General features: G+C 62.5%; 52 protein-coding genes (2 of these 52 only partly in view). 31 read left to right on the top strand and 21 right to left on the bottom strand.

The features are described from left to right. The 6 genes from AACZ17_RS03840 to cysG form a co-directional block, all read left to right on the top strand. Positions 1-646 carry the end of a DNA translocase FtsK gene (locus tag AACZ17_RS03840; RefSeq protein ID WP_290739341.1) on the top strand. Its footprint begins 1,667 nt before the window's first position, so the window shows 646 of its 2,313 coding nt (coding positions 1,668-2,313); its start codon lies beyond the left edge, outside the window; it ends in the stop codon at positions 644-646. Positions 647-684: 38 nt separating this feature from the next. Beyond that, complete coding sequence (lolA, locus tag AACZ17_RS03845) at positions 685-1,308, top strand: outer membrane lipoprotein chaperone LolA (RefSeq protein WP_290739344.1); 624 nt, start codon at positions 685-687, stop codon at positions 1,306-1,308. Between the two features lie 3 nt (positions 1,309-1,311). Continuing rightward, entirely contained in the window at positions 1,312-2,649 is a 1,338-nt protein-coding gene (locus AACZ17_RS03850; protein ID WP_290739346.1) for a replication-associated recombination protein A, read from the top strand. Between the two features lie 98 nt (positions 2,650-2,747). After that, on the top strand, positions 2,748-3,122 hold the full coding sequence (crcB, locus tag AACZ17_RS03855; RefSeq protein WP_290739348.1) for a fluoride efflux transporter CrcB: 375 nt from the start codon (positions 2,748-2,750) through the stop codon (positions 3,120-3,122). Between the two features lie 33 nt (positions 3,123-3,155). Next, positions 3,156-4,448 carry a serine--tRNA ligase gene (gene serS, locus AACZ17_RS03860; protein WP_290739350.1) on the top strand — a complete coding sequence of 431 codons (1,293 nt, stop codon included), beginning with the start codon at positions 3,156-3,158 and terminating at the stop codon, positions 4,446-4,448. Positions 4,449-4,476: 28 nt separating this feature from the next. After that, positions 4,477-5,913: a siroheme synthase CysG gene (gene cysG, locus AACZ17_RS03865; RefSeq protein ID WP_290739739.1), complete on the top strand. Its 1,437-nt coding sequence runs from the start codon at positions 4,477-4,479 to the stop codon at positions 5,911-5,913. Between the two features lie 20 nt (positions 5,914-5,933). Here the strand turns inward: cysG and AACZ17_RS03870 are convergent, their stop codons facing one another. The 3 genes from AACZ17_RS03870 to AACZ17_RS03880 form a co-directional block, all read right to left on the bottom strand. Continuing rightward, entirely contained in the window at positions 5,934-6,527 is a 594-nt protein-coding gene (locus tag AACZ17_RS03870; RefSeq protein ID WP_290739352.1) for a DUF938 domain-containing protein, read from the bottom strand. Between the two features lie 8 nt (positions 6,528-6,535). Next, positions 6,536-7,240 (bottom strand): PAS domain-containing protein, encoded by a 705-nt coding sequence (locus AACZ17_RS03875; RefSeq protein ID WP_290739354.1) that lies wholly within the window; start codon positions 7,238-7,240, stop codon positions 6,536-6,538. 101 nt (positions 7,241-7,341) lie between these two features. Next, positions 7,342-9,477 carry a carboxy terminal-processing peptidase gene (locus tag AACZ17_RS03880; protein ID WP_290739357.1) on the bottom strand — a complete coding sequence of 712 codons (2,136 nt, stop codon included), beginning with the start codon at positions 9,475-9,477 and terminating at the stop codon, positions 7,342-7,344. Positions 9,478-9,659: 182 nt separating this feature from the next. Between AACZ17_RS03880 and AACZ17_RS03885 the strand changes: the two genes are divergently transcribed. After that, positions 9,660-11,384 carry a potassium/proton antiporter gene (locus AACZ17_RS03885; RefSeq protein ID WP_290739359.1) on the top strand — a complete coding sequence of 575 codons (1,725 nt, stop codon included), beginning with the start codon at positions 9,660-9,662 and terminating at the stop codon, positions 11,382-11,384. Positions 11,385-11,388: 4 nt separating this feature from the next. Here AACZ17_RS03885 and AACZ17_RS03890 read toward each other — a convergent pair whose 3' ends face one another. After that, positions 11,389-12,921, bottom strand: a complete 1,533-nt coding sequence (locus AACZ17_RS03890) for a 4-hydroxyphenylacetate 3-hydroxylase N-terminal domain-containing protein (RefSeq protein WP_290739362.1) — start codon at positions 12,919-12,921, stop codon at positions 11,389-11,391. A 179-nt stretch (positions 12,922-13,100) separates the two neighbouring features. On the opposite strand from AACZ17_RS03890, the gene AACZ17_RS03895 reads away from it, so the two are divergent. From AACZ17_RS03895 to AACZ17_RS03905, 3 genes are read left to right on the top strand one after another with little or no spacing between them, the layout of a single operon-like run. Then, complete coding sequence (locus AACZ17_RS03895; protein WP_290739364.1) at positions 13,101-14,711, top strand: amidohydrolase family protein; 1,611 nt, start codon at positions 13,101-13,103, stop codon at positions 14,709-14,711. A gap of 1 nt (position 14,712) precedes the next feature. After that, the gene (locus AACZ17_RS03900) at positions 14,713-15,726 is read left to right on the top strand and encodes an NADP-dependent oxidoreductase (protein WP_290739367.1); all 1,014 of its coding nucleotides are present in this window, start codon (positions 14,713-14,715) and stop codon (positions 15,724-15,726) included. Continuing rightward, a complete protein-coding gene (locus AACZ17_RS03905; RefSeq protein ID WP_290739370.1) occupies positions 15,719-16,582 on the top strand; it encodes an SDR family NAD(P)-dependent oxidoreductase in 864 nt (287 codons plus the stop codon). The genes AACZ17_RS03900 and AACZ17_RS03905 overlap by 8 nt, the downstream gene beginning before the upstream one ends. A gap of 11 nt (positions 16,583-16,593) precedes the next feature. Here the strand turns inward: AACZ17_RS03905 and AACZ17_RS03910 are convergent, their stop codons facing one another. Continuing rightward, a complete protein-coding gene (locus tag AACZ17_RS03910; RefSeq protein WP_290739373.1) occupies positions 16,594-18,162 on the bottom strand; it encodes a fatty acyl-CoA synthetase in 1,569 nt (522 codons plus the stop codon). Between the two features lie 218 nt (positions 18,163-18,380). Here AACZ17_RS03910 and AACZ17_RS03915 point away from each other — a divergent pair, with 218 nt between their 5' ends. Beyond that, complete coding sequence (locus AACZ17_RS03915; protein ID WP_290739376.1) at positions 18,381-19,430, top strand: Dabb family protein; 1,050 nt, start codon at positions 18,381-18,383, stop codon at positions 19,428-19,430. A 51-nt stretch (positions 19,431-19,481) separates the two neighbouring features. Beyond that, a complete protein-coding gene (locus tag AACZ17_RS03920; protein ID WP_290739379.1) occupies positions 19,482-20,336 on the top strand; it encodes an SDR family NAD(P)-dependent oxidoreductase in 855 nt (284 codons plus the stop codon). A gap of 25 nt (positions 20,337-20,361) precedes the next feature. On the opposite strand, the gene AACZ17_RS03925 is transcribed toward AACZ17_RS03920, so the two are convergent. The 3 genes from AACZ17_RS03925 to AACZ17_RS03935 form a co-directional block, all read right to left on the bottom strand. After that, the gene (locus tag AACZ17_RS03925) at positions 20,362-23,031 is read right to left on the bottom strand and encodes a cation-transporting P-type ATPase (protein ID WP_290739382.1); all 2,670 of its coding nucleotides are present in this window, start codon (positions 23,029-23,031) and stop codon (positions 20,362-20,364) included. Between the two features lie 10 nt (positions 23,032-23,041). Then, positions 23,042-23,491, bottom strand: a complete 450-nt coding sequence (locus tag AACZ17_RS03930; protein ID WP_290739742.1) for a YaiI/YqxD family protein — start codon at positions 23,489-23,491, stop codon at positions 23,042-23,044. A gap of 472 nt (positions 23,492-23,963) precedes the next feature. After that, a complete protein-coding gene (locus tag AACZ17_RS03935; RefSeq protein WP_290739385.1) occupies positions 23,964-24,695 on the bottom strand; it encodes a GntR family transcriptional regulator in 732 nt (243 codons plus the stop codon). A 95-nt stretch (positions 24,696-24,790) separates the two neighbouring features. On the opposite strand from AACZ17_RS03935, the gene AACZ17_RS03940 reads away from it, so the two are divergent. The 5 genes from AACZ17_RS03940 to AACZ17_RS03960 all read left to right on the top strand — a co-directional run bounded on the left by AACZ17_RS03940 (position 24,791) and on the right by AACZ17_RS03960 (position 29,873). Next, positions 24,791-26,011 carry an acyl-CoA dehydrogenase family protein gene (locus AACZ17_RS03940; RefSeq protein WP_290739387.1) on the top strand — a complete coding sequence of 407 codons (1,221 nt, stop codon included), beginning with the start codon at positions 24,791-24,793 and terminating at the stop codon, positions 26,009-26,011. A gap of 2 nt (positions 26,012-26,013) precedes the next feature. Continuing rightward, positions 26,014-27,081: an alcohol dehydrogenase catalytic domain-containing protein gene (locus AACZ17_RS03945; protein WP_290739390.1), complete on the top strand. Its 1,068-nt coding sequence runs from the start codon at positions 26,014-26,016 to the stop codon at positions 27,079-27,081. 28 nt (positions 27,082-27,109) lie between these two features. Beyond that, complete coding sequence (locus tag AACZ17_RS03950) at positions 27,110-27,835, top strand: SDR family oxidoreductase (protein ID WP_290739393.1); 726 nt, start codon at positions 27,110-27,112, stop codon at positions 27,833-27,835. A gap of 16 nt (positions 27,836-27,851) precedes the next feature. After that, a complete protein-coding gene (locus tag AACZ17_RS03955) occupies positions 27,852-28,913 on the top strand; it encodes a phosphotransferase family protein (RefSeq protein WP_290739396.1) in 1,062 nt (353 codons plus the stop codon). Between the two features lie 222 nt (positions 28,914-29,135). Beyond that, positions 29,136-29,873 carry an endonuclease/exonuclease/phosphatase family protein gene (locus AACZ17_RS03960; RefSeq protein WP_290739429.1) on the top strand — a complete coding sequence of 246 codons (738 nt, stop codon included), beginning with the start codon at positions 29,136-29,138 and terminating at the stop codon, positions 29,871-29,873. 29 nt (positions 29,874-29,902) lie between these two features. Here AACZ17_RS03960 and AACZ17_RS03965 read toward each other — a convergent pair whose 3' ends face one another. Next, positions 29,903-30,349 carry a nuclear transport factor 2 family protein gene (locus tag AACZ17_RS03965; RefSeq protein WP_290739432.1) on the bottom strand — a complete coding sequence of 149 codons (447 nt, stop codon included), beginning with the start codon at positions 30,347-30,349 and terminating at the stop codon, positions 29,903-29,905. A 167-nt stretch (positions 30,350-30,516) separates the two neighbouring features. Between AACZ17_RS03965 and AACZ17_RS03970 the strand changes: the two genes are divergently transcribed. The 3 genes from AACZ17_RS03970 to rimK all read left to right on the top strand — a co-directional run bounded on the left by AACZ17_RS03970 (position 30,517) and on the right by rimK (position 33,706). Next, a complete protein-coding gene (locus AACZ17_RS03970; RefSeq protein WP_290739435.1) occupies positions 30,517-31,455 on the top strand; it encodes an NAD(P)-dependent oxidoreductase in 939 nt (312 codons plus the stop codon). A gap of 26 nt (positions 31,456-31,481) precedes the next feature. Further along, a complete protein-coding gene (locus AACZ17_RS03975; protein WP_290739438.1) occupies positions 31,482-32,717 on the top strand; it encodes an aminotransferase class I/II-fold pyridoxal phosphate-dependent enzyme in 1,236 nt (411 codons plus the stop codon). 71 nt (positions 32,718-32,788) lie between these two features. Continuing rightward, positions 32,789-33,706, top strand: a complete 918-nt coding sequence (gene rimK / locus AACZ17_RS03980) for a 30S ribosomal protein S6--L-glutamate ligase (protein WP_290739443.1) — start codon at positions 32,789-32,791, stop codon at positions 33,704-33,706. 6 nt (positions 33,707-33,712) lie between these two features. On the opposite strand, the gene AACZ17_RS03985 is transcribed toward rimK, so the two are convergent. Beyond that, positions 33,713-34,339 carry a trimeric intracellular cation channel family protein gene (locus tag AACZ17_RS03985; RefSeq protein ID WP_290739446.1) on the bottom strand — a complete coding sequence of 209 codons (627 nt, stop codon included), beginning with the start codon at positions 34,337-34,339 and terminating at the stop codon, positions 33,713-33,715. A gap of 36 nt (positions 34,340-34,375) precedes the next feature. Here AACZ17_RS03985 and AACZ17_RS03990 point away from each other — a divergent pair, with 36 nt between their 5' ends. Both AACZ17_RS03990 and AACZ17_RS03995 read left to right on the top strand, forming a co-directional pair. Continuing rightward, complete coding sequence (locus tag AACZ17_RS03990; RefSeq protein ID WP_290739448.1) at positions 34,376-34,639, top strand: hypothetical protein; 264 nt, start codon at positions 34,376-34,378, stop codon at positions 34,637-34,639. After that, positions 34,623-36,884, top strand: coding sequence for a fatty acid cis/trans isomerase (locus AACZ17_RS03995; RefSeq protein ID WP_290739451.1), 2,262 nt, complete (start codon positions 34,623-34,625; stop codon positions 36,882-36,884). Before AACZ17_RS03990 ends, AACZ17_RS03995 begins: the two co-directional genes overlap by 17 nt. A gap of 9 nt (positions 36,885-36,893) precedes the next feature. On the opposite strand, the gene sohB is transcribed toward AACZ17_RS03995, so the two are convergent. From sohB to AACZ17_RS04020, 5 genes are read right to left on the bottom strand one after another with little or no spacing between them, the layout of a single operon-like run. Next, complete coding sequence (gene sohB, locus AACZ17_RS04000) at positions 36,894-37,949, bottom strand: protease SohB (RefSeq protein WP_290739455.1); 1,056 nt, start codon at positions 37,947-37,949, stop codon at positions 36,894-36,896. A 4-nt stretch (positions 37,950-37,953) separates the two neighbouring features. Next, complete coding sequence (gene nudC, locus AACZ17_RS04005) at positions 37,954-38,769, bottom strand: NAD(+) diphosphatase (RefSeq protein ID WP_290739458.1); 816 nt, start codon at positions 38,767-38,769, stop codon at positions 37,954-37,956. Next, positions 38,766-39,491, bottom strand: a complete 726-nt coding sequence (dnaQ, locus tag AACZ17_RS04010; protein ID WP_290739460.1) for a DNA polymerase III subunit epsilon — start codon at positions 39,489-39,491, stop codon at positions 38,766-38,768. Before dnaQ ends, nudC begins: the two co-directional genes overlap by 4 nt. A gap of 30 nt (positions 39,492-39,521) precedes the next feature. Continuing rightward, positions 39,522-39,995 (bottom strand): ribonuclease HI, encoded by a 474-nt coding sequence (gene rnhA, locus AACZ17_RS04015; protein WP_290739463.1) that lies wholly within the window; start codon positions 39,993-39,995, stop codon positions 39,522-39,524. Then, positions 39,992-40,747 carry a methyltransferase domain-containing protein gene (locus AACZ17_RS04020; protein ID WP_290739466.1) on the bottom strand — a complete coding sequence of 252 codons (756 nt, stop codon included), beginning with the start codon at positions 40,745-40,747 and terminating at the stop codon, positions 39,992-39,994. Before AACZ17_RS04020 ends, rnhA begins: the two co-directional genes overlap by 4 nt. An 80-nt stretch (positions 40,748-40,827) precedes the next feature. On the opposite strand from AACZ17_RS04020, the gene gloB reads away from it, so the two are divergent. The 5 genes from gloB to AACZ17_RS04045 all read left to right on the top strand — a co-directional run bounded on the left by gloB (position 40,828) and on the right by AACZ17_RS04045 (position 46,287). Then, positions 40,828-41,604 (top strand): hydroxyacylglutathione hydrolase, encoded by a 777-nt coding sequence (gene gloB / locus AACZ17_RS04025; protein WP_290739468.1) that lies wholly within the window; start codon positions 40,828-40,830, stop codon positions 41,602-41,604. A 53-nt stretch (positions 41,605-41,657) separates the two neighbouring features. After that, the gene (locus tag AACZ17_RS04030; protein ID WP_290739471.1) at positions 41,658-42,968 is read left to right on the top strand and encodes a LysM peptidoglycan-binding domain-containing protein; all 1,311 of its coding nucleotides are present in this window, start codon (positions 41,658-41,660) and stop codon (positions 42,966-42,968) included. Next, a complete protein-coding gene (locus tag AACZ17_RS04035) occupies positions 42,952-44,115 on the top strand; it encodes a methyltransferase (RefSeq protein ID WP_290739474.1) in 1,164 nt (387 codons plus the stop codon). The genes AACZ17_RS04030 and AACZ17_RS04035 overlap by 17 nt, the downstream gene beginning before the upstream one ends. Before the next feature lie 123 nt (positions 44,116-44,238). Further along, positions 44,239-45,108, top strand: a complete 870-nt coding sequence (locus tag AACZ17_RS04040) for an LLM class F420-dependent oxidoreductase (protein ID WP_290739477.1) — start codon at positions 44,239-44,241, stop codon at positions 45,106-45,108. Positions 45,109-45,213: 105 nt separating this feature from the next. After that, positions 45,214-46,287: a 3-deoxy-7-phosphoheptulonate synthase gene (locus AACZ17_RS04045; RefSeq protein WP_290739480.1), complete on the top strand. Its 1,074-nt coding sequence runs from the start codon at positions 45,214-45,216 to the stop codon at positions 46,285-46,287. Positions 46,288-46,317: 30 nt separating this feature from the next. On the opposite strand, the gene nfuA is transcribed toward AACZ17_RS04045, so the two are convergent. Next, a complete protein-coding gene (gene nfuA / locus AACZ17_RS04050) occupies positions 46,318-46,893 on the bottom strand; it encodes a Fe-S biogenesis protein NfuA (protein ID WP_290739483.1) in 576 nt (191 codons plus the stop codon). 166 nt (positions 46,894-47,059) lie between these two features. Between nfuA and metH the strand changes: the two genes are divergently transcribed. Together metH and AACZ17_RS04060 are read left to right on the top strand one after the other, a co-directional pair. Then, the gene (gene metH, locus AACZ17_RS04055; protein ID WP_290739486.1) at positions 47,060-50,749 is read left to right on the top strand and encodes a methionine synthase; all 3,690 of its coding nucleotides are present in this window, start codon (positions 47,060-47,062) and stop codon (positions 50,747-50,749) included. A gap of 44 nt (positions 50,750-50,793) precedes the next feature. Then, positions 50,794-51,042, top strand: coding sequence for a DUF2970 domain-containing protein (locus AACZ17_RS04060; protein WP_290739489.1), 249 nt, complete (start codon positions 50,794-50,796; stop codon positions 51,040-51,042). Here AACZ17_RS04060 and AACZ17_RS04065 read toward each other — a convergent pair. Continuing rightward, positions 51,039-51,152: a methionine synthase gene (locus tag AACZ17_RS04065; protein WP_290739492.1), complete on the bottom strand. Its 114-nt coding sequence runs from the start codon at positions 51,150-51,152 to the stop codon at positions 51,039-51,041. The genes AACZ17_RS04060 and AACZ17_RS04065 overlap by 4 nt on opposite strands. A 235-nt stretch (positions 51,153-51,387) precedes the next feature. Between AACZ17_RS04065 and AACZ17_RS04070 the strand changes: the two genes are divergently transcribed. After that, positions 51,388-53,052: a nitrite/sulfite reductase gene (locus AACZ17_RS04070; RefSeq protein ID WP_290739495.1), complete on the top strand. Its 1,665-nt coding sequence runs from the start codon at positions 51,388-51,390 to the stop codon at positions 53,050-53,052. Then, positions 53,036-53,515, top strand: coding sequence for a DUF934 domain-containing protein (locus AACZ17_RS04075; protein ID WP_290739498.1), 480 nt, complete (start codon positions 53,036-53,038; stop codon positions 53,513-53,515). The genes AACZ17_RS04070 and AACZ17_RS04075 overlap by 17 nt, the downstream gene beginning before the upstream one ends. On the opposite strand, the gene AACZ17_RS04080 is transcribed toward AACZ17_RS04075, so the two are convergent. The 4 genes from AACZ17_RS04080 to speA all read right to left on the bottom strand — a co-directional run. Further along, complete coding sequence (locus tag AACZ17_RS04080) at positions 53,512-55,041, bottom strand: phospholipase D family protein (RefSeq protein ID WP_290739501.1); 1,530 nt, start codon at positions 55,039-55,041, stop codon at positions 53,512-53,514. The genes AACZ17_RS04075 and AACZ17_RS04080 overlap by 4 nt on opposite strands. Positions 55,042-55,211: 170 nt before the next feature. Next, positions 55,212-56,387 carry a carboxynorspermidine decarboxylase gene (gene nspC / locus AACZ17_RS04085; protein WP_290739504.1) on the bottom strand — a complete coding sequence of 392 codons (1,176 nt, stop codon included), beginning with the start codon at positions 56,385-56,387 and terminating at the stop codon, positions 55,212-55,214. A gap of 1 nt (position 56,388) precedes the next feature. Next, positions 56,389-57,609: a saccharopine dehydrogenase family protein gene (locus AACZ17_RS04090; RefSeq protein ID WP_290739508.1), complete on the bottom strand. Its 1,221-nt coding sequence runs from the start codon at positions 57,607-57,609 to the stop codon at positions 56,389-56,391. A gap of 27 nt (positions 57,610-57,636) precedes the next feature. Continuing rightward, a protein-coding gene (speA, locus tag AACZ17_RS04095; protein WP_290739511.1) for a biosynthetic arginine decarboxylase crosses the window boundary here: on the bottom strand, positions 57,637-57,671 show its end. It continues 1,891 nt past the right edge of the window; 35 of the gene's 1,926 nt are visible here — the last part of the coding sequence; its start codon lies beyond the right edge, outside the window; the stop codon is at positions 57,637-57,639.

Below are 57,671 nucleotides of genomic sequence, written 5' to 3' on the forward strand. Positions count from 1 at the left end.
CGAATTCGCCGACATGATGATGATCGTGGGCAAAAAAGTGGAGGAGCTGATCGCCCGTATTGCGCAGAAGGCGCGGGCCGCTGGCATTCACCTGATCCTGGCCACGCAGCGACCCTCTGTCGATGTCATTACCGGACTGATCAAGGCCAATATTCCCACCCGCATTGCCTTTCAGGTGTCTTCGAAGATCGACTCGCGCACCATTCTTGACCAGGGCGGAGCGGAGCAGTTGTTGGGGCACGGCGACATGCTGTACCTGCCTCCGGGCTCCGGGCTGCCCACACGCGTGCACGGTGCGTTCTGCTCCGATGAAGAGGTGCACCGGGTGGTCGCGGACTGGAAGCGTCGCGGTGAACCCCGCTATATCGAGGGCCTGCTGGATGAGGGTAGCAGCACCCCGGTGACGGCAGGGGAACTCCAGGCCAGCAACGGTGACGAAGATCCAGAGAGCGACAACCTGTATGACGAGGCCGTACACTATGTAACCCAGAGTCGGCGGGCGTCGATATCGTCGGTACAGCGCAAGCTGCGTATCGGTTACAACCGGGCCGCGCGCCTGATCGAGACCATGGAGCAGGCCGGAGTGGTCAGCGAAATGGGCAGCAACGGGCAGCGCGAAGTGCTCGCACCGCCGCCGGCAGAGTGAGCCGACTCAATGAACCCTCTTTGCACAGGACTGACAGAGTGCCCAATTCACTGACCCTATTGCGTCTATGCACGCTGCTCATGTTTCTTGCGCCCCTGCCGCTGCGGGCGGAAGCCGTCGACGAACTGCTGCAGGCCCTGCAGCCTATCGAGCGCCTGCAGGGCGAGTTCCAGCAGCGGCAGTACGCCGCGGACGGTGACGTCGTAAGCGAGTCGGAAGGGCGTTTCCGGCTGCTGCGGCCCGGCTACTTTGCCTGGGAGATACGCGCACCCGACAGTCAGTTGATTATCGCCAACCGCGATTACCTGTGGCACCACGACCGCGACCTGGAAACGGTGACGCGCCGCCCGGTAGCGGGCAGTGAGGCGATGACGCCACTACAGGTGCTGGGCGGCGACAGCGAGGCGCTGCGCCGGGATTACAGCGTGCACCGGGATGAGCAGCAGCGCTTTGTTCTCGTGCCCAAGGGAAGCGGCAGTGGGTTCCGGGAACTGGCACTCTCGCTGGCAGACAATGCGATTCTCGGCATGGAAGTGCTGGACAATCTCAACCAGCGCGTGGTCATCACCTTCAGTGCGCTGGACACGCAAACACCGATGACAGCTGCCGAGTTCGACTTCGCACCGCCGCCCGGTGCAGACCTGTTCTATCAGGCAGAGTAACCCTTGGCGGAGGATCTGTTCAGCGCCGCTGGCAAAGCCGGTTACCAGCCCCTGGCTGCGCGCCTGCGGCCCGACACGCTGGACAGCTTCGCGGGGCAGTCACACCTGCTCGGACCGGGCAAGCCGCTGCGCCAGGCGATCGAACGACGCCAACTCCACTCGATGATCTTCTGGGGGCCACCCGGGGTCGGCAAGACCACCCTGGCACGCATTGTTGCGGGCGCTGCCGAGGCGCATTTTCTGCAGCTTTCAGCCGTGCTGGCCGGTGTGCGCGAAATACGCGAGGCAATCGGACAGGCGCGCCAGCACCGTCTCGCGGGGCGCGACACCGTGCTATTTGTGGACGAGGTGCACCGGTTCAACAAGAGCCAGCAGGACGCCTTTCTGCCTCACGTGGAAGACGGCACCGTGATCTTTGTTGGCGCCACCACCGAAAACCCTTCCTTCGAATTGAATAACGCACTGCTGTCGCGGGCACGAGTCTACAAGCTGCGATCCCTGGGCACCGACGACCTGCAACAGGTTCTGCAGCGCGGCGTGGCGGCGCTGGTGCCGGCAACGGTCGTGGACAGCGACTGCCTGCGACAGATTGCCGAGCAGGCAGATGGCGATGCCCGCCGCGCACTGAATCTGCTGGAACTGGCTGCCGACCTGGCCAGCGAGGAGCACGGTCGCCGCAGGATCACGGCTGGCACACTCGAGGAAGTCTTGCAGGCCTCGCTGAGACGCTTCGACAAGGGCGGTGACCTGTTCTATGACCAGATCAGCGCCTTGCACAAGGCCGTGCGCGGTTCCGCGCCGGACGCCGCCGTTTACTGGTTGTGCCGCATGCTGGATGGCGGGTGTGACCCGCTGTACCTGGCACGCCGTATCGCGCGCATGGCCAGCGAGGACATCGGTAACGCCGACCCGCGCGCCCTCAGCCTGTGCCTCGATGCCTGGCAAGTACAGGAGCGGCTGGGCAGCCCCGAGGGCGAACTCGCGCTGGCACAGGCGGTCATCTACCTCGCCTGCGCGCCGAAAAGCAACGCAGTCTACAGCGCCTACAAGGCGGCCCTTGCGGAGGTTCAGAATCAGGGCAGCGTGGAGGTGCCGCTGCACCTGCGCAATGCGCCGACCGCCCTGATGAAGGCTGAGGGACACGGCGACGACTATCGCTACGCGCACGACGAGGCGGGAGGTTACGCGGCGGGAGAAAGCTATTTCCCCGAGGCGCTGAGCGACCGGCGCTACTACTTTCCGGTCGCACGGGGTCTGGAGCAGAAGATCGCCGAAAAACTCGAGTACCTGCGCAGTCTGGACGAGACCAGCGGCCGGCAACGCTATCCGAACAAGTCGTGAAAGCGACCCGGTTCCCGGGTGGCGGCGCCCGGGACGCTGCCCCCACCGCTAAAAATCAGTACAATGCGCATTGGCAACTGCACCTCGCGGGTTATTCCATGAAGTACCTGGTCTTCGTTGCATTGGGGGGCGCAGCGGGCTCGGTCTCGCGCTATCTGCTCTCACAGTGGACCCAGGCACAGTGGCAGGGCGGTTTTCCGCTGGGCACACTGCTGGTCAATCTGCTTGGCTCCTGCGCCATCGGTGTCGTATTTGCCCTGCTGGAGAAGCAGGTTCTGCATCCAGACTGGAGAGGCCTCCTTATGGTGGGCTTCCTCGGGGCATTTACCACCTTCTCGACGTTTTCACTGGAGGCGTTTGCGCTCTGGGAGTCCGGGCAGGCGCTGCAGGCACTCGGCTATGTGCTGGCCAGCGTCACGTTCTGCTTTCTCGGCGCCGGCCTCGCAATTACCCTGACCCGGGCCTTGCTCTAGCAGCCCGGCACAACAGACAACAGGAACAGAACAATGCTGGATATCAAGGCGGTGCGGCAAGACCCGCAGGCGATCGCGGCGCAGCTTGGACGGCGCGGTTATGGCTTCGACGTCGCCACTTTCGAGGCGCTCGATGCGCAGCGCAAGCAGGCCGATATGGACAGCCAGGCACTGCTGGCCGAGCGCAAGCGCGCATCCAAGACCATCGGCCAACTGGTCGGGCAGGGCATGAGCGTTGAGGAGGCCAAGGCCCAGGTCAACCTGACGCTGGACAAGATAGCCTCGCAGCTCGATGACCTCACCGAACAGGCAAAGTCAGTACAGGGCAAGCTGGAAGACTTTATGTTGGGCGTGCCCAATCTGCTGGCACCCGAAGTGCCCGATGGCGAGCGCGAGGAGGACAATGTCGAGGTGGCACGTGTCGGCGAACCTCGAACCTTTGATTTTCCGGTCAGGGACCACGTGGCACTCGGCGAGGCACTGCAGCAGCTGGATGCGGAAACCGCGGGCAAGATTACAGGCTCCCGATTCACCGTCATGTACGGCCCCCTGGCGCGCCTGCACCGGGCACTGATCCAGTTCATGCTCAATCTGCACACCGGGGAGCACGGGTATCGCGAAATCTACGTGCCCTATATTGTGAATCGCGATTCCCTGCGCGGCACCGGGCAGCTGCCGAAGTTCGAGGAAGATCTGTTCAAACTGCAGGGCGAGCAGGATTATTACCTGATACCCACAGCCGAAGTGCCGGTCACCAACATTGCCCGCGACCGTATCTTTGAGGATAGCGAACTGGGCGAGGAGGGCGTGCGTTTCGTCTGTCACACGCCCTGCTTCCGCAGCGAAGCGGGCAGCTATGGCCGTGACACCCGCGGCATGATTCGCCAGCACCAGTTCGAGAAGGTCGAACTGGTGCAATTGGTCCGACCTGCCCAGTCGCCCGACGCGCTGGATGCGCTGACCGGTCATGCCGAGCGCGTTCTGCAGTTGCTGGAGCTTCCCTACCGCAAGATGGCCCTGTGCGCCGGTGACACCGGGTTTTCTGCACAGCGCACCTACGATCTCGAGGTGTGGCTGCCGGCACAGGACACCTACCGTGAGATCTCTTCCTGCAGCAGTTTCGGTGACTTCCAGGCGCGCCGCATGCAGGCCCGCTGGCGCAACCCGGAAACCGGCAAGCCAGAGCTGCTGCACACACTGAACGGCTCCGGGCTGGCGGTGGGCCGCACCCTGGTGGCGCTGCTGGAAAACTACCAGCAGGCCGACGGCAGTGTCAGCATACCCGCGGTGCTGCAGCCCTACATGGGCGGTTTGACCCAACTCTGAGACGACACTCGACCGGGAGGCTCCTGCCATCGAATCGCTGCCACTCTTCCTGAAGCTACAAGGCGCGCCGGTCGTCTTGATCGGCGGTGGCCAGGTGGCAACCCGCAAGGCGCGGCTGCTGCAGGCGGCTGGCGCCTGCATCACAGTCGTGGCACCGGATGCCGGCGACGAACTTCTGCGGCTGCTCGGGCTGCACGATGAGGCTGGCGAGCACCGCCAGCACCGCTGGCTGGCAGAGCCCTACCGGGGCGCGGAACAGCTTGCCGGCGCGCGGCTGGTGGTGGTGGCCACCCCGAACCGGACACTCAACGCCGTCATCTCCGCCGACGCGACCGCGGCGGGTATTCTCGTCAACGTAGTCGACTCTCCCGAGCTGTGCAGCTTCATCTTCCCCGCAATAGTCGACCGGTCTCCGCTGGTCATTGCCATCGGCAGTAACGGCGCCAGCCCGGTGCTGGCAAGGCAATTGCGGCGGCGCATAGAGGCTATGGTGCCCGCGGCCTACGGTCGCCTGGCGGCTTTCGCACGGGATTTGCGCGATACCGTGGCGCGGGCGCTTCCCGATGTGGAACACCGGCGGCGCTTCTGGGAGCAGGTCATCGACGGTCCGATCGCAGGACAGGTGCTCTCCGGGAATGCAGAAAAAGCGAAGAACAGCCTGACAGCACTGCTGGCGCAACAGCAGCGAAACCCGAAGAGCCTGAATCAGGGGGAGGTTTACCTGATCGGTGCCGGCCCGGGAGACCCGGACCTGATGACCTTCAAGGCGCTGCGCTTACTGCAGTCGGCGGACGTCGTGCTCTACGACAGGCTGGTGAATCCGGCCATCACCGACCTGGCACGGCGGGATGCCGAGCGCATCTATGTGGGCAAACAGCGCTCCGATCACAGCGTGCCGCAAACCCGGATCAACCAGCGCCTGCTGGATCTGGCCCGTGACGGCCGTCGCGTCGCGCGTTTGAAGGGTGGTGATCCCTTTATCTTTGGCCGCGGCGGTGAGGAGATCGAACTGCTTGCGCGGCATCAGATCCCGTTTCAGGTGGTACCGGGGATTACCGCTGCCAGCGGTGCAGCGAGCTACGCCGGCATTCCCCTGACGCACCGTGAACACGCCCAATCCGTACGGTTTGTTGCCGGCTATCTGAAAGACAACCGGCTTGAGCACCGTTGGGAGGAGTTTTTATCGCCCAACGAGACCCTGGTGTTCTACATGGGGCTGGCCGGGCTGGAAGTGATTTGCAGCGAGCTGGTCGCGCATGGGCGTGATCCCGCCACGCCCGTGGCCGTCATTGAACGGGCAACCCTGCCCGAACAGCGCGTTATCACGGGCACATTGAGCAGCATCAGCGCGATCGTCGCCGAATCACGGCCCGTGGCGCACACACTGATTATCATCGGTTCTGTGGTGGACCTGCAGTCAGAGCTGGCCTGGTTCGGGGTCGATACACCACAGACAGCGGGATGAACCCTGTTACCATCGCGCGGCTAGTGTCTGCGCCATACCAGCAGCTGATTGTTCGCCGGCATTGCCGTATCGGACTCCAGCTCAAAGCCGGTGTCGCGGGCCAGTACCAGCAGGTCATCAAGGTCCCGGAGCCCGCTATGCGCGGCGCGAGCCCGTAAGCTGGCATCGAAGGCGGCGTTACTGGCGCTGCTGTAGCGGCCGGCATACCTGAAGGGGCCGTACAGGCAAAACGCGCCTTGCGCCGGCAGCACCCTGGCCAGCCCCCGGAACATGCACTCGACTTCCGTCCAGCACATGATGTGCGCCGTATTGGCAGAATAGGCCATGTCCGCGTGTATCACAGGCCACCGGAGCTCGGCGACATCCAGTGCCAGCGGTTCAGCGATGTTGGGCAGCGCCGCGGCCCGCACCCGCTCCCGACAATTGTCCACACTGTCCGGATGATCTGTCGGTTGCCAGCGAAGGTGGGGCAGGGCGGCGGCAAAATGCACCGCGTGCTGGCCTGTCCCCGACCCCACCTCAAGTACCGTCCCCGCATCGACAAAGAGCTGCTGCAAACGGGCCAGAATCGGCTCCTTGTTGTTTTCGCAGGCTTGTGAGAAGGGCAGCGGCATGGCGGCGTCTAAACCGGAGACCGGTCGTAGCGCGGGAAACCGGGCACGGTGTCCGTCACCACGGGGAAAATCGTCTGTCGGGCAGGCACCATCTCGTCAGCATAATTGCGGTAGATAGCCGCGCGCAGGGCACCGGCGGTTGCGTAGCCAGTCTGGTCCGCAAGGTCGTCAAGGATGCCTCGCACCCGGCTGGTGGTCAGTGCATGGCTGCGTGCGATTTCCTGCAGACTATCCCCTGCGATGAAGTCCTCAAAAACCCGCATGGTTTCCAGTGTCCAGCGTGCGCCAAGGGAGCCGACGATGGTGCCATCGGGTTCCGCGCGTACCAGGCTGCGCGTGAAGGGATCCTCCACGTTGGCCAGATACGTCAGAAACCCGGTTTGCAGCTTGATCACGTTGAGAATGGCGCGGAACATGCGGCCGGACGGGGTCAGTAGCCAGACCCAGGCCGTGGCATTGCCGTACAGCCGGGCAGCATCCTCCAGCAGGCCACCTACCGGATCCTTGATCAGCGGTGTATTGCGCCGCCAGACGCTGGGCAACACGTTTGTCATCGATTCACGGTGGGCGAGTTCGGACAGGGTCTTGCCGCGTACTTCGTCCAGGGTCATGCCGTGCATGCGCAACGCCGCAGGCGACATATCCACCACGCACATGTCGTCGCCCAGGCGGGTTACCGGCAGTACATCCCCCAAGGCTTCAATCCAATCCATTGTCATCCGCCAGTGCCTGTCTCTCGCAAGCTTGGACCACACCGTCCGGCCCTGGACGGCGGGTGAAAAAACCTGCGGCGCTTCGCCGCAGGCTGCATCGTCTACTGTTTGTCGCCAGTGCGATTCGCGCTGTGCTGTGCAACCTGCTGGTGGCGCAGGAGCAGCGCGTCCACAAGGATGTTGCCGGCCTCGGTGAGCAGCACGTCGGGGTGTTCCGGGTCTTCTGTCGCGCTATCGTCCTCGGGCTCGATGGCGTCCTCATCGGTTTCGTCAAACTCATCTTCCAGCGAGGTCAGCAGTTCCTCGCCGAGCGCAGCGCGGCGCCGGTTTTCAATTGCCAGGGCCTTGTTCTCCTGCGCCTCACGCATGGCGATACGGGCTTCTTCATTGAGCGGCAATGCCTTCACCGCGCGCGCCTCTTCAGCCAGGTGAACCTGCTCCTCAAGATAGACGAAATCCGGGTTGGTGACGCTGCGTTCACGGAACAGTCGGGTCAGCTCCGGCACAACGGCGTTGATGTCACCATAGCGCCTGTGCTTGACCGGATTGATCTGGTCCCAGTTGAGAGCGTGGTCCAGTGCGCTCTCGCCTATCTCGTCCGGGTCGAACAGGGACGGAAAGACCACGTCGGGCACCACTCCACGGTGCTGCGTGCTGTCTCCCGAGATACGGTAGAACTTCGATTCGGTGAGCTTCAGCTGCCCTTCCGTGAGCGGCACCATGGTCTGCACGGTTCCCTTGCCGAAGGAGCGGTCCCCAACAATAATGCCGCGCTGATAGTCCTGTATCGCGCCGGCGAAGATTTCCGAGGCGGAAGCGCTCAGTCGGTTGATCAGGACCACGAGCGGACCATCGTAGTAGGGGCCCCGCACACGCTTGCCGTCACGCCACACCCGTCGCGACGAGTGGCGAATCTGCACGGTCGGGCCGTACTCGATAAACAAGCCGGTCAACTCGTTGGCTTCCTGCAGTGAGCCACCGCCGTTATGGCGCAGGTCGATCACGATGCCGTCAACGCCTTCCGCTTCCAGTTCCGTCAGCAGTTTGTGGACGTCGCGGGTGGTGCTCTTGTAATCATCGTCACCGCGCCGCATGGCCTCGAAGTCGATATAAAACGCGGGAATGTCGATGACACCGATCTTTGCGGTGTGGTCACCGCTGGGCACTTCAAGGACCTTCTTCTGGGCCGACTGCTCCTCCAGTTTGACCTGGTTGCGCACGATGGTGATTTCCTTGCGTGCATCCGTGGAGGCCGCCTTGGCGGGGATCACCTGCAGGCGAACCGTGGAATCTTTGGGGCCACGTATCAGCTCGACCACCTCGTCCAGGCGCCAGCCGATTACGTCTTCAAAGGGGCCATCCTCGCCCTGTGCAACGCCCACGATCCGGTCCGAGGGTTGCAGCTCTCCCTGCTTGTCCGCCGGGCCAGCCGCGACCAGTCGGGCGACCTTGGTGTATTCGTCCTCCATCTGCAGTACTGCGCCGATCCCTTCGAGCGACAGGCTCATATTGATATTGAAGTTCTCCGAGCGACGGGGAGACAGGTAGTTGGTGTGCGGGTCGTAGAGTTCCGTCAGGGCGTTGGCATAGACCTGGAACACATCCTGGGCGTTGTACTGTTCAATCCGCTTGAGCTGGTTGCGGTAGCGCTTCTCCAGCGTCGGCACAATGTCCTCGGCCTCTTTCTCCGCAAGCCGCAGGCTCAATACCTGATTCTTGAGATGGCGACGCCAGCGATCGTCAAGTTCTGCCTCGCTGCGCGCCCAGGGACGATCCTCGCCATCCAGTTCATAGGCCTCGTCCACGGTGAAATCCATGGCCGCTACGCGCTCGTCGAGTGTTTCCACGATGCCGCCGAGGCGCTCCTGCAAGCGCTGCTGGAAGCGGTTGAAAATGTCGAAGCCGATCTGCAGGTTGCCCTCGTGCAGGTCCTCATCCATCACCGTGCGGTAGCGCTCAAAGTCCGCCAGATCCGCCTGGGTAAAGAACATCTTGCCCCCGTCGAGGCTTTCTATGTAATTGTCCAGGTGCAGGGAAGACAGGTTGTCATCGTAGACAAGCTTGGCGTAATGGCGCTCCTCCAACTGCTCGATCAGCTCAACGATGGTTTCCCGCTGGCTGTCCGTGTAGGCGATGGCGGCGCCCGCAACTCCCGGCAGCGCTGCCACCAGCAGGGCCGCAACGCCCAGGAAGAGGGTGCGGAAGTGCGTCGCTCTGTAAGCCGGTATGGTAGGCAAAGTTGGTGTCTCCTGTAGACCGAGTCAGCAGTGTAACCCCACGCTGGGTTGCATCCAATCCCATTGTAACGGTGTACACGATGTTGTGTGAGACAGCGCTGGTTCGCGCGTGTTCCATCCCCGTGCTACCGGACTGGTGTACCATACAGGCTGCAGCCAGCGGACCAGGGCCCCTTGAGCGCGTGAACCCGATCGAACTGACCAACAGCATGATTTTCTGGGGTGCCCTGCTTGCACTCCTGTGCGTCATTGCCAGCGGGCTCTCCCGTCGGGTGGGTGCCCCGGTACTGCTGGTGTTCCTCGTGCTGGGCATGCTCGCCGGTGAAGAAGGGCTGGGCGGCCTGCAGTTCAATGACGTCAACCAGGCCTTCCTGTTCGGCAGCCTCGCCCTCGCCATCATCATTTTCGACGGGGGGCAGGGCGCGCGTCGCGACACCTTCAGGGTCAGCCTGGGGCCGGCACTGTCGCTGGCGACGATCGGTGTGGTGCTGACCGCCGGTATCACCGGTTTGGTGACACACCTCATTTTGGGGCTGAGCTGGCTGGAGTCTCTATTGATCGGCGCCATCGTCGGCTCCACCGACGCCGCAGCCGTGTTCGGCCTGCTGCGTTCGGCGGGCTTGCAACTCAAGGAACGCACCAGCGCGACGCTGGAGGTGGAGTCCGGCAGTAACGACCCCATGGCGATCTTCCTGACGATCACGCTGGTGGAACTGCTCTCGCTGCAGGCGGAAGACCCCGGGGTACGCATTCTGGCGGCCTTTGCGGAGCAGATGGGGCTGGGACTTGCCATTGGCTTTGCCGGCGGCTATCTGCTTGTGCGGCTGCTGAAACGCCTCTCTCTGCCCGTATCCATGTATCCGCTGCTGGCGCTGGCCGGCGGCATCAGCGTGTTCGGGGTGGCCAACCTGTGGGGCGGGAGCGGCTTTCTGGCCATCTATCTGGTGGGCATCCTGATCGGCAACGCATCGCTGCCGCACGCCAAGGATATTCGCCGATTCCACGATGGCATCGCCTGGCTGGCCCAGATTGGCATGTTTCTCATGCTCGGTCTGCTGGTCACACCCAGCAGCCTGCTGCCCCTGGTACTTCCCGCCCTCGGCATTGCCTTGGCGCTGATTTTTGTCGCACGCCCCCTGGCCGTGGCCCTGGCATTGCTGCCCTTCCATTTCCCCTGGCGAGAGCAGGTGTTTATCAGTTGGTGCGGGCTGCGCGGCGCTGTGCCGATTATCCTCGCACTGTTTCCGTCCCTCGCCGGGCTGGAGCATGCGGATATTTTCTTTGAGCTGGCGTTCTTCGTGGTGCTTGTTTCGCTGGTGCTCCAGGGGTGGACCATCGCGCCCATTGCCCGTTGGTTGGGCATTGAGGTGCCGCCGGTACTTGTCGATCCGGAGCACCTGGTCCTGAAGATTCCGGACGAACAGGAAAAAGAGGTTCTGGTATACCGGGCGGTGGCGGGCAGCCCTGCGATTCAGATGCGGGCAGGGCGTTTGCCGCTGTCTGGCGGCGCACAGCTGGTGGGTATTGTTCGCCAGGGAGTGTTACTGGACAACCCTCGTGAGCAAGACGTCGAGCTGGAAGACCATGTCATGGTCCTCGGCAATGACGGCGCAGCACCGGCCCTCGCCCGCCTGTTCACGCCGGTGGATGCGCGCAGCTCGGAAAAAGCCTCGGCGTTTTATGGCGACTTTGTCCTCAAGCCGGGCGCACGCCTGGCCGATATCTCCCTGATGTACGGTATTGCGGTACCGGAAGCCCTGCAGTCGCTCACAGTGGGCGAGTTCATCAACCGGCAGTTCCATCACAAAGCGGTCGTGGGGGACCGCGTCTCGCTGGGTAGCGTTGAGTTCGTCGTGAAGAAACTTGATGGCGACCAGATTGCCGTGGTCGGCCTTAAACTCGGGTAGTCATTCAGCCCGCGTCGCCCTCCGCGTCTGTTGCGATAATGTCGATGCCGGCCAGGTCCTGCGCATAGCGTTTCTTGCGCGGCAGATCCATGCCGCGCAGAATCTGGATGCGTTGGGCCTGGGGTGAACCTGCGCCGTGCAGCGATTCTGTGAGGTAGCCCACGGCGTTGCGGCCCAGGGTCATGTTCTCGATCAGGCGCAGCATCCGGGTACGGCTCTCTACCGGAATGTCTGCGCGACCCTGGAAATACTTGTGCAACAGTGGCCCGGCGTCCTCATGCTCGAAGTCGGCCTGGGACGGCAGGGTCACCATCAGGCCGCCAGCGAGGTCCTGGGCGAATCGGGCTATCTCGTAGGGGAAGCGTGTGACATTGTGCTTGCACACGTTGGCCAGCATTTCGTCATTCATCCAGATACCCGAATCCAGTCGCGTCGCCTCGTGGGAGGATGCGATGGCCGACGAATAGATGGTTTCGTTGAGATGCGTCATCTCCACCAGTTTGTCCTTGATATGGCTGGCGGCATCAGCCCCGTTGTACTCGGCGATAGAGGCCGCAGCGCCGACCATCACATCACCGAGGCCGGTTTTGCAGACATAGCTGGCGCGATGGTAGGCGGTAAAGCGCGACACCATCGGCTGGGCGAATTCGTATTCGCCATCCATGAGCACATGCTCCCAGGGGATGAACACGTTGTCGAAAACCACCAGGGTTTCCTGTCCGCCGAAGCGCGCGTTGCCCTTGTCGATGTCGCCCGGCTCCAGCGCACGGGTGTCACAGCTCTGACGCCCGTAAATGTAGGTGAGTCCCTCAGCGTCGCCGGGCACCAGGCCAACCACAGCGTAGTCACGATCTGCCTCGCCCATATTCATTGTGGGCATGACGCAGATCCAGTGACTGTTCAGACCGCCCGTCATGTGCGCTTTGGCGCCGGTGACGAACAGGCCCTGTGCCGTGCGACCCGTTACGTGCAAAAAAAGATCGGGGTCAGATTGCTGGTGAGGGCGTTTGCTGCGATCCCCCTTTGGATCCGTCATGCCGGCACCAATGATGACATTGTGGCGCTGGGCTTCGCGCATAAAGTCGAGATAGCGCTGGTGGTAGTGCGTGCCATACTTGCGGTCGATGTCCCAGGTGATGGAGTGCAGCACACTGATCGTATCCAGCCCGGCACAGCGCTGGAAGCAGGTACCCGTGATCTGCCCCAGACGCCGCTGCATACGATTCTTCATCACCAGGTCCTGCGGTGATTCGACAATGTGCAGGAAGCGATTGACCCGGGCGTCGATCAGGGAAGAGTGTGCCGTTGCCAGCTCAGGCTCTTCCAGAGCCAGGTCGTAGGTGGCACTCAGGGCATTGATAGAGGGGCGGATAATCGGGTGGTCCACCGGCTCCGCGATCCGCTCACCCAGCAGGTAAACCGTGACATTGCGTCCACGCAGGCTCTGTACATAGTCTTCGCCAGTGCGAATCGGCGTAAAACGCGCCCACCGGCTGGCTGCTGTCTCCTCTGTGCGCTCTGCGCTAACCTTGCTCACCCTGTTCCTCCCACGACCTGTTTTGCGGTCCAGCCCCCGGTTCGCACAGGCCAGCCGAGCACCCGCAATACCGTGGTCCGAGACCCTGAGGTGTCTGTTGTATGCTAAATTGGGGCGGTTGTCGATTGCAGCCACCGCGTTGCAACGCAGCGTCAACACACGCATCAGCCGAGGGCATCATGAAGCACACTCACATCCGGCCAGAATTCCATACCAGGATTTGTGGTGCCGTACTGCTGACACTGTTGTTCTGCATGACACTGGCGGGTCGCCCCCTGGCAGCCGGGGAGGCGCGCCACGATCTGGTCATCATCGGCGGCCGCGTCGTCGACCCGGAGAGTGGGCTGGATGCTGTGCGCAATCTGGGCATTACGGGCTCAGAGATTGTTGAGATATCCGAAGGGCGGCTGGTTGGTAAGCGCACCATCGATGCCAGTGGCCTGATCGTTGCCCCCGGGTTTATCGACCTGCATTCACACGGGCAGTCGCTGGTTGCAGACAGAATGCACGCCTACGATGGCGTGACAACCACCCTGGAACTCGAGTCCGGCGTGTTGCCGGTCGATGAGTGGTATCAATCACAGGCGCGGGCGGGCAGGGCCCTGAATTACGGTACGTCTGCCGCCTGGACCTTCGCGCGCATCGCGGAGTTCGAGGGGCTGACACCCCGCGCGGAGGTGCAGTGGTTCCGTGATGCCTTCGCCCGCAAGCGCTGGGTTAGCGAAGCCGCATCGAGTGAACAGGTGCAGCGCATCACTGCCTATCTTGAACAGGGGTTGCGCGACGGGGCACTCGGTATCGGCATCAACGGGGGTTACGCGCCGGGGGGAGGTTTTCGTGAACTGCTTGCCGTGCACAGTCTGGCTGCTCGCCATGAGGTCCCCACCTTCACACACATCTCCTGCGACAATCCGCAGGACCCCGACAGCTCGGCGGAGTGTGTCGGCCAGGTTATTGCCCTGGCGGCCAGCACCGGAAACCCGGCCCACATCTGCCACTTGAACAGCAGCAGTGTGCGGGCCGTCGATGTCACGGCCGGAATGATCCAGTCAGCGCGCGCTTCCGGCGTTCCGATAACGACAGAGGCCTATACCTATGGCGCCGCCAGCACCACCATCGGTTCGGCGCTGTTCAGCCCGGATGCAATGGCGGCCAAGGGTGTGAAGGCGCAGGACATTGAATACAACGGCCAGAGGCTCAATGAAGAGAGTTTCAAAGCCCTGCGCGCAGAGCAGCCCGGTGCCATTATCGTAAAACACTTCCTGGATTTACCGGCGGAACGCAGCGTGTTGGACACCTCGGTTCTGCTCCCCGGCGGGGCGATAGCCAGCGACAGCATGCCCTGGATCGACGCGAACACGGGCGCGCTGATCCCCCATGACGTGTGGCCGCTGCCGGAAACAGCTTACGCCCACCCCCGGAGTGCCGGCACCTTCAGCCGCCTGCTGGCCGAGTGGGTGCGCGAAAGCGAGTCGCTGAGCCTGACGGAAGCCTTGCGCAAGACATCGCTGATACCGGCAACGATCCTGCAGCCCTCGGTGCCGCAGATGCGCAAAAAAGGCAGGCTGCAGGTGGGCATGGACGCCGATATCGTCATCTTTGATCTGAACGCGGTGCAGGACAGGGCCACTTTTGCCAATCCCCGACAACCCTCCGTTGGCATGCGCTACGTACTGGTCAACGGCGTGCCCGTTATTGACGAGGGGGAATTGCGTCTGGACAGCATGCCGGGGAGAGCAATCAGGCGGCCACCGCAGGACACCATTACCGATATGCAGCAGGGACACTGACATGTTTGCCATGATCATAGAAGAGACCGGCGGCCCGGAGGTTTTCCGCCGGGCCGAGGTCCCGACACCCACACCTGCGGCCGGTCAATTACTGATTCAGGTTGCCTGCGCGGGTGTCAATCCTGCTGACTGGAAAAACCGGGAAGGGCACCTGGCGCAATACCGGCCCTATGTATTCCCCTACATTATCGGCTTTGACGCGGCCGGGCGCGTGGCGGCGATAGGGGAGGGGGTGCGCGGATTCTCGGTGGGCGACCGCGTGTTTACGCCCACCAACCACGGCCAGGGTGGTCAGGGCAGTTATGCGGAATACACGCTGGCCGACGCCGGCCGGGTGGCGCACATTCCCGAGGGACTCGGCTTTGCAGAGGCCGCAGCATTGCCGGTTGCCGCACTGACTGCGTGGCAGGGCCTGTTTGATCGGGGTGGCCTGGCGCCGGGGCAGTTGGCGCTGATTCACGGTGGAGCAGGTGGGCTGGGCAGTTTCGCAGTGCAGTTCGCATGTTGGGCGGGGGCTCGGGTGGCGGCGACCTGCTCAACCTCCAACCTGGACTATGTGCAGGGGCTGGGCGCAGAACGGGTCATCGATTACCGCCGCGAAAGCATCCCCGAGGCGATCGCGGACTGGGCGCCCGGGGGCCTCGACTACCTCATGGACGCCGTGGGTACCAGCACCCTGCCCAACGGCCTTGACCTGGTCAGACCCGGTGGCACCTTTGTCAGCATCCCCACGCTGGTGGATGACGGGGATATCCCGGCAGCGGCCGCGATGGCCGCCGAACGCGGTGTCAAACGTGTATTTTCAACCATGGACGACACCGACTGTGCCGCAACACTGACCAGAATCGCCCAGCTGCTGGTCAAGGGGGACATCAGGCTCCCTCCCATTGAGCAATACCCATTGGCGGCGGTCGCCGACGTACACAGCATCCTGCAGCAAGGCCACAACCGCGGCAAGAAGGTGCTGAAGGTCGCCGATCTCGACTCATCACAAACAGGAATCAAGCATGTCTGACCCACTCGCGTCCCTGAAGGGCAACGTCGCCGTCATTACCGGAGCCGGTTCCGGCATTGGTGAGGGCCTCGCGCACTGTGCCGCAGCTGCCGGCATGCAGGTGGTTGTGGCCGATATCGCGACAGACCGTGCAGAGAGCGTCGCAGATGCGATCCGCGAGGCCGGTGGCGATGCAATGGCAATGCCCGTGGATGTGGCATGTCCCGGCTCCATCGATGCACTCGCGGAAGCGGTGCATACGCGCCTGGGGGACGTCACGATGCTCTTCAACAACGCGGGGGTGGAAACGGTCGGCTTCAGTTGGGAACTCAGCAGCGAGCAGTGGGAGAAAACACTGCAGATCAATATCCACGGCGCGATTCATGGTGTGCGCGCCTTTGCGCCCCGTATGCTCGCCAGTGGCAGGCGCGCCTGGATCGCCAATACCTGCTCAATCGGCGGGCTGGGAATGATGCCGCTGCAGACCTCATACATTCTCAGCAAACACGCCATGATCTCCTTCAGCGAATGCCTGTTCCTGGAGATGCAGTTGAAGGGCGCGCCGATTCACGTCTCGGCGGTCCTCCCCGGACCGGTGGCGACCCGGATATTTGCCGATGGCGGCGGCGGGCAGGACGAGGGCAGTGCACAGCACCGGGCCATGATGGACGCGATGCTCCACGCGGACGGCATTTCAGGCCTGGAGGCAGCGCAGCGCATTTTTCCCCAGGTGGTCGCCGGCGCATTCTGGGTGTCCACTCACCCCGAGGTGACACAGCAGATGGCCGCGGGTCGCGCTCAGCACCTCAGCGCACTGTCGACGCCCGCCTTACCGGCAGAGATTCTCGCCAGCATGGGCCTGGCCGTCCCGGAATAACGTGTGCATCATCAAGCGGCGGTAAAGGCCGCTGCATGGGCCTCACGCAGGGTGCGCTTGAGTATTTTTCCCGAGGGGTTGCGCGGAAGATCGGGGGCGATAATCACACGCTTGGGGACTTTGAACCCCGCGAGCTGACCCTGACAGTGTTCGATGACCGCCTGCTCATCGACGGCGCTGCCAGCATCCGCCTTGGCCACCACCACAGCCGCAACAGCCTCCACCCAGGTCGGGTGGGGCAGGCCGATCACAGCGACCTCCGCCACCCAGGGCAGCTGGTAAATGGTTTCTTCAACCTCGCGACCGGAGACGTTCTCACCACCGGTTTTGATCATGTCCTTTTTGCGGTCCACGATGGTCAGGTAGCCTTCCTCGTCGAAGGTGCCCAGGTCGCCGCTGTGGAACCAGCCGCCGGCAAAGGCCTCAGCGGTCTTTTCCGGGTTTTTGAAGTACTCGGTAAGGAGTTGCGGCGAACGGTGCACCACTTCTCCGATGGCGCCCACCTCCACATCATTCCCCGCGTCATCCACCAGACGCGTTTCCACATGCAACACCGGCTTGCCGGCCGAGCCGGCTTTTCGCAGCTGGTCCTCCGGTTTGAGGATCGTGGCCGTCGGGGCAATCTCGGTTTGTCCGTAGAGGTTCCACAAGCGGAGTTGCGGCAGCCGCGCCTGTATTTCCTTGAGCACCTCCACCGGCATGATCGAGGCGCCGTAATAGCCCTTGCGCAAGGCGCTGAGGTCCGCCGTGTCAAAAGCGGGCGCCCGCAGCAGTGATATCCACACGGTCGGTGGCGCGAAAAACGACGTGATGCATTCCTCCTGCAGTAATCGCAACAGGTTGTCCGCGCTGTTGTCGTCCGTAATGATGTTGCTACCGCCCGCCTGCAATGATGGCCCAAGGAAACAGTCGAGCTGTGCGCAGTGAAACAGCGGCAGGGCGTGCAGCAGCCGGTCATCGCCGGCGACCTCGGCGTCGGCGAGAATGCTGCCGTACTGCCACAACACGGCGGCATGACTGAGCACGGCACCCTTGGGCGCCGACTCCGTGCCACTGGTGTAAATGATCTGTGCGGGGGTACGCTCATCAACTGCGACCGGCCGTGACAGCGGCTCCGTCTGCAGCAACTCCGAAAAAGCGCCCAGGCCTTCCGCTGGCGGACTGTCCAGGTTCAGCCACAATAGCGATTCCACACGCGGGCAGAGACCGGCAACGGCAAGTGCCTTGTCCACCTCAGTTGGCCCCACAAGCAGCAGGCGCGCCTCGCTGTGGTCGACGATATAGGCCGCTTCCTGCGCATTGAGCATGAAGTTGACAGGCACCAGTACCGCCCCGGCAGCGGCAATCGCAAAGCGGGCCACGGCAAAGGCATTGGAGTTGCGCGACAGAATCGCCACGCGATCGCCAGGCTGGATACCCCGTGCGGCCAGGCCAGCCGCCGCCGCACGGCACAGGTGATGGAACTCGGCATAGGTCCAGCCAACGCCGTGCTGGCGAATGGCGAGTTTTTGCGGGTGGCGCGCAGCACTGCGGCGCAGTATGTCGTAAATGGACTGTTGACGAAGTGCGTTGTCGGTCATGGTTGTGCCAACTCCCTGGATTCCCGATTATTTTTCACTGTGGCCCCGGTATGCGCCCGCTGGAGCCTGCATTGAACCAGCGCGGCCGCGGCCAGACAAGCTACCGCACTGGTATGCCTCCTTGTGATTCTATACGCCTTTGCATGCCGTGACGTTGACGACAGAAGCCCCGGCGGATAGCGTGCGGATTCACAACAATAAGCAGCGAAGACCGCCCAATGATCACCGTACAAGACGAAATTGTCTTACAGGCGCAGCATCTGTCTGCCGTCGAGGCGCTGTTTCAGACACGCTACCGGAAGGCGGCAGAGGCACGCGGCATGCACTTTCAGTCTCTGCAGGTGTCGCCACCGGTCGCCATTGCCGAAGCGCCGGTCACACTCTGGCTGCGCTGGACCATTACCGACCCGGCGGCCTGGTGGGGCATGCGCGCGCAGTCAGGGACGGCGGAGGTCGCCGCTTTCTGGGCTGCTGTCGATAAGCAGAGTCTGTCCCGCAGGCGTACCTACCTGATGAAGCCGGACGCAGCAGCGCTCACGCTGCCAACGGCCGGGCGGTCCACGGCGACCAGCAGAGGCTACCGCGAGACCGCACAGTTGCAGATACGTGAGGGTGGCGCGGATGCACTGCAACAGGCGCTCTCCCTGTGGCTGCCACAACTTCCGGGGCTTGCATCGAGCGAGCTTGGCAACAACCTCGCCCCTGAGTACGCAGCGGGGCACCTGACACTGGACCTGCTGTACCCGGACGCCGCCGCCGCGGCGCGGGCACAGGCGAGTGATGTGTGGCAGTGCCAGATTCTTCCTGAGCTCTCGCGCACCTGCACTGCCGTGCATGCGCTGGCGCTGGCAACCGTCGGTGCCGGTCTGCGGGAGCCGGACCTGGCTGGCGGGATCAAACGCACAGCATTCTTCCGCCTGCAATCCGGTCGCGACACCGCGACCGCAGAGGCCTTTGAAAGGGACCTGCTCGCCATGCCAGAGCACATTCACGAAATTCGCAACTGGCGCCTGAGCCGTGCTGTCCCGGTGGAATGGCAGCATGCAGGGTGCGCGCCATGGACCTGGGTATGGGAACAGGAATTCCGCACCGTTGATGACCTGTTGGGGCCATACATGCTGCACCCACACCACTGGGCTCATATTGATCGCTGGTTTGATCCGGAGTCGGGTGCGCAGGCGATAGATACAGCGCTGTCCCACGCATTCAGCCCGTTTGGCAGCAGCGTACTCGCGCGCGAGCTTGTGGCACAGGGTGAGGGCATCTGACCGGCCCTGCAATAGCGTTCACAGACACAGGGTATTCAGGAGACGATTGACATGGGAACACTGCTGGAAGGTAAGGTTGCGCTGGTTACGGGTGCCAGCCGGGGCATCGGGCGTGCGCTGGCCCAGCGCCTTGCTGCCGAGGGCGCGACGATGGTGCTGGCGGCGCGAAGCCTCGACAGTGCGGGCCCCTATGCCGGCACACTGCGTGAGAGCGTGGCGCTGATTGAAGGGCAGGGGGGCGTAGCCTATCCGCTGCAGGCGGACCTCGAAAGTGACGCGGACCTCGACACCCTGGTAAGCCGCACGATTGCACTCACCGGTGGGCTGGACATCCTGATCCACAGTGGCGGCAAAGCCGAATACGCCCCGACGGCGACCATGGACCCGGCAACCTTCGAGCGTACTTTCCATCACTATCTGCGCGCGCCGTTCCGGCTGATCCAGCACGCAGTACCCGAAATGCGCAAACGTGGCGCTGGCTGGATTGTCACGCTGGGGTCGGTAACCGCGCTGCCGCCGACCCGCCCCTATGATGCGTTTGCGACCCAGGGGGGAGGCACTGTCTATGCGTCCATCAAGGCCGCGGTGCACCGCATGACCCAGGGACTGGCGGCGGAGCTTCTGGCTGACAACATTGCCGTAAACACCCTGAGCCCGAGCACTGCCATCCGCACTCCCGGCGCCAGTGAATACATTCCGGAGAGCTACCCGACTGAGCGCATCGAATACATTGCGGAGACCGGCCTCGCGCTCTGCCACCTGCCCGCCGCGGAGCGCACCGGACTCACTGCCTACAGCCTACATTTTCCGCTTCAGCATGGGCTACCGGTTTACTCACTCGACGGGTCCCAACGCATTGAGGACCCGATACTGCCCGCCTACTCACACCCCGGCATCGATTCCTGACTCGGGGCGTTCGCAAGGATCAGCCTCACGGTGGTGCGAAGCGCCGCGCCAGACGGCGCAGGACAGGGGCCAGCAACAACGGGAGCACACTGGCCAGCGCAACCAGCAGCCAGCCATCCGGGCCGGGATGGACGAGAGACAGGACCGCGGCAAGTGGAGGAAAGTACACCGCAGCCGCTATCAGTGCACTGCACAGCCCGAGTGCCGCCCAGATCCAGGGGTTGCCGGTGATTTCGTTGCGCAGCCAGCGGCCGCTGTCCTCGCGGATATTGAACACATGCCACATCTGGGCCAGGGCCAGTGTGAGGAATGAGACCGTCACTGCCTTGCTGGCGTCGAAACCGAGTACCAGGCGACCCACCGCCATCGCGCCCAGTACCACCGCGCCAATCAGGGCAGCGTACAGGCCGATGAGCACCCAGTGCTGGCGCATCAGTACACGCTCCCGGGGCGATCGCGGCGGGTGTTGCATGGCACCCGGTGCACCTGTCCCCACACCCAGTGCCAGGACCGGAAACACATCCGTTACCAGGTTCAAAAACAGGATCTGCAGGGGCAGCAGGGGAAGTGGTGCACCCGCGACTGTCGCCAGCACGACCACCAGCACTTCACTGATATTGCAGGACATCAGGTAAACAACGAATTTGCGGATGTTGCTGAAGATGGCCCGACCCTGCGCAATGGCAGCGACAATCGTGCGAAACTCGTCATCCTGCAAGACCATGGCGGCGGATTCCCGCGCGATGGCTGTGCCCCGAATACCCATCGCCACACCAATATCGGCTTTTTTCAGCGCAGGTGCATCATTGACCCCATCGCCCGTCATGGCGACGACCCGGTCTGCGCGCTGGTGCAGATCAATGAGCTTGAGCTTTTGCTCGGGTGTGACACGCGCGAACACGCGCACGTCCAGCAGTTCATCCGTCGCCTCGCTTTCGAAGACCTGCTGCAAGGCATCGCCGTCCACAACCTGGGGGGGCTGACCCTCTGCGACAATGCCCGTGTCCAGCGCGATGCGCGCGGCGGTCGCCGCGTGGTCTCCGGTCACCATAACCACATTGACCCCCGCGGCGTGGCACTGTTCGATGGCCTCCTTCACGCCCTTGCGTGGGGGGTCTTCCATGCCAACAAGACCAAGTAGCACGAGGTCACTGTAGGGCGGGTCCTGCTCAGACCCGAGCCGTCGCTCCGCTACCGCCAGCGTGCGCAGCCCGGTGGCTGCCAGATCGTCCGCGCGCTGCAGCCAGTGCTGGCGGCCCGCATCATCGAGGTCAACCGCGGCCTCGCCCTCCTGTTGTGCACGACACAGTGGCAGCACGCTCTCTGGCGCTCCCTTGACGGCGGCGAAAACGCCATCGGCATCGCGGTGGATCGTGGCCATGCGCTTGTCTTCGGCACTGAAAGGCTCCTCACGAAGCTCGGGCATGGCCGCCAGCAGAGCAGGGCGGTCCAGCCCCAGTCGGGCGGCGGCAGCCAGCAGGGCCAGTTCCGTGGGATCGCCCGTTGCATGCTTCTCGTCCTCGGCCTCATCACCCAGAGAGGCGTTGCAGCACAGAGCTGCGCGTTCCAGCAGGCGGTGAGTTACCCCCGTGTCCCCGGAGCTGTCTCCTTCGCTCTGGAAGACGATATCCGCATCGGCCAGCAGCACCCGGGTGACCGTCATCCGGTTTTCCGTGAGGGTGCCGGTCTTGTCAGTGAGGATAACGCTGGTTGCCCCGAGTGTTTCAACGGCGGACAAACGGGTAATCAGCGCGTTCCGTCGGGCCATGCGCCACATGCCGCGAGCCAGCGCGATGGTCGCCACGATGGGCAGACCCTCGGGGATCGCAGCAACGGACAGGGCAATCGCAACCTCGATGGCGAGAGCAATATCGCGACCGGTCAGCACGCCAATGACTGCCAGCATCACGGCCATCACCAACACCAGCCACACCAGCCGCTTGCCGAGCGCGTCAAGGCGTTTTTCAAGCGGCGTCTGGCGCGGCTGCGCGGTGCTCACCTGATCGAAAATACGGCCAAACTCGGTATCCATACCCGTGGCAACCACAAGGCCGCTGCCGCTCCCACGGGTGAGGGCGGTGCCGCCGAAGGCTATGTTAGGCCTTTCCAGCAACGATGCTTCTGCCGCTACCGCGTCGACCTGTTTTCGTACCGGAAGTGACTCGCCGGTGAGCACCGATTCATCTGCCTGCATCCGGGCGGCTTCCTGTAAACGGAGGTCCGCCGGGATCACATCGCCGGCCTCCAGCAGTACCACATCACCGGGCACCAGCCCGGACGCCGGTATGCGCTCCGCACGGCCGCCGCGCAGTACTGTGGTCTCCGTGCGGGCGATACTTCGCAGCGACTCCATGGAGCGTGTTGCCCGCCATTCCGTGGTGAAGCCCAACGCGGTGTTGAGCGCGACAACGACCGCAATCGCCATCGCCTCTACGGTATCGCCCATCAACAGGGCCAAACCGGTCGCTGCGAACAGCAGTAACACCACAATGCTCCGCAGTTGCGCCAGCAGAATAGACAGGGCAGGGCGTGGCTTGGTCTCACGGAAGACGTTAGGGCCGAATAGCTTTCGGCGACGCTGAAGTTCGTCTGCTGCCAGCCCCCGTGAGGGATCAACAGCCAACGCTTCCGCAACGTGCGCTACAGGGTGCATCCAGGGCTTCACCAGGCGAGGGTCGTCAGGCGCGGCGTGCAAGCGACTGCGCCTAGCGTCGCGTTGCGGCGAGTATCTGGTCGAGTTGGTTGGCAAAGCGCTGTTTGTCCTGATGGTTGAGTGCCGTCGGGCCACCCGACTGAATCCCACTGGCACGCAGTGTGTCCATGAAATCCCCCATAGTGAGTTTCGGCTGAATATTGTCCGTCGTGTAGCGTTCACCCCGTGGTGTCAGCACCAGGGCACCCCGGGCAATCACTTCGGCCGCCAATGGGATATCCGCGGTAATGACCAGGTCTCCCGGTTTGGCCAGCCTGACGATTTCATCATCCGCCACGTCAAACCCGGCGCTGACCTGCAGCGAGCGGATATTCGCATCCGCAGGGACCTGTAACGGACGGTTTGCCACCAGGGTCAAACACAGGCCAGTACGGCGAGCCGCCCGAAACAGAATGTCCTTCGCCATGCCCGGGCAGGCGTCGGCATCAACCCAGATATCCAGTGCGAGTTCCCCCTTTGCGATTGCTGCACGTCGCAGGCGCGAGGGCATCAGTGTATCCGAGTGACCTGTGGGCCGACAGTCAGGCCATCCGCATGCACGACCTGTCGCGATCGCGCCTGGTGCTGGTGCGCCTTAAACACAGCGCGGGGTGGGCAGGGGGTTCAGCCTTCACCAGCCTGTGCATAACTGTGTGCCCGAATCCTTAATTTAACATAATATATATTATACGCAGTTGTGGATTCTTTTACGGATAACGGATTTGCCGTGTTTTGCAGGCTCCGGGGCTCGTTTCGGGCCCTACTGGGCTCTGCTATGGATGACGGGTTGTCCGCCAGATGCAGGACCGCCCTGTACGGGAATCAGGCCAAGCCATCCGGCGGGCCCGTATGAAGAGCGTTCGGCTGAACAATTGGGTTCTGCTTTGGGTGCGGCCCGTTCTTGCCACCAACTTCGGATGGCTGGGCTGGAGGAATTACTGGTCGGTGAAGGACACGGGTGCATCGAGATCGAGGCCCGCAACTTCATAGCCTCGTACAAAATCGTCTGCGTGCTTCAGCACCCAGGTTCTGACTTGCTCCGGGTCGTGATCGCGCAGGCCCCGGTAAATCTGTCGGTGCGCATCCAGTAGACGCTGGTTTACATCAAGCTGTTTCATCAGTCGATTCGCCGCCGGCAGGAACACATGTGCGATTCCGAGACGACTCAACTGCAGCACCCGGTTGCAGGACCCTTCGGCAATCAGGCTGTGAAATTCGAGATCGAGTACCTCAAGTGCCGCATTGTCGCCGAGGTTCGCTTCCGTCTGCCGCAGGTTCTCCTCCATTTTATGCAACAGCTCCGGCGAAATCTTCTCCGCTGCCACCGTCGCAATCTCTGCGTCGAGGATACGGATGGCCTCGTATAGCTCCCTGACGGTCACTTCCTCAAGAATCAGCGTATTGAAGATGCGACTGCTGAGTTTGTCGCGATCGGGTGAGCGCACAATGAGCTTCTTGCCCCCCGGCTTTCGCTCGACGAGGCCGTTTTCCTCCAGGAGGCGCATGGCTTCTCGCACTGATGAGCGATGAACCTGCAGGTTGTCCGCAAGGACCTGCTCGGCAGGCAGCGTGTCCCCTACCTTCAGCTCGTTGCTCAATATCCGGGTCTCCAGAATCTTGTAGATCTGGCGGTAGAGAGGGTCGCGCTGCAGGGCTGTATTCGGCATGCGCTTGACTCTAGCACAGGGTCGGCCTACCATGCAATTTCAGTCGTATTGTCCGACCATCCGACCATAAATAGGTCAAAACAGGGTAAATTTGTATGAATTTTGAGCACAGTGACAAGGTAAAAGGCCTGATGGCACAGGTGGATGCCTTCATGCAGGAGCACATTTTTCCGGCAGAAGAAGCCTATGAAGAGTTCGTCAACGACCCCGCCAAGCTGTGGCAGGTACCGCCGATCATCGAAGCGCTGAAACAGAAGGCCAAGGCGCTGGGGCTGTGGAACCTGTTCCTGCCTGAAGAGTACGGTGACTTCAGTCCCGGCCTGACCAACCTGGAGTACGCCCCCCTGGCAGAATTGATGGGCCGCTCAGAAATGGCCTCTGAGATATTCAATTGCAGCGCGCCGGATACCGGCAATATGGAGGTGCTGGCCCGCTACGGCACGGTGGAGCAGCAGGAACGGTGGCTGAAACCCCTCATGGAGGGCGAGATCCGCTCTGCCTACCTGATGACGGAGCCACAGGTGGCGAGCTCCGACGCCACCAACGTCGAGTGCTCCATTGTGCGCGATGGCGACGAGTACGTGATCAATGGCCGCAAGTGGTGGTCCTCCAGCGTTTACGACCCGCGCTGCGAATTGCTGCTGGTGATGGGCAAGACCGACCCAGAGGCTCCCCGGCATATTCAGCAATCCACCATTATCGTTCCTCGCAACACACCCGGGGTGAAGCTGGTGCGCCCCCTCAAGGTGTTTAACCACCTCCACTCCCCCGCCGGCCACGGCGAAGTGCTTCTGGAGAACGTGCGCGTTCCCGTTGAGAACATGATTCTCGGTGAAGGACGCGGCTTTGAGATTGCCCAGGGTCGCCTGGGACCGGGCCGTATTCACCACTGCATGCGCTTGATCGGCGCGGCCCAGCGCTGTCTGGACCTGATGTGCAAGCGTGTCGACTCGCGGGTGGCTTTTGGCAAGAAACTGGCGGATCAGGGCGTCATTCGCCAGGATGTCGCCAAGTCCCGCTGTGAAATTGAGCAGGCTCGTCTACTTACCCTGTGTGCCGCTGACAGACTCGACAAGGTAGGCAACAAGGAGGCCCGTGACATTATCGCCATGATCAAGATCGTGGCCCCGCGCATGTGCCAGGAGGTGGCGGACCGAGCCATCCAGGCCCACGGCGGCATGGGCCTGTGCCAGGATACGCCGATCGCCAATCTGTTTGCCTATGCACGCTTTGTTCGCCTTGCCGATGGCCCGGATGAAGTGCATATGGCGCAGTTGGGCAAAATGACCATCAAAGCCGCAGTCGAAGGTGTCTGACAATGAAAGCTCTGGTATTCAACGGTCCCAGAAAGATTCGCTATGAATCCTTCGATGATCCGACGATTCGCGACGAACGCAACCTGATTATCAAGGTAAAGCGCTGCAGTATCTGCGGGTCAGACCTGCATATGTACCATGGGGATCGCATTGCCAAGACAGACTACTCGCAGCCCATCGAGCGCTTCTGTACCGGCCACGAAACCATCGGTGAAGTCGTGGAGGTGGGCTCCGCGGTCCGCAGGCACAAGGTGGGAGACAAGGTACTGGTCGCCGGTGGTGCCGGTTGTGGTATCTGCCGCCGCTGCCTCGCGGGGCAGTTCAACCTCTGTGAAAGCTATCGCTCGGGGGGTCACAGCAGCATCGCCTACGGTATCCGGCCCGTACTCAATGGCGGTCATGCAGAGTACCTGGAAGTCATCAACGCGGATCTCGGTGCAACCGGTATCCCGGAGGGCATTACAGATCAACAGGCACTTCTCCTGACCGATGCATTGGCAACTGGCTACTACGGGGTAAAGATGTCCGGGGTTTCTCCCGGCGACACCGTCGCCGTGATCGGCCAGGGGCCGGTGGGTCGCCTGGCTGCAGAAGCGGCGGTGGCAATCGGCGCCTCTACAGTCTACGCGATCGATCCACAGGAAAACCGCCGCAATATGGCATCCGCATTCGGCGCTACGCCGCTACACCCCGACGAGGCAGTACAAACGGTCTACGAAGAGACCCGGGGGCTGGGTGTCGATTCGGTCATCGAAGCGGTGGGTGTCGGTCCAACTCTGAGCCAGGCAGTCAAGCTCGCCCGTATTGGCGGTCGATTATCAATTCTCGGGATTCTCCAGGCAGACACCAACATGCCACTGCATATCATCCAGGCGAAAAGCCTGGTGGTGCACATGGGTATTGCCGGTGTCGTGGACTCGTGGCCGGAGTTGATACCCCTCTTACAGACTGGCCGGATTCGAGGCGAAGGTGTATTCACACACAGCTTCGATCTTGCGGAAGGAGAAGAAGCCTACCGCATGTTCGATGCTCGCGAGGATGGCGTCATGAAAGTGCTACTCACCCCCTGAGACAACTCCAGCAACAGGTAAACACATTATGAGTCTGGTAAACGCATTGGATTTCACTGGCAAGAAGGTACTGGTTTGCGGCGCCTCGGACGGCATCGGCTACGGCGTGGCAAAAGCCTTCCTGGAGGCCGGAGCCGAGGTGGCAATCACTGGCACTCGCAGCGAGGGGGATTACGACAACGACTTCAGCGGTATGCAGTTTCACTCCCTGAATATCCAGGACCCTGAGGCCATCAGCGCACTGGCGACAAAGTTTGACGCACTCGACGTAATGGTGAACTGCATCGGCTCAGTGCTGTGGAAAAAAGCCGAGTTCGAGCGCGAGGGTTTCGAGAAAATTCTCTGCATCAACCTGACTGGCGCCATGCAATTGTGTACCGAGTTCCATGACCTGCTGCAAGCCAGCGGCGGCAATATCGTCAATCTCGACTCGGTGGTATCCATACGCCCTGCCCTGAATAACCCGGCCTACAGCGCCAGCAAGGCTGGCCTTGTGCAGCTGACCAAAGCCCTGGCCATGAAGTGGGGCCGCAACGGTATTCGCGTCAACAGCGTTGCACCGGGCATGGTGCCCACTAAACTGACCGTCAACCAGTCCAGCCGGGAACAGGAGGAGCAATTCAGGAAGACCAACCCGCTCGGCCGCTTCGGCACGCCGCAGGATATCGCAGGCGGCGTACTGTTTCTGGCCTCCCCCATGGCAGCCTATGTCACCGGCCAGCAGCTGGTGATCGACGGCGGTTCGACTCTTTAAATCAGGCGTATTGACGATGGCTAAACAAGAATCAGTAGATCGGGATCTGGTGGATCTCGATCGACTTGGCGAATGGATGCAAGCGCAACGACTGCCCTCGGGGCCATTCCTAAACCAACGTCTGCTGACCGGGGGTACCCAGAATATTCTGCTGTATTTTGAGCGGGGCGACAGGGCCTTTGTGTTGCGACGTCCGCCAAAGCATCTTCGCGCCAGCAGCAACCGGGTTATGTGCCGAGAGGCACGGGTTCTTCAAGCCCTTGCTGGCAGCAATGTACCCCATCCTGGCTACATCGCGCACTGTGAAGACGAGTCCGTGCTGGGGGCTGCCTTCTTTCTGATGGAGCCCGTGGATGGTTTCAACCCCGTCAATGGTTTACCCGAACTTCACCGCGGTGATGCAGCGCTGCGCCGCCGCATGGGGGAATCTCACATAGAAGCCCTGGCTACGCTGGGATCGCTGGATTACAAGGAGCTTGGGCTCGCTGAATTCGGTAAGCCGGATGGATACCTGCAGCGCCAACCCGGACGCTGGCGAGGCGAGTTGGAGAGCTACGCAGCACTGGACGGTTATGACAACACCTCCCTGCCCTACGAATCCCGGATATATCAGTGGCTGGCAGACCACATTCCCGAGGACTTCCAGCCAGGGATCATCCACGGCGACTGCCATTTGGCCAATACGCTGTTCAATTACCACAACGGGGAACTTGCCGCCCTGATTGACTGGGAAATGAGCACCATTGGCGACCCGCTGCTGGACCTGGGTTGGGTAATGGCGACAAGCGACGATGGTGATGGTTTTTCCACAGCGAGCATCGAACCTCGTGACGGCTTCCCCAGCATAGCCGAAATGGTTGCACACTACAGCAAGCACTCGCATCGCAACCTCTCTTCGCTCCAATGGTACGCTGTGCTGGCCTGCTACAAACTGGGCGCCATTCTGGAGGGGACCCATGCGCGTGCCTGTGCTGGCAAAGCCGACAAAGCCATTGGCGAGAAGCTGCACCAGCTCACGCTCGGGCTATTCCGGCGTGCGCATCACTGGATAGAGCATGGCATCCCCACATCGGAATAATCGCATGCGCTCGTGAGCCACGGGCCAGCACAACGCCGACTCAGGTGAAACATGCCGGCGTCAATGCACTGATCTGAATGAAGAACTGTGGTAGCGTTCTGCTTGAGCGCGTTGAACAGCCAGCGATTTGACGCGGCGTGCTCCCATAGTGATCAGATGCCTGTGACGTTGGACCAATCGATGCGAAATGACCCTGCTCCTGCCAAACGGCAGGAGGTCACCGTGCTCACCTACAATATCCATAAGGGGTTTTGCACCGGCAACCGACGCTTTGTGCTGGAAGGCATTCGTGAACGTATCGTGGAATCCGGCGCTGACGTGGTTTTTCTGCAGGAGGTACACGGCTGGGCGCATGCCAGTCCGCGACGGCAGAAGCGTTTCAGCTACCCGGAAGAACCGCATTTTGAATATCTGGCGGATCAGGTCTGGCCGCACTACGCCTACGCGCGCAATGCCATCTACCGAAAGGGGGATCACGGCAACGCCCTGCTCAGCCGCTTCCCCATCGTGAGCACGGAGAACATCGATGTGTCGCTGTTTCCCCGCTCCAGCCGAAGCATCCTGCACAGCGTCCTGGCGCTGCCGGGTTCGGGCACCCGCCTGCACACGCTGTGTGTGCATCTTGGCCTGCTCGAGCGCGAAAGGCGCACACAGCTGGCGACGCTGGTGCGCCGGATAGAGGCCCACGTTCCGCATGACGAGCCCCTGATCCTGGCCGGGGATTTCAACGACTGGCGCCAGCGCGGAGCGCAGTACCTGCAATCCCAGCTGGGTCTCGAGGAAGCCTTCCTGGCGCTACACGGCAGGCATGCACGCACCTTCCCGGTATGGGCACCGGTGTTTCCGGTCGACCGGATCTATTACCGTGGCGTACAACCGATCGGCTGCCAGCGCTTGCGCGATGGGCATTGGCGGGACCTGTCGGATCACGCGGCCCTGCTGGCTCAATTTGCGCTATGACCTGCCGTAGCGCGGCAGACGCAACAGCCCTACCCCATGTCCACGCGCAGCCGGCTCAGCCGTATCTCCTGAATATGCCAGTGTCCATCCAGTTTGACGTAGCGCTCGTGGTAGTGCCCATAACCGTGTAGCCAGGCAAAGGGCAGTGCCGAGCCCGGCCCCGGCCATAGCTTGTCCTCCATCGCCCAGACACCAGCGGCCGTTGTCGGTGACTCAATCGTGATCTCAGGTGTGTGCCCATGATGCACGGTAACCACCTGGTCGAGAACCGGTGCGAGACCCGCCACATAGGCCGCCGCACCGTGGGTGAGCAGGGTGTCATCATAGACGCCCGTCGCGGCGCGAAAGTCGGCAACGAGGTCCGGTGCGAACACGGCTTCGAAGGCCTGCCAGTCCTTGCCATCCAGCGCACGAAAGTAGCGCGCCTTCAGCGCGCGAATGGCCTCAATGGCCACCAATTGCTCGATACTGGTCATCGACTCTCTCCTGTTTCCCGGCACCGGGGCCGGTGACCTGAACCGTTGCCCGTTTTCTGCGCCGCGCAACCCGCCAGCACTGGCCTCGCCTCACTGAGCCGGATATAAAAGGGCCTCGGCGGGCGCCATTGACGTCGCTCACGCCTCCACCACAGGGAGAACTCGCCATGCGCATCGCACTGCAACCCAACATTCCCGGCCTGGTTGACCAACTTCAGGCCCTGGGACGCGGGATTGAGGCGATTATAGTGCCCAGTGATGGCAGCCTCGCGCAACAGCCTCTTGAGGCCGACGCACTGCTGTGTACTGCGACCGGTGGCGGCGACCTCCCTGCACTGCTCAGCGCCTGCCGGGGGCTGCGCTGGATTCACGTGCTGGGTACCGGCATTGATAACTTCCCCCTGTCGATGGCTGGGGATGCCGTGCTTACCTGCTCACGCGGTGCCACAGCCACTCCCATGGCCGAGTGGGTGATGGCGATGATGCTCTGTCATGAGAAACAGCTGCCGGCCCGCTGGATCAATGAGCCGCCCGAAGCATGGTACATGGCTGATCTCGGCTGTCTGGAACAAAAAACCCTCGGGCTTGTCGGTCTCGGCGCGATTGGCGAGGCCGTTGCCCGTCGTGCATTGGCCTTCGACATGCAGGTCATCGCCAAGGTTCGGTCCTACCGCGACAGTCCCCTGCCCGGTGTGCAACTGGTGGAACACCTCACCGAGTTGCTGCAGGTGGCTGACCATGTGGTACTCGCCCTGCCGGCTACCGCTGCAAGCCGCGGCCTGCTCGACGCCCGTGCGTTGGCCACGATGAAGCCGGGTGCCCATTTGATCAATGTGTCTCGCGCCGCCCTGGTTGACCAGGATGCACTGAGGGTCGCACTGGATTCAGGGCAACTGGCCCGTGCCTCTCTTGATGTTGTCGACCCCGAGCCACTGCCCGCGGGCCACTGGATTTACGCACATCCAAAGGTCAGGCTGAGTGCCCATGTTTCCTGGAGCGGGCCGAATATTGCCCAGCGGCTACTCGCGCCATTCATCGCCAACGTGCAGGCATTCATTCGCGGCGAACCGCTGCAGGGGCTGGTCGATACGCAAGCGGGCTACTGAAACCGATAACGACTGAGGATATCAGCATGAACAAGAACAAACTCCCCCCACGTGTCGTGCGCTACGGTGGTGCGATGTATGGCGAGGCGGAAATCAGTAATGTGAACGCGGTGCTGGCCGACCCGATGGGCCTGGTGCCCGGCAATCGTGTGTGTGAGTTCGAACGCCGCGTTGCGGACTTCATGGGCAAGCGTCACGGGGTCATGGTCAATTCCGGTTCTTCGGCCCTGATGATTGCCATGCGCCTGCTCAACCTGCCGGCGGGCTCCGAAGTCATCACCCCTGCCCTCACCTTCTCTACCGACGTAGCCAGCATCTACCAGGCGGGCTACAAGCCAGTGTTCATTGATGTAGGGCTGGACGACTACCAGATTCTGGTGGACCGCGTGGAGGACGTGATCACCGAAAATACCCGCGCGCTGCTGGTTCCGGACCTCATCGGCGGCATTTGCGACTGGGATATCCTGCGTAGTATCGCGGACCGACACGGCCTGCTGCTGGTGCACGACTCTGCCGACACGCTGGGCGGCAGCCTGCGCGGGCGTAAAACCGCCACCCGCGCCGACATCTCCATAACCAGTTTTTCCATCTTCCACATCATCACCGCGCTGGGCAACGGCGGCATGGTGTTTTTCGATGATGACCGCTACCTGGATGCCGCTCTCAGCCTGCGCGCCTGGGGCCGCTCGTCAGAAAAGTACATGTTCGGCACCAAGGTCAGCGAGAGCGACGGACGCTTTCTGGAGAAGCTGGACAACCTCGATTACGACTCCCTGTTCATTTTTGAGGACCTGGCCTACGGGTTCATTCCCAATGAAGCGGGGGCGGCCTTCGGCATCGGCCAGATGGACCGTATCGACGAGCTGTGGCGCCTGCGCAACGAGCGTTTCCAGGGTTACTACCGGTTTTTCGAGCGCTACGCGGACAAGTTCATCGTCCCCACGACGCTGCCCGAGACAGAAACCACCTGGATCTGCTTTCCGCTGCAGATTCGCCCCGAGGCCGGCTGGCGCCGCAAGGCGCTGCAAATACACCTGGAGGACAACGGAATCTTCTCCCGCGTGATCTTCTCCGGCAACATAACCCGGCAGCCCATGCTGCAGGGCCGGGATTTCCGCGTGCACCCTGCCGGGCTCGCCAACTGCGACCAGATCATGGAATTTGGGATCATGCTGCCCTGTCACCCCACGATGACTGCCGAGGACTGCCGCTATGTGGAGCAGGTGCTGGAGGCCTTCATTGAGGCCGACGGTGCACCCTGACCGCGCAAACTCGCCCCAGACCAGCTATCATAGAGGCCGGTAACAAATCCTCTGGCTCACAAGGGCACCCTATGAAAATTGGCATCCTGTCGCGCAACCGCAGGCTCTACTCCACACGTCGTCTGGTAGAGGCGGCAGCGGCGCGCGGCCACGATGTCAGTGTCATTGATGTGCTGAAGTGCTACATGAACATCACCGCCAACGACCCGACGGTCATCTACCAGCACTCCGCCGAGCGGGTCGAGGCGCTGGATTTCGAGGCCGTTATCCCGCGTATCGGCGCCAGCATCACGTCCTACGGCTGCGCGGTGCTGCGCCAGTTCGAGGTGGGACACGTGTACTCCCTGAATGAATCCATCGCCATCACCCGCTCGCGCGATAAACTCCGCGCGCACCAGTTACTTGCACGGCGCGGGATCGGCCAGCCGGTCACCAGTTACGCGCACTCGGCGCGCGCCACCGACAAACTTATCGAGTCGGTGGGCGGCGCCCCGCTGATCCTGAAACTGACCGAAAGCACACACGGCAATGGCGTGCTGCTGGCGGAAACCAAAAAGGCCGCAGAGGCATTGATCAACGCCTTTCGCGGCATCGGCTCGGACTTCCTGGTACAGGAATTCATCCGCGAGGCGGGCGGTTCAGACATCCGCTGCTTCGTGGTCGGCGACAAGGTGATCGCCGCCATGCAGCGCAAGGCCGTGAAGGGGGAATACCGCTCCAACCTGCATCGCGGAGGCACCGCAGAGGTGATCAAGCTGCGCCCGGAAGAGCGCCGACTGGCCGTCAAGGCGGCCCGTGTGATGGGGCTGGATTTGGCCGGGGTGGATATCCTGCGCTCGAATCATGGCCCCCTGGTCATCGAGGTGAACTCATCTCCCGGTCTGGAGGGCATCGAAAAAGCCACCGGCATCGATATCGCCAGCAAGATCATCGAATACGTGGAGAAGGACTCCCAGGCGGGCCCCAACAAGCCCACTGGCAAGGGCTGAACGCACCTAGTCCGGATTCCTGGGCTGGTATTTCGGCAGGCGCAGGTCAAAGAGAATGGCTGCGGCTCGCAGCGCGAAGGCCGCCGCCACAGCCGCCGGCAACGCGATCTGTTGCCCCCAGGGCTGCGCGTCCAGGGCGACATAGCTCAGCGCCCCCAGGGCAGCCGCGGTGACGTAGATATCCGGCTCCAGCAACACCGGCGGGCGGCCGAGCAGCCCGTCGCGGATCAGTGATCCAAAGGTCGCAGTCATCATGCCCATGCCGATGGCAACCAGCACTGGCGCATCAAAGGCCAGCGCTTTCTGGGTGCCGAGCACGGAGAACAGCGCCAGTCCCAGGGCATCCGCCCACAGCAGCACACGGCTCAGTGACACAAAGAGGTGCGCCAGAAACCAGGTGGCAACCCCCGCCACGACGCACATCCACAGGTAGGCGGTATCGCCGATCCAGAACACCTCACCGGTGTTCAGCAGCAGGTCCCGCAGGGTGCCACCGCCAATGCCGGTAACCGTGCCGAAAAGCAGGAACCCGAGAATATCGAGGCGCTTTTCCGCGGCGGCCAGGGCGCCACTGATGGCGAACACCCCGACACCGACCAGGTCGAGGCTGTAGACAACATGGGTCAATTCCATAATGGACCGGCAGTCTGCTGCGGAAGGGGCTGTAGTATGCGTGCTATCATCCCCCTGAACCAACCCCGAGTGTGCCTGCACATGCTGAAAAACCCCTGGTATCTGTCCCTGCTGTCGCTGGTTGCCGGACTGCTGATCATCGCGGTGCTCTACTGGTTGACCAAGGAGCCGGAGCAGGACCCGTGCAGTGCGCTGAACCAGGATGTCGGCGCTGCTGTACTGGCGGACGACAACGGTGACCAGGACGCACTGGTCAACCGCGCCATCATACAGCGAGGTGACTGTGGACCTGCGCAATAAACTGCTCGCCCTGCTGAGTCTCGCTGTGCTGCCCGCGACGGCAGCCACGGAAGATGTACTGGCCGACCGGGCACACCGGATTATCGAGCAGCGCTGTGTGGTGTGCCATGCCTGCTATGACGCACCCTGCCAGCTCAAGCTGGAAGCCCACGAGGGGCTGGTGCGCGGCGCCAATCAGACGCTGGTCTACGACTCCACACGCCTGCTGGCGGGCGACCTGACCCGACTGTTTGATGACGCGCAGGGGGAAGCCGCCTGGCGTAAAAAGGGCTTCTACCCCGTGCTGGACAGCGCCGACCCCTCCCGGGGGGTGCTGCGGCGCATGCTGGACCTCAAGCAGGCAAACCCTCTCCCCGCGAGCGGGCCCATGCCCAAAGGCTTTGATTTCCGGCTGCACCGCGATCAACAGTGCGTACAAGCCGACGAATTTGACCAGTTTGCCGAGGACTACCCGCTGTGGGGTATGCCCTACGGGCTGCCGGCTCTGCAGCCGGACGAACACGCCACATTGGTGAGCTGGCTGGACGCGGGTGCACCGGCAAGCCGGCAGGCGCCACTGACGCCTGAACTGCAGTCGGAAATTGCCGCCTGGGAGCAATTCCTGAACGGGAAGGACAACAGGTCACGACTGATGGCCCGCTATGTCTATGAGCACCTGTTCCTCGCTACGCTGTACCTGGAGGCGCAGGAGCAGCCCCGCTGGTTCAGGCTGGTGCGTTCAGCGAGCCCGCCGGGCGAACCGATCGACCTGCTGGCGACCCGCCGCCCCTTCGATGACCCGGGTCGCACCACCTTCTTTTATCGCCTGCAAAGCCTGCCCATCACGGTCGCGGCCAAGAGCCACCAGCCCTACCGTTTCGATGCGCAACGCCGCGACTGGTATCGCTCACTCTTCCTCGCCCCGGATTATGCTGTTGCCACCCTGCCCGGCTATGATGAAAAGATCGCGGGCAACCCGTTCAAAACCTTCGCGGCACTGCCGGTGCGCTCGCGCTATCGCTTCCTGCTCGAGGAAGCCGAATTCACCATCATGAATTTCATCAAGGGTCCGGTCTGCCGTGGACAGGTTGCGCTGAACGTCATCGATGACCGCTTCTGGGTCATGTTCATGGACCCCGACGAACTCGACCCGGAACTGGACGGCGCGTTCCTCGAACGCGAGGCGCGGAACCTGCGCCTGCCGGCTGCCACCACGGGCACGGTTATCGATTTGCTGCAGTGGCGGCGCTACGCTCGCGGACATGACCGCTACATGCGCGCCAAGGCCGAGTACCTCGAGCGCCAGTATGTGGATCAGGGCCGGCGTCCGGGTCTGGAAATCATTTGGGACGGCGACGGCAGCAACCCCAATGCCGCATTGACCATCGCACGGCACGTAGACACGGCATCAGTGGTCAAGGGGTTCATTGGGGAAACGCCCAAGACGGCGTGGTTCATCACCTATTCGCTACTGGAACGTATTCATTACCTGCTGGTAGCCAATTTCGACGTCTACGGCGCGGCATCGCACCAGCTGGAGTCGCGCCTGTACATGGACTTCCTGCGCATGGAGGGGGAGCTCAACTTCCTGATGTTTCTGCCAGCCAGCGAGCGCCAGGCACTGTGGCAGCACTGGTACAGAGACGCGCCGGAGTCTGCGCGTGAGCACCCCTTTGTGCACAGCGATGCCATGCAGCGGGAGACGCCGCTGGCTTTCAGCTCCGCGGACCCCAAGGCGGAATTCCTCGGCTGGATGCGGGCACGACTGCACGGCGCCGAGGCTGCCAACTTCGACTACCGGCGCAGTGCCAGCCCGGCCATGGTCGACGCCTTCGACACACTGGTCAGCGCCCGCGGGAGCCACAACAGCTTCCTGCCGGCAGTGAGCTTCATCAACGTCATTGGCCCGGGGCGCGACGAGGCCTACACCCTGTTGCACGATGCCGGTTACAGCAACATCGCCCAACTGTTCCGGGAAGACGAGCGACGTCTGCCAGAGGAGGATGCCGTCACGGTGGTTGCCGGCCTGATCGGCGCGCACCCCAACCAGTTCTTCCAGGTGCACGAAAAGCAGGTACCCCTGTTCGTCCAGGATATTCTCGCCCTGCGCACGCAGGATGACCTCAGACTGTTGCGTCAGCGCTACGGCGTACGGCGCAACTCACCCTGGTTCTGGGCGGTCAGCGATCGCCTGCATACGCTGTTTCGAGAGCAGGACGGGCTGGCTGCGGGCGTGCTGGATTACAACCGCTACGTGGGTTACTGACACGCGTGTTCAGGCGTGGGGCCCGCGATTGTGCTGCCAGAGTTTCAGCAGCGCGCGCTCAATCGCCCCCTGCGCCGCCACTCCCAGTTTATCCTGCCAGTTCTTGCGCTCGACCCAGGACACTTCGAACACATCGCGGTCCTCCAGCTGCGCCTGAACGTAGGCATCGCTGGTCTGTACGTCATCGATCAGCCCGATAGCAACGGCTTCACGCCCGTACCAGACCTCCCCCGTGGCGACCTGCTCGATATCCAGCGCCGGTCGGTTTTCCGTCACAAAGGCCTTGAACAGGGCATGTGTGCGTTCCAGGTCTTCGAGGAACTTCTCTCGCCCCTTGTCGGTATTCTCGCCAAACAGCGTGAGCGTCCGCTTGTACTCTCCCGCGGTGAGCAGTTCGAAGTCGATATCGTGCTTCTTCAGCAGACGATGGAAATTGGGCAGCTGCGCCAGCACACCGATGGAGCCAAGGACCGCAAACGGCGCGGCAATGATGCGCTGGGCGACGCAGGCCATCATGTAGCCGCCGCTGGCCGCCACCTTGTCCACTGCCACCGTCAATTGTGCTCCCGCAGCGGTGATCCGCTGCAGTTGGCTGGCCGCAAGGCCGTAGCCATGGACCATCCCGCCAGGGCTTTCCAGCCGCAACAGAACCTCATCGCCCTCGTCTACATGCGGTAGAACAGCGGAGATTTCTTCCCGCAACTGGTCGCATGCGCTGGCCTTTATATCCCCGTCAAAATCAAGTATAAACAACTTGTTACGCGATTTTTCTCCGGTAGATTCTTTTTTCTTGGCGCGCTTCTTCGCCGCTTTGGCCTCGGCCTTTCTGGCTTTCTGGCGGGCTTTCTCGGCCAGTTTCTGCGCCGCGGGGTCGGTCATCGCGGCGCGCATGGCGTCGGCGATATCGCGGTATTTTTCGTTCACTTTACGGATTTCGATGTGGCCTTCAGCGCGCGCTTTGTGCCGCTGGCCGAGGGCAACCACGCCGGCGACCAGCAAGAGCGCCGCAACCACAAAGGTCAGTGCCTGGGCCAGGAACAGGCCGTACTCATAGAGGTATTCCAAGGGTTTACTCCCGTGTCAATTCACTGATGTAGTGGCGGATAAGCTGCCCGGCAATGGAGCTGGGGGGTGGCACCTGGGGCAGCGCACTGTAATGAAACCAGCGTGCATCGGCGATTTCACCGGGCTCGCAGACGATATCGCCGCCCGCGTACTCGGCGAAAAAGCCGAGCATAAGCTGGCTGGGGAATGGCCAGGACTGTGAGCCGAAGTAGCGCAGCCTTGTGACCTCTACACCCACTTCTTCGCGGACTTCCCGGTGCAGCGTGGCCTCTGCGCTTTCACCGGCTTCAATGAACCCGGCCAGCGTGCTGTACATCTGGCCGGGGAAATTCGCGTTGCGCGCCAGCAGGAGCTCTTCACCGCGGGTGACCAGCGTGATGACGCAGGGGTTGATGCGGGGATAGACGATCGTGGCGCAGGGCTGGCAGCGCATGGCGCGCTCACGCACATCCAGCGTCATGGCCGCGCCGCAGCGGCCGCAATGCTGATGATCGCGTTCCCAGGCGAGTAACTGGGATGCGCGTCCGGCCAGCGCGAAGAGCCCGTCGTCAACACGACCCAGCAGCTGGTACAGGCTGCCGCGTACGAAGCGCATCGGGTCCGGCTGCGCGCTGCTGTCGATCTCCACGGCGAAACAGGGCTGCCCGTGCCAGTAGCCGAGAAACTGCTCGCGCACAACCACCCAGCCCTGTTGCTGCAGATCGGCCCTGGGCATCAGGGGCTCCGCGCGCATGTCGCTGACCAGCTGGCCTGCCTGAAACACCAGATGCAGGGCCTCCTCCACAGACTGTGGCGGCTGGTTGTGGAATTCAATGCTCATACCGGGAAGACCTCCCGCCATAAGGCGCGGCCGCCGCTGCTGCGCTCGATGGCCTGCAACTGCGCCTCGTGGGCTGCAAGCTCATCGGCGCTGGCGACGATGACCGGCAGCGGCTTGCGGTCGGCGGGAAGGCGCTGGATGCCCTCGCGCCTGCCGCTGCCGCCCTCCTCGCCCGGACCGTGGTCAGCGAGCTGAAACGTGGTTTGGCCGCCAGTCATTGCCAGATAGACGTCGGCCAGGATCTCGGCGTCCAGCAGCGCGCCGTGCAGGTCGCGCTGGGAATTGTCCACCGTGTAGCGAGCGCACAGGGCATCGAGGTTGTTGCGCTGCCCGGGATGCCGTTTGCGCGCCATTACCAGGGTGTCGGTTACCGTGCACAGCTGTTCCAGCCCCGGATGCTGCTCGTCCAGCCGGCGCAGCTCCGCGTCGAGAAAGCCTATGTCGAAGGGGGCATTGTGGATGATCAGTTCAGCGCCGCGCACAAACTCGAGAAAGTCAGCAGCTATCTGGGCAAAGACGGGCTTGTCTGCCAGAAATTCGGGGGTGATGCCGTGCACCTCGATGGCGCCCTGGTCAATATCACGCTCGGGGTTGATGTAGCGGTGGAAGTGGTTGCCGGTCAGGCGCCGGTTGACCAGCTCAACACAGCCAACCTCAATGATTCTGTGACCCTGGCTCACTTCCAGGCCAGTGGTCTCGGTGTCGAGTACGATCAGTCTCACAGCGTGCTTCCGTTATTGCGTGTTCAGTGTTTATCGATCAGCCAGGCACTGTGCAGCGCCCCCGGCGGCGTTCTGCAGCTCGTCGATGCCGCGATTGGCGAGCTGGTCAGCGATGTCGTTTTCCCGGTGCCCGCTGTGGCCCTTTACCCAGTGCCAGTGAATGCGGTGACGCTGGTTCTGCTCATCCAGTGCCTGCCACAGGTCGACGTTTTTCACCGGCTGCCGGGCGGCGGTTTTCCAGCCCTTCTGCTTCCAGTTTGGCAGCCACTTGGTAATGCCGTCGCGGACGTACACGGAATCCGTCGTCAAGTTGACCTCGCAGGGCTCCTTGAGGGCGCGCAGCGCTTCGATGGCAGCCTGCAATTCCATACGGTTATTGGTCGTATCCCGGGCCCCACCGTACAGGTGACGCTCGCGGCCGGCAAAGCGCAGCAACGCTCCCCAACCGCCGGGTCCGGGATTCCCGCGGCAGGCGCCGTCGGTAAAGATATCCACCTGCTTCACGCCGCGTGATCCCCGCGCGGTGCGGCGGCAGGACTGGGTACCGCCAGTCCGATCAAACGCGCACTGGGCCGTGCCCGGCGTACCGGCAGCACACGCCCGCCCACCTGCTTGATGGCGTGCACGAGGTACAGCTCGCCCAGGGGCAGACTCGCTGCCTGGCTCCACTGATTCACGCGCCGAGCGTAGCGGGCAAGGCGCCCGTTGCCAATGACCGGCAGTGGATGCAGGTAGCTTGATGACTGGGTCTCCAGGCCCAGCAGGCGCAGCCAGTCGAGCAGCCGGTGCGCACTCACGGGAGACAGGCCCTGCCACAGGGGATGGCCTGCGAGACCGCGCAGGCGTCGCGCGCCACAACCGGGGGCGAGCGGGTTGAATCCGAGCAGGAACAGCTGGCCGTGGGGGGTCAGCACGCGGTGCAACTCGCGCAGCACTTCGTGTGGGCGCTCGGTGAAATCCAGGCAGTGATGGGCGATAACGACATCGACACTGTCGCTCTCGACCGGCAATTCGTCATGGCGGGCCACCACGGAAACGCCCGCGCCCGCCTCAGGCGCCAGATAGGCGCAGTGACCGATGCGGCTACCCGCATAGAGCGGCTGCCCCCGGCTCTGGCCAATCTGCAGCAAATGGTAGCCGAAAGCGGTTTCCAACAGGGGCTCCAGTGCGCTGTTTACCGCAGCGTGCAGGCGGCGGTTTGTTTCCCTGCCATACCAGGATTCCAGTTCGGCCGAAATGTCGCTACACTCGCGCATCAGTTCCCATGGCCGTTGACCGGCTCTCATTTCATTGAGCGGCCATGTTAATGCATTTGAAGGGGTTTTGAACGTCGTCCATGCTGACAATTGAACCGATACCGGCCTTCAACGATAACTACATCTGGCTACTGCACGATGGCACCACCTGTGCCGTGGTAGACCCCGGCGATGCCGAGCCCGTTATCAGGGTGCTGCAACAGCGCGGGCTGCAGTTGACCACCATTCTTGTCACCCACCACCATTTCGACCACGTTGGTGGGCTGTCCGCCCTGCTGACGCACGCGCAGCCCCGCGTGTACGGCCCGGAGAACCCCGCCATTGCCGGCATCACACACCCTGTCAGCGCGGGGGATACTCTGGACCTGCTGGGCCGGACGTTCCAGGTCATGGCCGTTCCGGGCCACACCCTCGATCACATCGCCTACGTCAGCGCCGCCGTCGACGCGTCGCCACCGCTGTTATTCTGTGGGGATACCCTGTTTGCGGGGGGCTGTGGGCGCATGTTTGAAGGGACTGCACCCGTCATGCACGCCTCCCTCAGCGCCCTGGCAGCCCTGCCCGCCGATACCCGGGTGTACTGCGCGCATGAATACACACAGGCGAATCTGCGCTTTGCCACTGCGGCCGAGCCGGATAATGCGACGCTGGCTGAGCGCAGCCGTGTCGTCGCCCGGCAACGGGCACAGAACGAGCCTACGGTGCCGTCTTCCATCGCCGTTGAGCGCGCCACCAATCCGTTTTTACGCTGTGCGGAACCCGCTCTGATTGCCTCACTCAAGCGCCAGGGCAAATGGCAGGGCGACGCGCCCGAGTCGGTCTTTGCCGCGCTCCGATCGTGGAAAGATGAATTTTGATATTTTCTTACAAATTCAATAATCTAAGAAACTTACTTCTAGTTATTTCTGGATTGATCCTGATCACCGGCTGCCAGAGCCTGCCGCCGGAAGAACGCCCCGAGTTGGCGAGCCCGGCGACGCTATCGGCGACCAGCGTAGCGGCGCGACGCGGCCTCGAGAATCGCAGCGTACGACTGCCCCACACCAACCCGGACGACCTCTGGGGGCGCATCCAGCACGGTATGCAATGGCAGATTCCCGAAAACCCCCGGGTTGCTGATGCGCGCGACTACTACCTCGGCCAGACGGCGGCGCTGCAACGTGTACTCGCCGAGCGCGGACAACTCTATCTGCATTACATTGTGGAAGAGGTTGAACGGCGCGGCATGCCGCTGGAGATCGCGCTGCTGCCGCTGGTAGAAAGCCAGCTGGATCCCTTTGCAGTGTCGTCGCAGCAGGCCGCCGGCCTGTGGCAGATCATACCCAGTACCGGTGAAACACTGGGCGTCAGCACTGACTGGTGGTTCGACGGGCGCCGGGACCTGCGGGACTCCACCCGTGCCGCGCTGGACTATCTGGAATATCTGCACGCTACCCTGGGCGGCGACTGGCTCAATGCCCTCGCAGCCTACAACGGTGGTGTCGGTCGCGTCTCGCGGGCGGTGGCAAGCAATGAGGCCAGGGGGCGGCCGGCAGATTTCTGGTCCCTGCCCCTGCCGGGGGAAACCCGCAATTACGTGCCCCGCCTGCTGGCCCTGAGCAGCCTGATCGCCGAACCCGAGCGCTGGGGGCTGGAGCTGCCGCCCCTGCAGAACCGCCCCGCTTTCGTGGCTGTGGCCACCGGCGGCCAGCTGGAGCTGGCGCGCGCTGCCCAGTTGGCCGGTGTACCCAAGGCCAGCCTGCACGCACTCAACCCCGGACATCTGCGCTGGGCGACTGCGCCGCAGGCAGCGGAGTTGTTGCTACCGCCTGATCGGGCGGCCGCATTTCAGCAACAGCTGGCACAGCTGGGCGAGCATGAGCGTGTCCAGTGGGCCCACTACCGGGTGCGCAGGGGCGACACCCTGAGCCGCATCGCCCGACTCTACTCCACCCGGGTCGACCTGCTGCGCCAAGCCAACAACCTGCGCAGCAATTTCATTCGCGAGGGCGCGACCCTGATGATTCCGCGCAGCGACGACGCCACCTTGAGCGTTGCCAGTCGCGCCGGCGCCAAAATGCCCACGGTGAAGGATTACAAAGTGCGGCCCGGTGACTCGCTGTACCGGATTGCCGGCCGCTTCAAGGTGCGTGTTGAGGACATTCTCGCCTGGAATTCCCTGAACGCCCGCTCACCGATTTTCCCGGGGCAGCAGCTGACGCTCTATGTCGGGGGCGGCTGACCCGCAAAGACCCGGTGCCGTTGCGCTCTGCCAATCTGCGCTGGGGGACTACAGGCTGCAACGCTATCCCGCGCGTCGCAATGAGCAACTGCGTGCGTGGACGGGGGCCGACATACTGCTGTTGGATGCCGTGGCAGCACTGCCATCGCGGCCCGCTGCGGCGCTCGTGGTCAACGATGAGCACGGTGCCCTCTGCACTGCGCTGGCGGGCTGCGACATCGCCACAACCCTGTGGACTGACTCCGCACTATCCGCCCGCGCCAGCGCGCTGAACGCAGCGCACAACGGCTTGCCGCCGCCCGCGGTGGTCTGGAGCACCCAGCGGCCCGAGGGTAACCCCCAGTTGGTGCTGCTGCGGATTCCCAAGCAAAAAGCTTTGCTGGAACAGCAGCTGGCAACCCTGGCCAGCATGCTGCAGCCGGGCTCACTGCTCCTTGCTGCCGCCATGGACAAGCACACGCCCGCAGGCCTGGAGCGGGAACTCGCCCACTGGATAGGCCCTGCGGCGCGCGATCACGGCCGACTCAAGGCGCATCTCTGGCGCGTGCCGGGGGGAAGGCAGACAGCGCCTGAAGCGCGGGATTCCAGCGTGGAATATGCCTGTGAGGCACTGGGCATGTCGCTGTATGCGCAGGCCAATGTGTTCAGCCGGGAGGGTCTTGATATCGGCACCCGCTTTCTTCTCGACCAGCTGTCACGGTTGCGCCCGGTATCCTGCGCCGTCGACCTGGCCTGTGGGAACGGCATCATCGGCCTCGCGGCGCTACAGGCCGGGCTGGCACACGAGATGTGGTTCTGCGACGAATCCGCCCAGGCCATCGCGTCGGCGCGGGTGAACGCCGGTCGCTTGCTGCAAACCCTGCCCCACGGCGCCAGGTTCCTGCACGGCGACGGCCTGCTGGACTGGTCGGGGCCAGCCCCCGAACTCGTGTTGTGCAATCCGCCTTTCCACATCCAGCACACCGTGGACGACTTCGTTGGGCGCCGTCTGATACAGCAGGCAGCGCAGAGGCTGGCGCCGGGCGGCGCCCTGTGTATGGTGGCCAACCGGCACCTGGACTATCGCGCCGCTTTGCGCCGAGGATTCCGGCACTGGCAGGTGCTGGCGGAAAACCGCAAGTTTCGCGTTTACCTTGCCGAGCGCTGAGCGGAGTATGATTTCTTGGACGACGGTCGGCTCGATGCCTGGCCGCAGCCAGCCCTGCTGCTGTCGGCGCCTGCATCTTGCTAGAGTGCCCGCTGACAATAAGACTACCGACGGAGTTTCGCTGTGAAGTTTGTCCTCTCCACATCGTTCAGCACGGTTTCCCACCTGACGCACATCGCACCTGTGGCCGACGACTACGGCTGGGAAGCGATGTCCTTCTCGGACCACGTGGTCCACCCGGAGGAAATCAGCCAACCCTACCCGTACACCGAGGACGGCAGTCGCCGATGGGGCGCGTTCACCGACTGGCCCGACCCCTGGGTGGTGATCGGTGCACTGGCGACCATCACCAAACGTCTGCGCTTCACCACCAACATCTTTGTGCTGCCAATGCGCAACCCGTTCCTGGTGGCCAAGGCGATCAGCACGGCAGCTATCGTGTCCGACAACCGGGTAACGCCGGCCTTCGGTGTCGGCTGGTCTGCGGATGAGTTTGCGCTGATGCAGCAGGATTTCAAAACCCGCGGCAAGCGTACCGACGAGATGCTCGAAATCATGCGCCTGCTCTGGACCGGCGACATGGTGGAGTACCACGGCCAGTACTACGATTTCGATCGACTGGAAATGAATCCCGCGCCCAGCGCGCGCATCCCCTTCTGGATCGGCGGTATATCCGACCCGGCGATGCGCCGGGCCGCGCGTCTCGCAGACGGCTGGGTCACCGACCTGCAGCCCTCGAGCGAAATCATCGAGAGCATCCAGCGCATTCGTCAATGGCGCAGGGAGTACGGGCGCGATAGCGAACCCTTTGAGGTTATGGCCACCCCCAATGACGCCTGGGATGCCGATGGTTACCGGCGCCTTGAGGATGCCGGCGTAACTCACATTCTCACCATGCCCTGGATGTTCTATCACGGGGAGACGGAAGATCTGGCGCTGAAGATTGACGGCGTCAAACGCTATGCTGACGAGGTTATCGCTCCACTCTCCTGACCGCGGGGGCACTTTCTGTTCAAAGCCGCGACGCTGCTATAGAATGCAGCGCCTCAGCGGCCAGCATCCGTGCGTCCGCCAGAAGCCAGTCATCAGGTACACGTCATGAGCCATACGGAAGTCTACAACGTCAATGTCGCGTCGCAGGACGTGCTTATCACGCCTGCCAAGTTGAAACAGGCACTGCCAATGAGCCCCGCGGCACGCGCGCAGGTTGCCGGCAGCCGTGAAGTCATCGAGAACATTCTCGACCGCAAGGATCACCGGCTGTTCGTCGTTGTGGGCCCCTGCTCTATCCACGATGTCGAGGCGGCCATGGACTACGCAGGTCGCCTCAAGGCCCTGGCGGATGAACTGCAGGATACGCTGTACATCGTGATGCGTGTGTACTTCGAGAAGCCCCGCACCACGGTGGGCTGGAAGGGCCTGGTGAACGACCCCTACCTGGACGATTCCTTCAAGATTGAAGAGGGTTTGCACATCGGTCGCAAGCTGCTGCTGGATATTCTGGAACTGGGCCTGCCCACGGCCACCGAAGCACTGGACCCGATATCACCCCAGTACCTGCAGGATCTGATCAGCTGGTCGGCGATTGGCGCACGCACCACGGAGTCACAGACGCACCGGGAAATGGCCAGTGGCCTGTCCTCCGCCGTGGGCTTCAAGAATGGCACAGATGGCGGCCTGACGGTGGCCAGCAATGCGCTGAATTCAGTCGCCAAACCGCACCGCTTTCTCGGCATCAATGGGGACGGCGAGGTCGCCGTGATCACGACACGTGGCAACCGCTACGGTCATATCGTTCTGCGCGGCGGCAGCAACGGCCCCAACTATGACTCGGTGCACATCAAACTTTGCGAAGAGGCCCTGCAAAAGGCAGGCGTGCCGCTGAACATCATGGTGGATTGCAGCCACGCCAATTCGAACAAACAGCCGGAATTGCAACCCCTGGTGGTGGAAAACGTCGGTAACCAGATTCTGGAAGGCAATCGTTCGATCGTCGGGCTGATGATCGAAAGCCACCTCAACCCGGGTAGTCAGTCCATCCCCGAGAAGCTCGAGGACCTGCAGTACGGCGTGTCTATCACCGATGGCTGCATCGGCTGGGAGGATACAGAAGCCTGCTTGCGTAAGCTGCACGCCGCCCTGCGAGACGCCCTGCCACGGCGCCTCGGGTAGCTCGGCAGGCGGGCCGGAATACGGCGCCGATCAGTAGTAGGCGTTGCTGCGGTCGGAGTGGTCGGTCGTGTCGCGTACGCCGCGCAGCTCCGGAAGCTGTTCCAGCAGCGTCTTTTCCACACCGCCCTTGAGGGTCTGGTCCACCATTCCGCAGCCCTGGCAGCCACCACCGAACTTGAGGATTGCGTACGGGTCAGGTGTCAACTCAACCAGGCTGACTTCCCCGCCGTGGGCGGCAAGCGCGGGGTTCACCTCGTTGTAGAGGATGTAGTTGATCCTGTCCTCCAGAGGGCTGTTTTCATCCACACGCGGCAGTTTGGCATTGGGCGCCTTGATCGTCAGCTGACCGCCCATACGGTCCTTGGCGTAATCGACCAGGGCGTCTTCCAGGAACGGCAGGCTGCGGGCATCGAACCAGGCGGTAATGGCGCCGAATTCGCGCTTTTCATCACCTTCGACGATGTCGCTCTCACGGCAGTAGGCGATACAGGTTTCCGCCTTGGGGGTTCCGGGCTGATTGATGAATACCCGCACACCCAGGGCGTCTTCCTGCTTGGCAAGCAGCTCCGCCAGATATCCCTGCGCTGATTCCGTGATGGTAACCATGACCCTCTTCCATTCCGAGTAATTTGGTCAAGTATTCTAGCAAAGATCCCGGGGACAGTGCGAGCGGAAATCCCACAGCCCACGCGAGCGGCAATATCTGTTAAGATTGCGGGCTTTTTACAGGCCGGTCGCTGCTGCACCGGTGTCTCGACAAACAGGTACAGACATGGCTCCGGATATCCACTCAGACCACCCACTTGCTGCGGCCCTGCGCGAGCGCATCCTGATCCTGGATGGCGCCATGGGGACCATGCTGCAGGCGGAGGGGCTGGAGGAAGCGGACTACCGCGGTGAGCGCTTTGCCGATCACCCCGGCGACCTGAAAGGCAACAACGATTTGCTGTGCCTCACGCAGCCAGCCATCATCGCGCGCATTCAGAAGCGCTACCTTGAGGCCGGCGCCGATATCATTGGCACCAATACCTTCAACAGCACCCGAGTCGCGCAGGGCGACTACGACCTGTCGGAACTGGCGGCAGAGTTGAACCTCGCCGGGGCACGCATCGCGCGGCAAGTTGCCGATGAAATGACCGCACGCGATCCTGCCAGGCCGCGATTTGTCGCCGGCATACTGGGGCCAACCCCCCGCACCGCGTCCATTTCCCCCGATGTGAACAACCCGGGTGCGCGCAACATTCGTTTTGATGACCTGGTCGCCGACTACAGTGAGGCGACCCGTGCCCTCATAGAGGGCGGTGTCGACCTGATCATGATCGAGACCATTTTCGACACACTGAATGCCAAGGCCGCCATCTTCGCCGTCCAGGGTGTGTTTGCCGAAAGGGGCCAGAGCCTGCCCCTGATGATCTCGGTGACGTTTCCGGATACCAGCGGCCGGGTGCTGTCCGGGCAGAGTCCGGAGGCGTTCTGGAACGCTATCGCCCATGCCCGCCCGCTCATCGTGGGCAGCAACTGTGGGCGCCGTTTCAAGGAGATCCGGCCGTTTCTCGAGGAGCTGTCCTCGGTCGCCGAATGCTATTTCAGTGCCCACCTGAACGCCGGGCTGCCCAATGCCTTTGGCGAATACGATGAATCGCCGGAGGACATGTACGAGGATTTTCGCGGCTTCGCAGAGCGCGGCTTTCTCAACCTGGCGGGGGGGTGTTGCGGTACCACGCCCCACCACATTGAAGCCATTGCACGGGCTGTGCGGGACGTGCCGCCGCGCCCGCTGCCCCAGCGTCCCCCTGCCTGTCGGCTGTCGGGCCTGGAGCCGTTCAACATCGACGCCAACAGCCTCTTCGTCAACGTGGGTGAACGCTGCAACGTTACCGGCTCCGCCGCTTTCAAGCGCCTGATCCTGTCCGGGGACTACGAAGCGGCGCTGGCCGTGGCGCGCACCCAGGTGGAAGACGGGGCGCAAATCATCGACGTCAACATGGACGAAGGCATGCTCGATGCCGAGCAGGCCATGGTGACCTTTCTGGACCTGGTTGCCGCAGAGCCCGACATCTCACGCGTACCGATCATGGTCGATTCCTCCAAATGGTCGGTCATCGAAGCCGGGCTCAAGTGCATCCAGGGCAAACCGGTCGTCAACTCCATCAGCCTGAAGGCGGGTGAGGCAGAATTCATCGAACAGGCGACACTCTGCAAACGCTACGGCGCAGCGGTGGTGGTGATGGCCTTTGACGAGGACGGCCAGGCTGACAGCCTTGAGCGCCGCAAGGCGATTTGCCAGCGCTCCTGGGACCTGCTGGTCGACCGGGTCGGATTCAATCCCAACGACATTATTTTCGATCCGAATATCTTTGCGGTCGCCACGGGTATCGAAGAGCACAACAACTATGCCGTGGAGTTCATCGAAGCCACGCGCTATATCCACGAGCACCTGCCCGGAGCCTTGATCTCCGGGGGTGTGTCCAACGTGTCCTTCTCATTCCGCGGCAACAATGTGGTGCGCGAAGCCATTCACTCGGTGTTTCTCTACCACGCCATCCGTGCCGGCATGAACATGGGTATTGTCAATGCAGGGCAGCTTGCCGTGTACGACGAGCTGCCCGCCGAGCTCCGCGACGCCGTTGAGGACGTCATCCTCAATCGCAACGAGAACGCCACAGAGCGGCTGCTGGAACTCGCCGAGATCTACCGTGACAGCGGCAGCGGCAGCGCCCGCGTGGAAGACCTCAGCTGGCGCGAGGCCCCGGTAGCGAAACGTATCGAGCACGCCCTGGTCAAGGGTATCAACACCTGGATCGTGGAGGACGCCGAGGAAGCCCGGCACGCCTTCGAGCGGCCGATCGAAGTGATTGAAGGCCCGCTGATGGACGGTATGAACGTGGTCGGAGACCTCTTCGGCGACGGCAAGATGTTTCTGCCGCAGGTGGTCAAGAGCGCCCGTGTCATGAAACAGGCAGTGGCCTACCTGCAACCTTACATCGAGGCGGAGAAAACCGAGGCCACGCAGACCAATGGCAAGATTCTCATGGCCACGGTCAAAGGGGACGTGCATGACATCGGCAAGAACATCGTGGGCGTGGTGCTGCAGTGCAACAATTTTGAGGTGATCGACCTTGGCGTCATGGTGCACTGCGAAAAGATTCTCCAGGTCGCCCGTGAAGAGCAGGTGGATATCATCGGCCTTTCCGGCCTCATCACACCGTCCCTGGATGAGATGGTACACGTGGCCAGCGAGATGCAGCGGCAGGACTTTCACGTGCCGCTGATGATTGGCGGCGCGACCACCTCGAAAGCACACACCGCGGTGAAGATCGAGCCGCGCTACAGCAATGATGCCGTGGTCTATGTGCCTGACGCCTCCCGCAGCGTTTCCGTTGCCACGGCCCTGCTGGGGCGTGGAAAAGCGCAATTCATCGCCGAGCGGCGCGATGAGTACGCCCAGGTGCGTGAGCGGGTCGCCAACCGCCAGCCACGCACGCGCCAACTCGCCTACGAAGAAGCCGTCGCCCGTGCACCGGCGCTGGACTGGGACAACTACACTCCGCCCCGCCCCAGCTTTCTGGGCACGCGGGTACTGGAAGACTTCCCGCTGGAGAAACTGGTCGAGACCATCGACTGGACACCGTTCTTCATTTCCTGGGAACTGGCGGGCAAATACCCCCGCATTCTCGAGGACGAGGTTGTCGGCGAGCAGGCCCGCTCACTGTTTGCCGACGCCCAGGCGATGCTGGACAAACTCATCAGCGAGAAACTGATCACCGCCAGTGCGACCCTCGGATTCTGGCCCGCCAATCGCAACGGCAGCGATGACATCGACCTGTTTACCGATGAGAGCCGCAGCGAGGTCCTTGCCACCCTGCACCACCTGCGGCAGCAAATGGACAAGCCCAACGGGGAGCCAAACCTGTGCCTGGCCGACTACGTCGCACCGCCGGGTGCGGCAGCGGACTATGTCGGGGCCTTTTGCGTCACGACCGGGCACGGCGTCGATGCGCTGTCGGAGCAATACCTGGCGGAGCACGACGATTACAACAGCATCCTGCTGAAGTCACTCGCCGACCGGCTGGCCGAATCCTTTGCCGAGTATCTGCACCGCTGGGTGCGCACCGAACTGTGGGGCTATGCGCCCGGGGAGGCGCTGAGCAACGAGGACCTGGTGCGTGAGCGCTATCGTGGAATCCGGCCCGCCCCGGGCTACCCCGCGTGCCCGGATCACACCGAGAAAGCGACCCTGTTCGACCTGCTGCAAGCCCCGGCAACCTGCGGCGTGACCTTGTCGGACAACTACGCAATGTCACCCGCGTCGGCGGTCAGCGGTTTCTATTTTGCACACCCCGAGGCGCGCTACTTTGCGGTAGGCAAGATCAGCCGCGATCAGGTCAACAGCGTGGCGCAGCGCAAGGGTATGAGCGTGGATGAAGTGGAACGGTGGCTGGCGCCGGTACTGGATTATTGACCCCTCAACAAGCACATCAACACGGAATAAAGGAGTCGACAGGCATGTCTGAGCCGGCAGAGACGCGGCAAGCACCCCCGGGCGAGAGCAAACACAAGGCACCCCTGCGTCCCTGGCAGGTGATCAGCAGCGTGTTTGCCGCTGGACTGGGGGTACAGAGTAGTCGCAACAGGGAGAGGGATTTCAGTCAGGGCCGGATCGGCGTGTTTATCGCCGCCGGCCTGATATTCACGATTCTGTTTATTATTGCCGTGGTAGCTGTGGTGCATATCGTAATCAGCAGTGCCGGCTAACCCGGCATGGCGGCAAGCCACAGGTACAGTGCAAACACCACGATGCTGATGATGGCCGTGGCGGCGATGGCGTCTGCCACCCCGTCATTCTGGTTCGTGGATCCGGACATAGGTAGCGCTCCTGAGAAGTCATGGTTACCGGCCAAGCCGGGGTCTGGCGCCCGCGATTATAGCAGGAAACCCCGCCTTTCCAACGGATTCAGGCCCGCCGCCGGTGCTGCCGCGGGCGTGCCCCGCGGGCCGCGATTCACGTTCTAAACTTATAAAAAATCAGCATAATTCGGCGCAGCGCTTTCTGGTAAGGTAGCGCCTCGCAAATCTGGCGGCAGGTGACAGGGCCCATCGATGTATATTTACGACCAGTACGATCAACGCATTGTCGACGAGCGCGTGGCGCAGTTCAGGGACCAGACCCGGCGCTATCTGGCGGGTGAATTGAGCGATGCGGAGTTTCTGCCGCTGCGCCTGCAGAACGGTCTCTACGTGCAGCGCCTGGCACCCATGCTGCGCATCGCCGTGCCCTACGGGCTGCTGAGCAGCGCCCAGGTACGCAAGCTGGCACACATTACGCGCCACTACGACAAGGGCTACGCCCACGTCAGTACGCGCCAGAATATCCAGCTCAACTGGCCGGTCCTCGAGGAGGTGCCCGACATTCTGGCGGAGCTGGCCAGTGTGCAGATGCACGCGATACAGACCAGCGGTAACTGCATTCGAAACACCACCACAGATCAGTTCGCCGGCGTCGCAGCGGATGAACGGGAGGATCCCCGCCCCTGGTGCGAGATCATTCGCCAATGGTCAACCCTGCACCCTGAATTCGCCTTCCTGCCGCGCAAATTCAAGATCGCGGTGTGTGCCAGCGAACAGGATCGCGCCGCGATCCACGCCCACGATATCGGCGTCGAGCTGCTGCCCAACGCAGCGGGCGAGCTGGGCTTCAAGGTGCTCGTGGGCGGCGGCCTTGGGCGCACCCCGGTGATCGGCTCGGTAGTCTGCGAATGGCTGGAAAAACGCCACCTGCTCACCTACCTGGAGGCCATCCTGCGGGTCTACAACCAGCACGGTCGGCGCGACAACAAATACAAGGCCCGTATCAAGATACTGGTGAAGGCCATGGGCGTTGAGGCTTTCCGCGACGCCGTTGAGGCCGAGTGGGCGCAACTCAGGGATGGCCCCAGCACGCTGACAGAGGACGAGGTGACGCGCGCAAAGTCATTCTTCACCAGCCCACCCTATGCGGACATCGACGGCAAAGACGCCGGGGAAGCACTGGCCGCGCGTGCCGCCGCCGACCCCATTTTTGGCAACTGGCTCACCCGCAACACCCACCCGCACCGCGTACCCGGGTATCGCGCCGTGACCATTTCCCTGAAGGCAACGGGGATTGCCCCGGGGGACATCACGGACCGTCAGCTGGACCTGCTGGCGGATCTTGCCGACAGTTACAGCTTTGGCGAGCTGCGCACCACCCATCAACAGAATATGGTGCTGGCTGACGTTGAGGAAACCGCCCTCTACAGTCTCTGGCAGCGCCTGCAGAAGGCCGGTTTGGCAACCGCCAATATCGGCTACCTGACGGATCTCATCTGCTGTCCCGGGGGCGACTACTGCTCCCTGGCCAACGCCAAATCCATCCCTGTGGCGGAGGCGATCCAGGCGCGGTTCGAAGATCTCGACTACCTCTACGACCTGGGCCCGCTGGAACTCAACATCAGCGGCTGCATGAACGCCTGTGGCCATCACCACATCGGGCACATCGGCATCCTCGGCGTCGACAAGAAAGGTGCCGAGTTCTATCAGGTCAGCCTGGGCGGCAGCCAGTCCAAGGATGCCGCAATTGGCAAGATTCTCGGCCCGTCATTCAGCCAGGATGCCATCCCCGACGTTGTGGAAAACCTGCTCGCGACCTTTGTTTCCCTGCGGCAGGGCGATGAAACCTTCCTCCAGACCTACAACCGGGTCGGGATTGAGCCATTCAAGGAGCGCGTCTATGCCAAAGCTGATTAAACAGGACACCATCTGCAGCGACGACTGGCTGGCGGCGGATGCAGCGTCAGATCAGGTGGCGCAACACCACTTCCCTACCCTGCCGCAGTGGCGGGCAGCCACAGGGCGCACACTGCGTACCGTGCAGCTGCAACCCGGGGACGTTGTCGCGGAGCTGGCCGACGCGCTGGACACACTGGATATCATTGCCGTGGACTTCCCGGTATTGACCGATGGCCGCGGATTTTCCTACGCGCGTGACCTGCGGGAACGTGGCTATCGGGGAGAGTTGCGCGCTACCGGCCATTTTATGCCCGACCAGGTGCATTACCTCCGCCGCTGCGGCTTCGATGCCTTCCAGCCCGCTGATGACTCGCGCATCGAGGAGTACCTGCGGCAGTCACGGGTGTTCTCCGAGCAATACCAGGCGAGTGTTGACCAGCCGCTACCGCTGTTCCGTCGTCGCGAGGCCCAGGCCGGCTAGAGCATGCTCTCGGGCACAATGAACGACAGCGTGCCCACCACGAAGCGCTGCCACCAGCTGGTTTTCGGCTCATGCGCCAGGGGCTCGCTGCCGGGCAGCGCCGGGTCCAGCCAACGCAGGTCCCCGTCATCGTCGAGCACAACCGCATAGGCGTTCTGCGCCACCACACGTTCAAAGGCCTCGCGCATCTGTGCCGCCAGCGACGCATTGTCGATGATGATCCCCATTTCGGTGTTCAGGGCGACTGATCTGGGGTCCAGGTTAAAGGAGCCGACAAACAGGTGTTCCGCATCGGCTCCCAGCGTTTTGGCGTGCAGGCTGGCGGCTGAAGACCCGGTCCAGCGTTTGTTCCTTTCCTGCTCTCCGGGCTCCGGCTTGAACTCGAACAGCGCCACGCCGGCCTCCAACAGGGCCTTGCGATAGCGCATATAGCCCGCGTGAACCAGGCCGACATCGTTTGCCGCCAGGGAGTTGGTCAGGATGCGTACGTCGATATCACGCTGTTCCAGGTCGGCGAGAAAGCCGACCAGCGCATCGCCGGGGACGAAATACGGCGACACGATGAGCACTTCCCGGGTCGCTCCCTGCAGCATCGGGACCAGCTGGGGCGCAAGGTGGGTCTCCGCGTTCACCTCGCGATTCAGTGGCTTGTTCGGATCATCGAAGATGACCGTGGCCGCTCCCCAGACAAACTGCAGCTGATCCAGCTGCAATTGCTCCAGCCAGGGCGACGCCTGAATGGCCCTGACATAGTCGGAGCCCATCGCCGTACGAGCCACCGCTTCGAACGCCTCGCGCGCAGCCGGGAGCCGCTCGGCGTCGATATCGTCCTCGCGCGCAAACGCCGCCATGGGGTAAACCACATCACTGTTCCAGTATTGGTCAAACATAGCGGACACCGCGCCCACAACCGGTCCTATTGCGAGCACATCGAGATCGGAAAAGGCCGTGTGCGCCTGCGCATTGAAGTACTCATTGCCGATATTGCGCCCGCCCACCACGGTCAGCAGATTGTCGGCCGTGAGGGACTTGTTGTGCATTCGGTGATTCAGTCGGGACAGGTCTGAGGCGAAACCGAGACCGCGGTTGCCGCGGTAGGCAAACGGGTTATACACCCGGACCTCGATATTCGGATGGGTGTCGAACTGGCTGAGAAAGGTGTCCTTGCCGGCGGTATCCAGGTCATCCAGCAGCAACCTGACGCGCACACCGCGATCGGCGGCCCGCAACAATTCACCGGCCAGCAGTTGCCCGCTGGTATCGTCGTGCCAGATGTAATACTGCACATCGAGGCTGCGCTCGGCGGCGCGAATGAGTCCCACGCGCGCAACAAAAGCACGCATACCCTCGGCGAGGGGAATGAAGCCGGAAAGCCCATCGCTGTCCGGAGCCTGCCACTGGGCAGACAATCGGGCCAGCCTTGTATCGCCGGTATCCGTAATCGTGTGGCTCACCGGCTTGGCGTAGCTGTCTGGCGCCGGCAGGCTCGCGCAGCCGGCCAGCGACAGCAGCAAGGTGGAAAGCACGAGACGCCGCCAGTGCTGTCGGGGGACGCGTGTACTATGAGAACTCAGCATTCGGTGCTGCATGCACTCAGGCTCCGGAGGCGACGGACAGGCCCTTGATTGTAACGGCCCAGCCCGCGTGTGCAATGGCCGCGGGCAGGAGACGCAAGCCCCCCCTGCCGCGGCGGCTCTCAGGACAGCCGCTGTTTGAAATCCTCGTAGTCGAACTGGCGCACGATCTCCAGCGCATCCGTTGACGAGTTCCACAGGGCAATCGCAGGCAACCGGGTACCGTTGAAGGTTGAAGTCTTGACCATCGTGTAATGGGCCATATCCTTGAACACCACGCGCTGCCCTATCTGCAGCGGTGTGGGGAAGCTGTAGTCGCCGATCACATCCCCGGCGAGGCAGGTCAGCCCACCCAGACGGTAGCTGTGGGGCAGAACCCCCGGCGCCTCCGCACCCATGACTTCGGCCCGATAGGGCATTTCCAGTGTATCCGGCATATGACAGGTCGCCGAGCAGTCCAGAATCGCCTGATCCATGGCGTTCCAGGTCAGGTCCAGCACTTCACTCACCAGCACGCCACTGCCGATGGCGACGGCCTCACCGGGCTCAAGATACACCTGCACCGCGTGGCGCACCGCGAAATCGCGAATACAGCGAATCAGGTCGTCGACCTGATAGTCGGGCCGCGTGATGTGGTGGCCACCGCCGAAGTTGACCCACTCCATGCGCGGCAGCAAATCGCCGAACCGGGCCTCTACAGCTTCCAGGGTACGCGCCAGCGGCGGGAAGTCGTGTTCGCACAGGGTATGAAAATGCAGGCCGCTGATGCCCTCCAGGCTGTCGACATCCAGCTGCGAGCGCAGAATACCCAGGCGCGAACCCGGTGCGCAGGGGTCATAAATCGGCACATCGCCCTCGGAATGCTCCGGGTTGATGCGCAGCCCGAAGCGCAGCGTAGGCCGACGCCGCTGCGCCTCAAGGCACAGTGGCCTGAAGCGCAGCCATTGCGCGCAGCTGTTGAACACCACGTGGTGGGCGATATCCAGGATCTGCCGCAGATCCGCTTCGTGGTAGCCGGCGCCAAACACATGGACTTCACCGCCGTAGTGTTCATGACCCAGGCGCGCCTCGTGCAGTCCGCTGGCGCAGCTGCCGCTGAGATAGCGGGCCGTGAGCTCTCCCAGTCGCCAGCAGGAAAAGGCCTTCAGCGCTGCCAGCACCTTGGCACCGCTGGCGTCAGCCACGTGCTTGAGGATGGCGAGATTGCGCTCAATCGCCACCTCATCAATCACGTAGCAGGGGGACGGGAGCCGTGCCAGGTCCAGTTTGCTGAAGTCGGTGAATTGCAGTATCTGCACGTTACAGGTCCCGACCCGTCACCACATCCAGCCGGAACCCTGGATCCAGTTCCACCACTTGCCAGGGCAGGCCGTAGAGGTTCATGTCCGACATGAACGGGTCCGGGTCGCGCTGTTCGACATTCCAGACGCCCGGTTCACGCCAGTGACCCTCGAGAATCATCTTTGCACCGATAACGGCAGGCACACCGGTCGTGTAGGAAATGGCCTGGGACTGGACCTCGCGATAGCAGGCTTCGTGGTCGCAGATGTTGTACAGGTACATGACGCGCTCCTTGCCATCCTTGGTACCACGCACGATGCAGCCGATGCAGGTCTTGCCCTTGGTACGTGGCCCCAGGGTCGACGGGTCAGGCAACAGCGATGCCAGAAACTGTATCGGGATGATCTGCTGCCCCTGGAATTCCACAGGCTGTATACCCGTCATACCGACATTTTCCAGCACTTCAAGGTGCTTCAGGTAGTTCTCCGAGAAACTCATCCAGAACTGGGCGCGCTTCAGCCCGGGAAAGTGCTTGCTCAGGGACTCCAGTTCTTCATGGTACATACGGTAGATATTGAAGCTGCCAACCCCATCGGGGCACTCGAAGCGGGCCTGCTTGGACATCGGCGGCGTGGTGACAAACGCACCATTTTCCCAGTGGCGACATTCAGCACTGACTTCGCGGATATTGATTTCCGGATTGAAGTTGGTGGCAAACGGATAGCCGTGATCCCCCCCGTTGACATCGATGATGTCCAACTCGTGAATCTCGTCGAAGTAATGCTTTGCAAGATAGGCCGTGAATATATTGGTCGCGCCCGGATCAAAACCGCTGCCCAGAATGGCGGTCAGGCCCGCATCGCGAAACCGGTCCTGGTAGGCCCACTGCCAGTGATACTCGAACCTGGCCGTATCCGGTGGCTCGTAATTGGCGGTGTCGAGGTAGTGGACACCGGCAGCAAGGCAGGCATCCATGATGCTCAGGTCCTGATACGGCAACGCAACGTTGATCACCAACTCGGGCTGCTCGCGCTGCAAGAGCGCAGTCAGTTCGGCCACGTTGTCGGCATCCACCTGAGCAGTACGAATCGGGCGCTCGATCTGGGCGGCAATCGCCTTGCACTTCGCTTCCGTGCGGCTGGCCAGCAGGATATCGGTGAAGACAGTGGGCAACTGGGCACATTTGTGGGCGACAACCGCGCCCACGCCCCCTGCACCAATGATAATGACTTTGGACATAACCGTGCTCCTGTATGACTGACGGGTTCAGTGATGCTCGAAATACGTATAGCCCTGCAGGC

This window comes from uncultured Haliea sp. (assembly GCF_963973825.1).
GTDB lineage: Bacteria > Pseudomonadota > Gammaproteobacteria > Pseudomonadales > Halieaceae > Haliea.

Coding starts and splice junctions, on each gene's coding strand:
- gloB (WP_290739468.1), top strand. CDS start 40,828: ATGCTGACAATTGAACCGATACCGGCCTTCAACGATAACTACATCTGG.
- AACZ17_RS03920 (WP_290739379.1), top strand. CDS start 19,482: ATGGGAACACTGCTGGAAGGTAAGGTTGCGCTGGTTACGGGTGCCAGC.
- AACZ17_RS04035 (WP_290739474.1), top strand. CDS start 42,952: ATGTCGGGGGCGGCTGACCCGCAAAGACCCGGTGCCGTTGCGCTCTGC.
- AACZ17_RS03990 (WP_290739448.1), top strand. CDS start 34,376: ATGCGTGCTATCATCCCCCTGAACCAACCCCGAGTGTGCCTGCACATG.
- AACZ17_RS03945 (WP_290739390.1), top strand. CDS start 26,014: ATGAAAGCTCTGGTATTCAACGGTCCCAGAAAGATTCGCTATGAATCC.
- nfuA (WP_290739483.1), bottom strand. CDS start 46,893: ATGGTTACCATCACGGAATCAGCGCAGGGATATCTGGCGGAGCTGCTT.
- AACZ17_RS04075 (WP_290739498.1), top strand. CDS start 53,036: ATGCCAAAGCTGATTAAACAGGACACCATCTGCAGCGACGACTGGCTG.
- AACZ17_RS03965 (WP_290739432.1), bottom strand. CDS start 30,349: ATGACCAGTATCGAGCAATTGGTGGCCATTGAGGCCATTCGCGCGCTG.
- AACZ17_RS04090 (WP_290739508.1), bottom strand. CDS start 57,609: ATGTCCAAAGTCATTATCATTGGTGCAGGGGGCGTGGGCGCGGTTGTC.
- AACZ17_RS03975 (WP_290739438.1), top strand. CDS start 31,482: ATGAACAAGAACAAACTCCCCCCACGTGTCGTGCGCTACGGTGGTGCG.
- AACZ17_RS03900 (WP_290739367.1), top strand. CDS start 14,713: ATGTTTGCCATGATCATAGAAGAGACCGGCGGCCCGGAGGTTTTCCGC.
- AACZ17_RS03870 (WP_290739352.1), bottom strand. CDS start 6,527: ATGCCGCTGCCCTTCTCACAAGCCTGCGAAAACAACAAGGAGCCGATT.
- rimK (WP_290739443.1), top strand. CDS start 32,789: ATGAAAATTGGCATCCTGTCGCGCAACCGCAGGCTCTACTCCACACGT.
- nudC (WP_290739458.1), bottom strand. CDS start 38,769: ATGAGCATTGAATTCCACAACCAGCCGCCACAGTCTGTGGAGGAGGCC.
- AACZ17_RS03895 (WP_290739364.1), top strand. CDS start 13,101: ATGAAGCACACTCACATCCGGCCAGAATTCCATACCAGGATTTGTGGT.
- AACZ17_RS03910 (WP_290739373.1), bottom strand. CDS start 18,162: ATGACCGACAACGCACTTCGTCAACAGTCCATTTACGACATACTGCGC.
- AACZ17_RS04020 (WP_290739466.1), bottom strand. CDS start 40,747: ATGCGCGAGTGTAGCGACATTTCGGCCGAACTGGAATCCTGGTATGGC.
- AACZ17_RS03950 (WP_290739393.1), top strand. CDS start 27,110: ATGAGTCTGGTAAACGCATTGGATTTCACTGGCAAGAAGGTACTGGTT.
- AACZ17_RS03915 (WP_290739376.1), top strand. CDS start 18,381: ATGATCACCGTACAAGACGAAATTGTCTTACAGGCGCAGCATCTGTCT.
- AACZ17_RS03955 (WP_290739396.1), top strand. CDS start 27,852: ATGGCTAAACAAGAATCAGTAGATCGGGATCTGGTGGATCTCGATCGA.
- AACZ17_RS03875 (WP_290739354.1), bottom strand. CDS start 7,240: ATGGATTGGATTGAAGCCTTGGGGGATGTACTGCCGGTAACCCGCCTG.
- AACZ17_RS03905 (WP_290739370.1), top strand. CDS start 15,719: ATGTCTGACCCACTCGCGTCCCTGAAGGGCAACGTCGCCGTCATTACC.
- metH (WP_290739486.1), top strand. CDS start 47,060: ATGGCTCCGGATATCCACTCAGACCACCCACTTGCTGCGGCCCTGCGC.
- AACZ17_RS03940 (WP_290739387.1), top strand. CDS start 24,791: ATGAATTTTGAGCACAGTGACAAGGTAAAAGGCCTGATGGCACAGGTG.
- AACZ17_RS04045 (WP_290739480.1), top strand. CDS start 45,214: ATGAGCCATACGGAAGTCTACAACGTCAATGTCGCGTCGCAGGACGTG.
- AACZ17_RS03985 (WP_290739446.1), bottom strand. CDS start 34,339: ATGGAATTGACCCATGTTGTCTACAGCCTCGACCTGGTCGGTGTCGGG.
- AACZ17_RS04065 (WP_290739492.1), bottom strand. CDS start 51,152: ATGTCCGGATCCACGAACCAGAATGACGGGGTGGCAGACGCCATCGCC.
- AACZ17_RS04070 (WP_290739495.1), top strand. CDS start 51,388: ATGTATATTTACGACCAGTACGATCAACGCATTGTCGACGAGCGCGTG.
- serS (WP_290739350.1), top strand. CDS start 3,156: ATGCTGGATATCAAGGCGGTGCGGCAAGACCCGCAGGCGATCGCGGCG.
- AACZ17_RS04060 (WP_290739489.1), top strand. CDS start 50,794: ATGTCTGAGCCGGCAGAGACGCGGCAAGCACCCCCGGGCGAGAGCAAA.
- AACZ17_RS03970 (WP_290739435.1), top strand. CDS start 30,517: ATGCGCATCGCACTGCAACCCAACATTCCCGGCCTGGTTGACCAACTT.
- crcB (WP_290739348.1), top strand. CDS start 2,748: ATGAAGTACCTGGTCTTCGTTGCATTGGGGGGCGCAGCGGGCTCGGTC.
- AACZ17_RS03935 (WP_290739385.1), bottom strand. CDS start 24,695: ATGCCGAATACAGCCCTGCAGCGCGACCCTCTCTACCGCCAGATCTAC.